Origin of the sequence: Clostridium sp. CS001, from assembly GCF_020443565.1 — a bacterium.
GTDB lineage: Bacteria > Bacillota > Clostridia > Clostridiales > Clostridiaceae > Clostridium_AD.
In genome coordinates, this window is sequence record NZ_JAIZZN010000031.1 from 1 (window position 1) to 46,524 (window position 46,524).

The 46,524-nt window shown below is 30.7% G+C and carries 37 protein-coding genes and 2 pseudogenes; 35 read left to right on the forward strand and 4 right to left on the reverse strand.

The window, feature by feature from the left end:
* Nucleotides 1-360: 360 nt before the first annotated feature.
* From LGK97_RS16405 to LGK97_RS16445, 9 genes and pseudogenes are all read left to right on the forward strand, one after another.
* Nucleotides 361-555, forward strand: a pseudogene (locus tag LGK97_RS16405) (DUF4256 domain-containing protein); the annotation flags it as partial.
* 39 nt (nucleotides 556-594) lie between these two features.
* Nucleotides 595-1,134: a cob(I)yrinic acid a,c-diamide adenosyltransferase gene (locus LGK97_RS16410; RefSeq protein WP_226260831.1), complete on the forward strand. Its 540-nt coding sequence runs from the start codon at nucleotides 595-597 to the stop codon at nucleotides 1,132-1,134.
* A gap of 208 nt (nucleotides 1,135-1,342) precedes the next feature.
* Nucleotides 1,343-1,978 (forward strand): Type 1 glutamine amidotransferase-like domain-containing protein, encoded by a 636-nt coding sequence (locus LGK97_RS16415; RefSeq protein ID WP_226260832.1) that lies wholly within the window; start codon nucleotides 1,343-1,345, stop codon nucleotides 1,976-1,978.
* 25 nt (nucleotides 1,979-2,003) lie between these two features.
* A complete protein-coding gene (locus LGK97_RS16420) occupies nucleotides 2,004-2,156 on the forward strand; it encodes a hypothetical protein (protein WP_226260833.1) in 153 nt (50 codons plus the stop codon).
* Nucleotides 2,157-2,210: 54 nt separating this feature from the next.
* Complete coding sequence (locus tag LGK97_RS16425) at nucleotides 2,211-2,489, forward strand: hypothetical protein (RefSeq protein ID WP_226260834.1); 279 nt, start codon at nucleotides 2,211-2,213, stop codon at nucleotides 2,487-2,489.
* Nucleotides 2,490-2,591: 102 nt separating this feature from the next.
* A complete protein-coding gene (locus LGK97_RS16430) occupies nucleotides 2,592-3,173 on the forward strand; it encodes a flavodoxin family protein (RefSeq protein WP_226260835.1) in 582 nt (193 codons plus the stop codon).
* Between the two features lie 62 nt (nucleotides 3,174-3,235).
* Nucleotides 3,236-4,126, forward strand: a complete 891-nt coding sequence (locus LGK97_RS16435; protein WP_226260836.1) for a carbon-nitrogen hydrolase family protein — start codon at nucleotides 3,236-3,238, stop codon at nucleotides 4,124-4,126.
* A 45-nt stretch (nucleotides 4,127-4,171) separates the two neighbouring features.
* Complete coding sequence (locus LGK97_RS16440) at nucleotides 4,172-4,834, forward strand: hypothetical protein (protein ID WP_226260837.1); 663 nt, start codon at nucleotides 4,172-4,174, stop codon at nucleotides 4,832-4,834.
* A 223-nt stretch (nucleotides 4,835-5,057) separates the two neighbouring features.
* Nucleotides 5,058-5,582, forward strand: coding sequence for a hypothetical protein (locus LGK97_RS16445; protein ID WP_226260838.1), 525 nt, complete (start codon nucleotides 5,058-5,060; stop codon nucleotides 5,580-5,582).
* Nucleotides 5,583-5,678: 96 nt separating this feature from the next.
* Here the strand turns inward: LGK97_RS16445 and LGK97_RS16450 are convergent, their stop codons facing one another.
* Genes LGK97_RS16450 through LGK97_RS16460 form a run of 3 tightly spaced genes read right to left on the reverse strand, consistent with a single transcriptional unit; the run spans nucleotide 5,679 to nucleotide 8,922 of the window.
* On the reverse strand, nucleotides 5,679-6,848 hold the full coding sequence (locus tag LGK97_RS16450; protein WP_226260839.1) for an ABC transporter permease: 1,170 nt from the start codon (nucleotides 6,846-6,848) through the stop codon (nucleotides 5,679-5,681).
* Nucleotides 6,835-7,977, reverse strand: a complete 1,143-nt coding sequence (locus LGK97_RS16455) for an ABC transporter permease (RefSeq protein ID WP_226260840.1) — start codon at nucleotides 7,975-7,977, stop codon at nucleotides 6,835-6,837. Before LGK97_RS16455 ends, LGK97_RS16450 begins: the two co-directional genes overlap by 14 nt.
* Nucleotides 7,978-7,989: 12 nt before the next feature.
* Complete coding sequence (locus LGK97_RS16460; protein WP_226260841.1) at nucleotides 7,990-8,922, reverse strand: ATP-binding cassette domain-containing protein; 933 nt, start codon at nucleotides 8,920-8,922, stop codon at nucleotides 7,990-7,992.
* A 194-nt stretch (nucleotides 8,923-9,116) separates the two neighbouring features.
* On the opposite strand from LGK97_RS16460, the gene LGK97_RS16465 reads away from it, so the two are divergent.
* The 8 genes from LGK97_RS16465 (at nucleotide 9,117) to LGK97_RS16500 (ending at nucleotide 19,176) form a co-directional block, all read left to right on the forward strand.
* On the forward strand, nucleotides 9,117-10,187 hold the full coding sequence (locus tag LGK97_RS16465) for a sensor histidine kinase (protein ID WP_226260842.1): 1,071 nt from the start codon (nucleotides 9,117-9,119) through the stop codon (nucleotides 10,185-10,187).
* Nucleotides 10,184-10,807, forward strand: a complete 624-nt coding sequence (locus tag LGK97_RS16470) for a response regulator transcription factor (RefSeq protein ID WP_226260843.1) — start codon at nucleotides 10,184-10,186, stop codon at nucleotides 10,805-10,807. The genes LGK97_RS16465 and LGK97_RS16470 overlap by 4 nt, the downstream gene beginning before the upstream one ends.
* 357 nt (nucleotides 10,808-11,164) lie before the next feature.
* Nucleotides 11,165-12,079, forward strand: coding sequence for an Rpn family recombination-promoting nuclease/putative transposase (locus LGK97_RS16475; RefSeq protein ID WP_226260844.1), 915 nt, complete (start codon nucleotides 11,165-11,167; stop codon nucleotides 12,077-12,079).
* Nucleotides 12,080-12,364: 285 nt separating this feature from the next.
* Nucleotides 12,365-12,775, forward strand: a complete 411-nt coding sequence (locus LGK97_RS16480) for an HIT family protein (RefSeq protein WP_226260866.1) — start codon at nucleotides 12,365-12,367, stop codon at nucleotides 12,773-12,775.
* A complete protein-coding gene (locus LGK97_RS16485; RefSeq protein WP_226260845.1) occupies nucleotides 12,765-14,174 on the forward strand; it encodes a Wadjet anti-phage system protein JetA family protein in 1,410 nt (469 codons plus the stop codon). Before LGK97_RS16480 ends, LGK97_RS16485 begins: the two co-directional genes overlap by 11 nt.
* Nucleotides 14,175-14,176: 2 nt before the next feature.
* Nucleotides 14,177-14,791 carry a DUF4194 domain-containing protein gene (locus LGK97_RS16490; protein ID WP_226260846.1) on the forward strand — a complete coding sequence of 205 codons (615 nt, stop codon included), beginning with the start codon at nucleotides 14,177-14,179 and terminating at the stop codon, nucleotides 14,789-14,791.
* Nucleotides 14,760-18,002, forward strand: a complete 3,243-nt coding sequence (locus LGK97_RS16495; protein WP_226260847.1) for an ATP-binding protein — start codon at nucleotides 14,760-14,762, stop codon at nucleotides 18,000-18,002. The genes LGK97_RS16490 and LGK97_RS16495 overlap by 32 nt, the downstream gene beginning before the upstream one ends.
* Nucleotides 17,989-19,176, forward strand: coding sequence for a Wadjet anti-phage system protein JetD domain-containing protein (locus LGK97_RS16500; protein ID WP_226260848.1), 1,188 nt, complete (start codon nucleotides 17,989-17,991; stop codon nucleotides 19,174-19,176). Before LGK97_RS16495 ends, LGK97_RS16500 begins: the two co-directional genes overlap by 14 nt.
* An 81-nt stretch (nucleotides 19,177-19,257) precedes the next feature.
* Here LGK97_RS16500 and LGK97_RS16505 read toward each other — a convergent pair whose 3' ends face one another.
* The gene (locus LGK97_RS16505; protein ID WP_226260849.1) at nucleotides 19,258-20,331 is read right to left on the reverse strand and encodes an Rpn family recombination-promoting nuclease/putative transposase; all 1,074 of its coding nucleotides are present in this window, start codon (nucleotides 20,329-20,331) and stop codon (nucleotides 19,258-19,260) included.
* Between the two features lie 242 nt (nucleotides 20,332-20,573).
* Between LGK97_RS16505 and LGK97_RS16510 the strand changes: the two genes are divergently transcribed.
* The 18 genes and pseudogenes from LGK97_RS16510 (at nucleotide 20,574) to LGK97_RS16595 (ending at nucleotide 45,887) form a co-directional block, all read left to right on the forward strand.
* A complete protein-coding gene (locus tag LGK97_RS16510) occupies nucleotides 20,574-21,908 on the forward strand; it encodes an ADP-ribosylglycohydrolase family protein (RefSeq protein WP_319001581.1) in 1,335 nt (444 codons plus the stop codon).
* 29 nt (nucleotides 21,909-21,937) lie between these two features.
* Nucleotides 21,938-23,593, forward strand: a complete 1,656-nt coding sequence (locus tag LGK97_RS16515; RefSeq protein ID WP_226260850.1) for a hypothetical protein — start codon at nucleotides 21,938-21,940, stop codon at nucleotides 23,591-23,593.
* 50 nt (nucleotides 23,594-23,643) lie between these two features.
* A pseudogene (locus tag LGK97_RS16520) lies at nucleotides 23,644-23,979 on the forward strand (PD-(D/E)XK nuclease family transposase); the annotation flags it as partial.
* Nucleotides 23,980-24,192: 213 nt separating this feature from the next.
* Nucleotides 24,193-25,227 (forward strand): hypothetical protein, encoded by a 1,035-nt coding sequence (locus tag LGK97_RS16525; protein WP_226260851.1) that lies wholly within the window; start codon nucleotides 24,193-24,195, stop codon nucleotides 25,225-25,227.
* Between the two features lie 45 nt (nucleotides 25,228-25,272).
* Nucleotides 25,273-26,430 carry a gamma-glutamylcyclotransferase family protein gene (locus tag LGK97_RS16530; RefSeq protein WP_226260852.1) on the forward strand — a complete coding sequence of 386 codons (1,158 nt, stop codon included), beginning with the start codon at nucleotides 25,273-25,275 and terminating at the stop codon, nucleotides 26,428-26,430.
* Nucleotides 26,431-26,693: 263 nt separating this feature from the next.
* Nucleotides 26,694-28,415 (forward strand): phosphoadenosine phosphosulfate reductase family protein, encoded by a 1,722-nt coding sequence (locus tag LGK97_RS16535; RefSeq protein WP_226260853.1) that lies wholly within the window; start codon nucleotides 26,694-26,696, stop codon nucleotides 28,413-28,415.
* Between the two features lie 2 nt (nucleotides 28,416-28,417).
* A complete protein-coding gene (locus tag LGK97_RS16540) occupies nucleotides 28,418-29,320 on the forward strand; it encodes a DUF4007 family protein (RefSeq protein ID WP_226260854.1) in 903 nt (300 codons plus the stop codon).
* A 7-nt stretch (nucleotides 29,321-29,327) separates the two neighbouring features.
* The gene (locus LGK97_RS16545; RefSeq protein WP_226260855.1) at nucleotides 29,328-32,918 is read left to right on the forward strand and encodes a hypothetical protein; all 3,591 of its coding nucleotides are present in this window, start codon (nucleotides 29,328-29,330) and stop codon (nucleotides 32,916-32,918) included.
* A 32-nt stretch (nucleotides 32,919-32,950) separates the two neighbouring features.
* On the forward strand, nucleotides 32,951-34,105 hold the full coding sequence (locus LGK97_RS16550) for an aminotransferase class V-fold PLP-dependent enzyme (protein ID WP_226260856.1): 1,155 nt from the start codon (nucleotides 32,951-32,953) through the stop codon (nucleotides 34,103-34,105).
* Nucleotides 34,106-34,165: 60 nt separating this feature from the next.
* Nucleotides 34,166-36,346, forward strand: a complete 2,181-nt coding sequence (locus LGK97_RS16555; protein WP_226260857.1) for a DEAD/DEAH box helicase family protein — start codon at nucleotides 34,166-34,168, stop codon at nucleotides 36,344-36,346.
* A complete protein-coding gene (locus LGK97_RS16560; protein WP_226260858.1) occupies nucleotides 36,336-36,509 on the forward strand; it encodes a hypothetical protein in 174 nt (57 codons plus the stop codon). Before LGK97_RS16555 ends, LGK97_RS16560 begins: the two co-directional genes overlap by 11 nt.
* Before the next feature lie 14 nt (nucleotides 36,510-36,523).
* Nucleotides 36,524-38,515: an AAA family ATPase gene (locus tag LGK97_RS16565; RefSeq protein WP_226260859.1), complete on the forward strand. Its 1,992-nt coding sequence runs from the start codon at nucleotides 36,524-36,526 to the stop codon at nucleotides 38,513-38,515.
* Nucleotides 38,515-39,069, forward strand: coding sequence for a hypothetical protein (locus LGK97_RS16570; RefSeq protein ID WP_226260860.1), 555 nt, complete (start codon nucleotides 38,515-38,517; stop codon nucleotides 39,067-39,069). The genes LGK97_RS16565 and LGK97_RS16570 overlap by 1 nt, the downstream gene beginning before the upstream one ends.
* A 5-nt stretch (nucleotides 39,070-39,074) precedes the next feature.
* Entirely contained in the window at nucleotides 39,075-40,814 is a 1,740-nt protein-coding gene (locus tag LGK97_RS16575; protein WP_226260861.1) for a hypothetical protein, read from the forward strand.
* Nucleotides 40,815-40,824: 10 nt separating this feature from the next.
* Complete coding sequence (locus LGK97_RS16580; RefSeq protein ID WP_226260862.1) at nucleotides 40,825-42,144, forward strand: BREX system ATP-binding domain-containing protein; 1,320 nt, start codon at nucleotides 40,825-40,827, stop codon at nucleotides 42,142-42,144.
* An 80-nt stretch (nucleotides 42,145-42,224) separates the two neighbouring features.
* Complete coding sequence (locus LGK97_RS16585; RefSeq protein ID WP_226260863.1) at nucleotides 42,225-44,390, forward strand: DUF262 domain-containing protein; 2,166 nt, start codon at nucleotides 42,225-42,227, stop codon at nucleotides 44,388-44,390.
* A 145-nt stretch (nucleotides 44,391-44,535) separates the two neighbouring features.
* Complete coding sequence (locus LGK97_RS16590; RefSeq protein ID WP_226260864.1) at nucleotides 44,536-45,390, forward strand: DUF3883 domain-containing protein; 855 nt, start codon at nucleotides 44,536-44,538, stop codon at nucleotides 45,388-45,390.
* Nucleotides 45,391-45,491: 101 nt separating this feature from the next.
* Nucleotides 45,492-45,887: a hypothetical protein gene (locus tag LGK97_RS16595; protein ID WP_226260865.1), complete on the forward strand. Its 396-nt coding sequence runs from the start codon at nucleotides 45,492-45,494 to the stop codon at nucleotides 45,885-45,887.
* The last annotated feature ends 637 nt before the right edge of the window (nucleotides 45,888-46,524 follow it).

The window sequence follows — 46,524 nt, forward strand, 5'->3', positions numbered from 1 at the left end:
GTGTTAAACAACTTTAGTAGTATTAGTAATAATATGAAAAAGAACACTATGAATAAGGAATTAAACTTAGAAATTATAGTTTTATAACTTCTTATAAGTTTTAAGTAACGGATGTATGTTAGCAAGAAGCTGAAAATATCTGATGATGTTAGGGAATGAATGGGATTATTTTTCGCCATTTACCACTTGCCATGTGGGTTGCACTTCTGTAATATAAAGATGTATATACTTCATTTAGGAGAAGTAGTTTCTATTGAGTACAATGAAGATAAAGTGAATAGGATTATGGAGACTATGGATGAGGGGTGTTTTAATTATGAAAAATGAAAAAAAGATTTTGTTGGATATGATAAAATCACGGACCAATACAGGGAACTTCAGGAATTTGGGAATTTCGATGCTAAAACATCTAGTTGGATTAAAACACCTGGAGACATTAGAAAACTTGGTGGCGCAATCTTTGCAGATTTTCGTTATGGCAACGTCTTTGTATATCATAATGGTGTAGAATCTTACTATAGTGGTAGGGGATTTCGTGGGTGGATCAAGATATAGGTTTAATAAATAAATATTTTAAAAGGAGAGATGAATATAATGGGTAAATTAAAAAATGGATATGTGCAAGTTTATACTGGAAATGGAAAGGGGAAAACCACTGCAGCTGTTGGCCTTGCTATGCGTGCGGCAGGAAATGAGTATACAGTCTATATGGTGCAATTTTTAAAAGGTGGAAAAACTGGAGAACTTGAAAGTGCTAAAAAGCTAGCTCCGTTTTTTAATATATTTAGATTTGAAACAAAACGCGGGTTTTTTTGGACACTAAATGATGAGGAAAAGATTGAATTGAAAAAAGAAGTACAGAAGGCTTATCAGTTTTGCATGGATGCATTAAAAGAAGAAAAATGCGATATACTTATCATGGATGAGGTGATGGGAGCATTAAGCAATGATCTGATAAGTGAGAAGCAACTATTAGAATTAATAGCTAGCAAACCTGACAATATAGAGCTGGTTTTAACTGGGAGAAATGTTCCGAAATCCATAATAGATAAAGCAAACCTTGTAACAGAGATGAAGGACATAAAGCATTATTTTAATGACGGAGTGCCATCTAGGGAAGGAATAGAATTTTAATAAACCTGATGGTGATGATTCTTACTAGAGAAAAAGTGGAATATTGAAAGATATGGCAAGGTAAAGTTTTAAAAACGAAACGGATAGGTATTTATTGCTTATCTGTTTTGTTTTTTGAATGTACTTATCACTTGCCACTTGCCATGTGGGTGGCACTAGATGTATCATTAAAGTTATGAATTACTATTATTGGGGAGGGTGATATCTAATGGCAAAGTTAGTATTATATAGTGACCAAGTAATTGATGAAAATAGAAAAGTAGATGATGAACTACTGAAACTGTTTAACAAGACAAGCCCATCAATAGCATATATTCCATCCTGTTCAGATCTAAGTAGAATATATTTTAAGGAAAAAATTGATTATTATAAGGCATTAGGGATTGTGGATTTGAAGTATTTCGATTTAGATGAAGAATATGATGCATCAAGGGTGAAAGAGATATTTACATATGATGCTATTCATTTATCCGGAGGTAATACCTTTTACTTTTTACATCTTCTAAGGAAGAGAGGCTTAATTGATTTACTACAAGATTATGTGAAAGAAGGCGGAATCTTAATTGGTATTAGTGCTGGAAGTATAATGATGACTAAGGATATTAGTGTTGCTGGACTTGGGGAAAGAGGAGATTGTAATAATATAGGGATTGAAGATAACAGTGCTTTAGGGCTTGTGGATTTTGAATTTGCTCCTCATTGGGATGGAAATATGGAGTATATAAAACTATTAAGTAAATATGCTAAAGATAAAAATAAAGTAGTATATGCATGCAAAGATGGAGATGGAATAATAATAGATGGTGATGATATGAAGATAATTGGTGATGTTAAAAAAATATAATAATAAAAACGAAGGAGAAATAGATATGGATAAGAAATCGCTTAAAACAATGGGTGCAATAGCTTTAATGCTGGGAACAGCGTATGTAGTAGGTAAGCATATTTGGGAAGTTAAAAATGAGCCAATAGCAGTCTTTAAATATAGTGCAGAAACAGGGGAATTGGAGAGAATAAAATAAGGGTATAATTGAGACATTATTATAAAAAATTATAAGTAAATTAGGGGGCGACCTATGACCTTTTTTAAGAAAGAGAATACAAAGATGATTTTTATAATGCTTATTATTATTGGGGTAGTTTTAATATTATTTAATAATACAATTGGTATTTTTATAGCGGATAAAATATATTTCAACGCAATGAGCGGAGTTGAAAATACACCAGGTGTTATCATGACGCCTAATTATGATTTATTTACTATAAAAATAGTAGTATTTGGAGCAATATTTGCCATATGGGGTGGCGTGGGTTTAATTATAGAAGGTATTATTTTAAAATATAAAAATGTGTAGATTTAGTATGTTGTAGAGTATGACTAATTGAATCTACATAGAATTTCAGAATTACTTGGGGAGAACTAAAAATAAAAATTATTTGCAAGAGGTGAAATGACAATGAATATATGCATTTTGATGGGTAGCATGAAACATAATGGTAATACTGAAATGTTGCTACGACCATTTGTAGAGCAACTAAAATCTAAAGATTTAGAAGTTCAGTATATATGGTTATGCGATAAAGAAATTTTACCTTGTAGGAGCTGCTTTGCTTGTCAAAACATTGATGATAAACCAGGTTGCTCAATTAATGATGAAATGCAGCAAATATATAAAGCAGTCTTAGAAGCAGATTGCATAGTTTTTGCTACATCCATTTACTCTTGGTTCTGCACCACGCCAATGAAAATAGCTATGGACAGGTTCTTTTGTATGAATAAATTCTATGGGAATACAGAAAAACAATATGGTCTATGGGAGAATAAAAAGTGTGCCATTATAGCTACTTGTGGTTATGAAATAAAAAATGGCGCAGATTTGTTTGAGGAAGCGTTAAGACGTCTTGCAAAACATTCGCAGCTTGATTATATTGGAATGTTAGCAGTCAGAGATATTAATGGGATTATTGATTTTCAAACTGAAGAAGCCATAGATAAGTCTAAAGACTTTGCGATAAAAGTCTATAAAGAATGCAAATAAAGCTTGTATTTTTGCCACTTGCCACGTGGGTGGCACTAGAAGAGATGCGTGGAGGGTAGAACATGGAAAATATATTTAAAGTTGCAATTGTACAGGAAAACCGCGATGCTTATGACAGTGGATGGAATACGGAAAAGGGATTGAGTATTGTGAAAAAAGCTAAAGAACGCGGTGCTGATATTGTTTTATTTCCTGAATGCTGGATTACAGGATATGAATTCCCAAAGGTGGATGAAACATTAACAATTGAAGAAATTATGAAAACATCACAGTTTAGGCAGTGGAATGACTTGGCTATAGATGAAAACAGTCAGCATATAAAGGCATTTTGCAAGATTGCGAAGCAGCTAAGCATTGGTATTGTTATTACTGGTTATACAAAAGGGGTAAATAGACCGCAGAATTCGGCCTTTGTAATAAGCAAAAACGGAGAAATTCTTATAAAATATAGCAAAGTACATACTTGTGATTTTGCGGATGAACGAATGCTTGAATGTGGAGAACAATTTAAGGTCTGTGATTTTGAGGGCGTAAAAATTGGAATAATGATATGCTATGACAGAGAATATCCCGAAAGTGCCAGAATACTTATGCTAAAGGGAGCAGAAATAATTTTAGTTCCAAATGATTGTGGAGCAATGCTTCCTAGGGTTCAAGCGCTGTCCACTAGAGCCTATGAAAATATGGTTGGAGTTGCAATGGCAAATACACCTGGTAAAAATAAAGGATTATCCTGTGCATTTAGTCCAATTGTTTGGGATAAAAGTGGAGTGCCAATTGATAATGTAATTGTAATGGCAGATGATGAAACAGAAGATATTTTTATGGCAGAGTATGATATGAAAGAGTTAAGAGATTATAGAAGTCATGAGATGATGGGAAATACCTATCGCAAGGTAAAAGCATATTCTATGCTGCTGGGTGAGGAAATTCATGAACCGTTTAGGAGATAAGGTGCAATTTCTATTTTAATCAAACCAGGAAAGGGAGTAAAAAAAATGCCTTTTGCAATGACACATTTATGTATTTCATATAACATATTGATCAATACACCACAAATAAAGAAACCTTATGACTTTATGATTGGCGCCCTTGCACCAGATTCAGTTCATTTTAGGCATAATTATAATAGCGATATGAAAAAGAAAAGCCATTTATGCGTTGGTGATGAAAAGTGGGGTAGAGCTACAAATAATCAAGAGTGGTTAGAAAGTGTACTTGCTTTTTTACAAGAAAATAAACATATGGAAAACCAGGATTTTATATACGGATATTGTTCTCATATAATTGCAGATATACGCAACAATATTAAAATTTGGACTCCATTCCGTTTGGAAAATATAGAGCAACTGAAAAAGGATTTGGGTAGTGAATATCATGAAGAATCCTATGGTGTTGATTATGAATTATACTTATCAAGTTCCCACCAAAAGAAAATATGGGAAATTCTTGAGAACTCAATTGGATATGATATTCTAAATATTGTATCGGCAGATGAAATTAATGAAATGAAACACAATATCTTATATAAACAATTTTTCGGCAGAGAATCTGTAGATGTGTCTTTGAATAAATATGTTAAGTTTTCTCGTATGCAAGAGTTTATTTCCGAAGAATCTCAGTACATTAAAAATCTTTTGTATGAAAAACAAATAAAGTAGTTGTGAAAACAGAACGCATGATGAAACATAGGCTATGAACATTTAAAATGATGATATTTTAGTTCAACTTGCCACTTGCCACGTGGGTGGCACTATAGAAATAGTCTGTCATAGGGCTATTTTTTTGTAGGATGAGTTATAATTTATTAGCAATATTATTATAAAGTTTAACAAGTGTGGTATAATAGAATAATATATACAATTATGGGAAGGGTGGCTAATTATGATAAAGTTAAATAAGATTTGTTGTTTGCTTTTAGTAGGCATTCTTATGCTTAGTTTTGTTGGGTGTAGCACTAATGTCAGTGAAGATTCAAGTGTTGAAAGTGTCATAACCAAATATGTAAACACGTATTACACAATAACTAAAGATGACATAGACTTGTACAAAAAAATAGCAGGTGGTAATAAAGATATAAATGCCCTTGTAAGTGACACTAATAAAGCTAATGAAAAGTTTAAGAACTTAATGACTGATGCTGCATATGAAGACTTTATAAATACAAGAATTCCTTATGGAAGATGTAAAGAAGCCAGTGAAGGAAACTATTATGTAACTGTAAAAAGCATAAAATTTGAAAAGGATTCAGAGAATGCAGAAACCAAAGTATATTATTATGATATAGAACTGATACAAACATCTATAGCAGGAAACGAAGTTAAAAGTATTAAGGATAGAAAACAAATAACTCTATCTAAGATTAAAGACGGTTGGAAAGTTAGTAATTCGTATACGTATGGATATTAAAACAGATGAGTACTAGTTGCCCATCTGTTCTATTTTTTTAAAAACTTGCCACTTGCCACGTGGTGGCACTAGGCAATGGCCAACAGGGGCTAGCCCCTAGCTGTTAGTTATTCTCTTTTGTTTACTTACAACTAAAGCCACTGAAAAAACAGCCACGGCAAAACCTAGTTCTATTAGCATATAAGTGAATACCGGTGAAAGATTATCAAAACTGAAATTTGACAGTTTACCTATAACATTATTGCCTTTTACATACCAATAGGTAGGTGTAAAGCTAGCTATAGCCATGGCTTTATCACTTAGAACTTCCTGAGGGACAAATACTCCACTTAGGAAGGAAAGTCCTAGGGCTAGTACATTGGCCACGGCGGATTGAGCGTTTCTGTTTTTTATTAAAAGCCCTACAAGGTAGCTTATACTTAAGGCAACGATGGTAAAAACTAGAGCATTAATACATAACAGTAGGCCATTATAAGACATCATTTGATCTCTATTGAGGATAAATGCAAAACCAGCCATAACGCCGTAAGCAGCGAGGGCAAAAACTAGATTTCCCATAATTAGTTGTAAATTGAAGGACTTATTTTTCATTGGTGAGCATAGATTTCTTCTTTGCAGGTTTTTATTATTGAATACCATTAAAATTGAGCTTACCCCGAGTATCAATACTGAGAATAGTGAATAGGCCATGTAATTAAATGCGGATACAGCAAGGGCATTGTTTTGCTTTTTAACCCCGAAGGACTTTAATTCTACATTTGTATCTAAGGATGCTCCTTTAGAAACTTCTTTTGCTAAGTTTTCTGGTGTTATACCTTTGGAATTATTAATATATACTCTTGCCATATTAAAGTATTTATTTATGGACATATCCACATACATCCTACTTGTAGAGCCTGGCACTACAATCTTTTGAAGCTCTGTAGGCTTTCCCTGTAGAAAATCCTGGGTAAACCCCTTAGGTATTGTTACTATATACTCCACTTCCCTAAAGAAAAGAGCATCTTGTAATTTTTCTGGTTTATTTTCTACATCAATAAAGTTTGCGCTTTTTGATAAATATTCCTTGAAGCCTGTAATTAGAGCTGTGTTTTCGTCCAAATTTATGAAGGTAACATTGGTCTTAGTTTGAGAGAAATTTTCTTCGTTTTTTGTTGTTGCAGACAATGAATAAAGTAAAGATATTGCTAAGAAAATACCTAAAAATATAAACATTTGCGTCTTATTAGCTTTGATAATTTTAAAATAAACCTTAAAGACTGGCATACTTTTGCCTCCTTATAATGAAGTAAGTAGTAGCACAAAATACTAAAGATAAAAGGGTTAGCATGGAAATATTTATAAAAAATCGTTCATGGTTATTATAATAATATAGGGTGTAAAACCCATCAGTAATAAGGGTTGCTGGGTTTATATATGCTAATAGTGGAAAGCTTTTTTGTACAAGGTATTTCATATCTGAAGTCATCATCCCTGCTAAAAAAGATCCCAGCATACTTATACCTATTAATACCCCGGTTTTTATACCTTCACTTTTTTTAATAACAGCACCTATCATGGTCCCAAAGGAAATTCCAGTGGCAGAGCCTACAAAAGAGAGAATAAGAATATAAAGTATTTGATTACCAAAATCAATCTTTAAGCCAAAATGTAAATATGAAATCAAAATGGCAATTTCCATGCATTGAATAAAGAGTGCTGCGCAAAGACTATAAATAAACATCTTTATTTTATGAACTGGGGCCATATTAATTCTAGCGGCTCTTTTGGATAAATCTCCTTGTATATCAGTAACTTCTTTTACTCCAAAAAATCCTCCATATAAACATGCCATGGCAATAAGTGTATAAAAGAAATTAAGAGTTGTATCTGGTTTCCCCTTAGATGGTGAAATTTCATTAGTGTATTCTTTATAAGTTGTTACATCCTTTATCAAAGCAGTAGGGTTTGCCCCAGGATTTTTTGCTATAATAGTTTCTATGGTACTAGCACTTTCTTTATAATCATCTAAGAAAGTCTTAATCACCGTTTGATTTATGCCTCGGGATTTAACTACTAGATTTATCTCTGGATTTAGATAAATATAACCTTCTATTCTACTATTTTTAAGAAGATCCTCAGCGATTTTATCATCTGTGAAAGTCACATTAAAAAGTTTGCCTGCGCCATCCTTAGATACCTCGGCTATAGCACCCTGTAGGCCAACATTTCCAAGGTAGTAGTTGCTATTTACCACTGCGATATCAATAGTTTTAAACATCTCACCTTGGGAAATATTAGAAAGAGCTACTTTGAATAATGTACCTAAAACGATTGGAAACATTAAAGTCCAAAAGATCAGTTGCTTATCTCTTAATAAACATTTAATTCTTGTGAAAAATATATGAATAAACAAACTTATTCCCCCTTAATCCCTAAGCTCTTTGCCGGTTATTTCTAAGAAAACATCATTGAGTGTTGGCAACTGCGAGTATATCTTCCCAAACTCAATATTATGATCATTTAAAAATTCTATAATTCTAACTATATTATTTTTACCTTTTGTAGATCTAATCACTAGAGTGTTTTCTCTATATTCAGCCTTGTCCACTGTGGATAATTCTCTTATCTTATCTAAATCACCAGTGGATAAATTAAATATTTCCACGGTAATTTTTTCGGCAATTTTAATCATAGCTTTTAATTCTTCTTTTGTTCCAAGAGCCACGGTTTTGCCTTTGTCTATTATGGCTATTCGGTCACAAAGCTGTTCAACTTCCTCCATATAATGAGTGGTGTATATAATTGTTACTCCATTTTCATTCAGCTTTTTAATGCCGGACAGAATATTATTTCTACTTTGAGGGTCAACTGCCACAGTTGGCTCGTCTAGAATTAAGAGCTTTGGCTTATGAGCAATACCACAAGCTATATTAAGACGTCTTAAAAGTCCTCCACTTAATTTCTTTGGATAAAACTTTTTAAAGTCATTTAGTGCCACAAAATCTATAGCTTCCTCTACAAGTGCTTTTCTTTGTAGCTTATCCGTTATATAAAGTCCACAGAAATAATCTATATTTTCATATACTGTGAGTTCCTCAAATACCGCAACGTCTTGCATAACAACCCCAATATCCTTTTTAATATCATAAGCATCAGGTCCCATAGGTTTGCCAAAAATACTTATTTCACCCTTATCATACTTAAGAAGTGAAAGTATACAGTTTATTGTGGTGGATTTACCTGAGCCATTTGGTCCTAAGAGTCCGAAAATTTCACCCTCTTTAACTTCCAAATTTAAATGATCTAATGCTAAAAGCTCATTGTATCTTTTTACTAAATTATTAACTTTTACTATCATAAATTTTCCCCAGCCCTTCAATCTATATTTTTATAAATGAATTCTCTCTATAGATATATTGTACGTTTTCATGGTATGATTTGTAAGTGAATATAATCATTATTCATGGTGACAAATGTAATATGATAAAGTGTCAAATAAAAATAATTTGAAGGAGGTGTCAATGGGAATCTCTATTTCCATTGGTATACGAGATGCATGAAATTGTAGACAAATTAGTTATTTTTCTCTGTTGCATAAGTATATATCTACTTGAATTAGCTCATGGTTTATTCATTTTCCCAGTAATTTTAGTATTAACACTGAGTAGCATAAATAGCTATTTTGAAGATGATAAATTACATATGCTGATTTTTATAATATATAGCATACTATGTGTGTTTTTTAGTGAACTTTTAGTATTTCTTCCTCTGATTTTATATGACGTAATATCTAGCAAATTCCGCTTCATTTATCTATTTGGTCTTATACCAATAATAAGTAATCAGGGATATTTGTCTAATAGAATTACTTTCATAACCCTTGCATTTATTGCATTAACTATACTCTTAAAGATTCGTACTATTTCTGCAAGGAACCTTAAAGAGGAGTATATAAACTTTAGAGACAAGACCTGCGAACTTTCCATAAAGCTTGAAGATCAAAATGCTTCGCTTATAGTAAGCAAAGATTACGAAATAAATCTTGCCACCTTAACAGAAAGAAATAGGATCGCAAGAGAAATTCACGATAATGTGGGTCATATTTTATCAAGGTGCCTTTTGCAAATTGGGGCTCTAATAGTTATTAACAAGGATTCTACTATAAAGGAAAGCCTTAACGGAGTTAAAGATACATTATCAGAGGCAATGGATAGTATTAGAAAAAGTGTACATGATCTTCATGATGATTCTATAGATTTGCATGACCAAATTTATGCGCTTACGAAAACATTTTCTTTTTGCCACATAAAGCTTAATTATGACATTAGTGAAAATCCTGATAAGAGGATAAAATATTCATTTATATCTATAGTTAAGGAAGCCATATCTAATATTATTAAGCACTCTAGCGCCACGGAGGTGTCTATAACTCTTAACGAACACCCTGGATTTTATCAACTTATTATTGCAGACAATGGGGTTGTAGAGGGGTATAACATTGAAAATGGCATTGGTATTAGAAATATAATAGATAGGGTTTCTGCGCTGCGAGGCAATGTTAACATAAATACGGATAAGGGGTTTAAGATATTTATATCAATTCCAAAGGAGATTATAAAATGAAGGTTTTAATTGTAGATGATGATAAATTAGTATGTGCATCGCTAAAAGTTATTTTAGAATCAGATCTAGAAATAGAAGTGGTTGCCTTGGGGTATAACGGAAAAATGGCAATAGAGCTATATGAAAAGCTAAAGCCGGATATATTATTAATGGATATACGAATGGACACAATGACAGGCCTTAGTGGCGCTGAAATAATTCTCTCCAAATATAAAGAGGCTAAAATACTGTTTCTCACTACTTTTTCTGATGATGAATACATTATAAAAGCCTTAAATATTGGTGCAAAGGGTTATCTTTTAAAGCAAAACTTTGATAGCATCATTCCATGCCTTAAAGCAGTGCAAGCTGGTCAGACGGTTTTCGGCAATGAAATAATAACTAAAATTCCATTTCTAATCACAGAAAACAATAAATTTAAATTAACGGATTTTGATATAAGTGACCGGGAATTTGAGATAATAGCTAAGGTAGCTAATGGTTTAAATAATAAAGAAATATCGCAGATGCTATTTTTGAGTGAGGGAACTGTAAGAAATTATATTAGCGCAATACTAGAAAAGCTCAGTCTACGTGACCGAACTCAATTGGCGATTTTTTATTTTGAGAATATAAAGTAAGTGTAGGATGTGGGAGTTTCACTTATAAATAAAAATTCAAATGAGGATATCCAGTATTATAAAAAAGAAGATTAATATAAAATTATTGATTTACTAAGTGAGAATTTATCCAGTGAAATTGTTAAGATAAAGAACTAAAAGTTGGCAAGTTAATTATAAAGTTAGTAAGTGTTTATGTTTGATAAATGATACAATATATACAGGTGAGAATTAATAGGAAACTTGCCACTTGCCACGTGGGTGGCACTAAATTAAGTTTTCTATGGTATAATAGAAGCAACTAATTGAAGTGATTAATGGTATTAGTTTTTGGTTAAAATTATATTGTACCTATTAAATAATGGGAGGGAATATAATATGATAACTAAAAGCGAAGAAATTAGCACAGATAATGATGAATGTAATGATGGTTTTATAATGTCACCTAAAATAGATTTTGTATTTAAACTTATTTTTGGTGATGAAAATAATAAAGATGTGTTAATTGCTTTTTTAAGTGCAGTTTTGAAACTGCCTATAGAAGAATTTCAAGGAATAGAATTGGTAAATACAGAACTATTGAAGGAGTTTAAAGAAGATAAAAAAGGAATTTTGGATGTAAGAGTAAAGACTAAAAATAATGAGTATATAGATATAGAAATACAGGTATTACCTACACCATTTATGGCAGAAAGAAGCCTGTTTTATTGGTCAAAGATGTATAAGAGCCAAGTTGTACCTGGAGAAACCTATGATAAACTTGAAAAATGTATAGCTATAAATATTGTTGATTTTGAGCGAATACCATTAGAAAAGATTCATACAAGTTTCCATGTCTTAGAAGATGAAACTGGATATAAACTAACGGATGTTCTTGAAATACATTTTTTAGAACTGCCAAAGCTTGCAAGGCTTGGAAACATAAAAAACACTGATGACAAAGTTTTAGATTGGCTTAAGTTTTTAGATGCAAATTCAAAGGAGGGGTTGGAAATGCTTGCACAGAAAAATGAAAATATAAAGACTGCCTATGAAATCCTTAAAAGAGTCAGTAAAAGCAAAGAAGCTAGAATGGCATACGACGCTAGACAAGCAGAAATTATGGATCAGTTAACAAGAGAAAATACAGCTAGAAAAGAAGGAATAGAGAAGGGAATACAAGAAGGAATAGAAAAGGGAATAGAGAAGGGAATAGAAAAAGTAGCAATGAGTTTATTAGACGTTCTTGATGATGAGACAATTTCAGCTAAAACAGGCTTAACTGTTGAATTTGTTAATGGACTTAGAAAATAATATTTTATTGAAGAGAAAACAGTATGCAAGAAAATGTATCGTAAAGTGAACTTTAAAAATGAGACAGATAGGTATTTATTGCTTATCTGTTTTATTTTGAAACTAAAGGATGTAAATTTTCTACCATATTGGACAATACTATTAAAGGATATTATAACTTATATAGAGAAATTAATTTAATATAGGTAATATTATTTAAAGGTTATAGAAGTTTAGGTGTGATTGTATGAAGTTTAGGCTGATAAAACCAAGCTTAACTAAAAATATTTATAGCAGGACAAGTTAATAAAGAATAATAAAAATAAAGGAGCAATAGCCATGACAGAATGTATATTTTGCAACTGTAATCGTTCAGAAATAATAGCGGAGAATAGATATGCCTTTGCTATACTCGATCATTTCCCGGTAAATGAAGGCCATTGTTTGATTATACCTAAAAGGCACTTTTTTAGTTTTTTTGAGGCAAGTGAGGAAGAAATTAAAGCAATATATAGCTTGCTGCATGAAGTTAAAGAAATATTTGATGTTCAATACGAACCAGCGGGTTATAATATAGGCATTAATGAAGGAACTCACGCAGGACAAACTGTTGAGCATATGCATGTGCATTTGATTCCTAGGTATGTGGGGGACGTCGAGGACCCTAGAGGTGGAGTGAGAAATTTGAAAAAGGCATTGGTGGAGTATGAGGGGTAGGGATAGTATTCATTTATTTAATTTGGTACCTGATAATTTGTTTTCGCCTTTGGCGTCGGCTAATAGATATTTATATGCGGAGATTATTTTTATTACATATAAGTTGGTTCAGAATGGATTGTCCTATGGAATAGAGAAAGATATATTGGTGGATGAAATAGAGTCAATACTTAGGGAAAGAAATATAGAAAATCTAGAGGAAGAGTTAGGGGATGCTGCTTTAAGTTTTAAGGATAAGGCAAATAGTTTGGTGAGAAAGTTAATTGATTATGGATGGTTTTATAAGGAAACTACCAATAATTATAAAGAAATAATTAATTTTAATGATTATGCGGTGGTTATAATTGATGCGTTGCAAAAGATTATGAATAAGGAAACACTGGAGTATCAAGGAAATATTATATCCATATATCACTTGTTATATTCTTCGGAGAATATAAATAATGGGGTGCTATTAAAGCAGGTCTTTGAGAATACTAAGGAGATATTGGGCGCTCTGAAAACTTTGAATGCAAATATTAAAAAGTATATAGATGCTTTGACTAAGAAGCAAACACCAGAGGATATTATGGAGTCGCTTTTTAAGGATTATATGATTAATATTGTGGATAAGTCTTATCATAGGTTAAGAACCTCGGATAATATATCTAAATATAGGCCTAAGGTGATTTTAAAGCTTGAGGAATTAAGTTATGACAGTAATTTTATAGAGGGTGCTGCGAAGTTTTTTATGGAAGAAGAGGGTTTAAAGGAGTTAGAAGAGGGTAAAGAAAGAGCAATTACAATTATACATGAGGTTATTTATGCCTTTAATAATTTGGATGATATTATGGAAGAGATTGATAGTAAGAACTCAAAGTATCAGAGGGCTGCGGTTACTAGGGCGAAATTTTTGCTGAATAATTCAAGGGATTTAGTTGGACAGGTAAAAAGGGTTTTACAGTTTGCGGCAGATTGTTATAAGGATACAGAGATGAAGTTAACTGAGGATTCCATAGAGGAACTTATGGATCTATTTACGTTATACACTCATGGATACATTGATGAATCTTCTCTTTATACGTCCAATGAAGGAAAGAAGTCTTTTGAACCAAAAGCTTTAGTTTTAAAAGAGATTTCTAAAGAGGAAAGAGAAAGAAAAATTGAAGAATTTAGAATAAAGCAGGATAAAAAGTATTCTATGGACAAGGTTAATAGCATAGTTTTAGAGCTTCTGCAAAATAAGTCTATGATGTACGCAAGTGATATAGAAATTAATACAATTGAGGACTTTATAAAAATTATATATATAAGATTATATTCCTCTTCAATTTTATCAAAATACAAGTTTGTAAAAAGAAACGATATGATAAATAACGCTGGCTATAGCTTCAAAAACTTTGAAATCTGGAGGAAATAAGGTTGAGAGTAGAAGAATTTAACATAAGGAACAAGGAAAATTTTAAAAAAGTGTGTAACAAACTTTTGAGTGTATGCTTCATATGCAAGAAAAAAGAAGATACGAAAAGTGATTACTACTATGTAGAAAGTAATTTAGAGGCGCTGAATGAATATTTAGAGCTACTGGACTATGAAATAGAGATAAATAAAAGTATCGGAGTTGCTCAGCTTATAAATAAAGTTAACACAAATAAAGTAAACCTAAAGCTTATAGATAGCATATTGCTTTTGATACTTAGAATTCTTTATCACGAAAAGATGGAGGAGCTAAGTCTTACTGAGGATATAATGATTCAAGTATCAGAAATACAAGAAAAATTTATAGCGCTAGACTTCCAGGATAAATTAATGGATAAAACAAAGCTTTTGGATAGCTTAAGAACATTAAAACGTTATAATATAATTCAAAATTTAGATACTAATATGACTTTAGGTGACTCTAGAATTATAATATATCCTTCTATACTTATGGCATTAAGAATGGAGGATATAACAAAGGTATATGAAAAATTAAACACATATAAGAGAAAGGGGGTGAAAGAAGATGAAGAAACTAGTAACAATGAGACTGATTAATTGGCATGCCTTTGTTGATGAAACTATAGACATTAAAAACTCAGTGCTGATTTCAGGTGATAATGGAGCGGGTAAGTCTACTATATTAGATGCTATACAGTTTATTTTAACCTGCAATAAAAATAATTTTAATAAAGCTGCAAATGAGAATTCAAAAAGAAATCTTACAGGATATGTTAGGTACAAAACTGGAAGAGAAGGAAGTGAGTACTCAAGAAGCGGTGATATAACGTCACATGTGGCTCTTGAATTTTATGAGGAAAACAGAAAAAATTATTTTATTATAGGTGCCGTTATTGATTCGTCTTCTGAAACCTCTGAAAAAGTTATGTTTTATAGAATAGAAAAACATAGATTAAAGGATGTAACCTACATAGATAAGGGCATACCTCTAGATATATCTAATTTTAGGACAACACATAGAAATAAAAGTATTCAGCCCTATAATACCTATGGAGAGGCAAAAAAAGATTTCTTAAATAAGTTTGGAAGATTAGGAGAAAAGTTTAATGAGCTATTGCCTAAAGCGCTTGCTTTTAAGCCAATTAAGGATATTAAAGATTTCGTTTATCAGTATATATTAGAAGAGAAAGAACTTAGTATAGATAATTTAAGAGAGAATATAAGAACTTATAAAGAGTGTCAAAACCTAGTGGATGATGTTAAAAGAAGGATAGAAAAGCTTCAGCGAATAAAGGAAAGCTATGAGGATTATGATAGGGCGGTAAGCAATGTAAATTTGCACGCCTTTATAATTGAAATAGTGGAAAAAGAAATAATTAAAGAAGAGATAAGCATATTAGAGCAAAGGCTTAAAAATGCTAATAATGATAGGCAGGCAAAGGAAAGACAACATGAAGAGCTAAATAGTAGGATAAGTCAAAGTGAGGAAAAAAGAAATAGTATTCAAATGACTTTGAATACAAATGAAGAGTTTCGGGCTTTAGCGGAGATAGATAAAAGAGTAGGGGATAAAGAAAAGTTACTAGAAGAATTATCAAAGAGTAAGATATCATTTGTTAATAAATTAAAAGAAGAGGAAAAAAGACTTCAACGCATAAGAGAACTGGGAATTGAAAGGATAGATATAACAACGCTTTTAGATCTTACAAAAGATATTAATGGAGAATTAGAAAACTTTATAAACCTTGCAAAAGCTTTAAATGAAAGACTTTTGCAAAGAAGAGATGAAGATTTTGTGGCATTAGCAAAACATGAGATGGAAAGCGAAACACAAAGAGATGCATTAAAGGAAGTAGAAGAAAGTATAAAGGAACTTGAAAAAAGGAATCTTCAATATCCTAGGAATGTAGTTCTTTTAAAGGAAGAAATATTAAGTAACTTTAAAACACTAGGCATAAAGGATGAACCTAAAATATTATGCGAGATACTGGAGATTACTGATTTAAAGTGGAAGAATGCAGTGGAGGGTTATTTAAATACTCAGAGATTTTATCTTATAGTTGAAGGAAAGAATTTTGATAAAGCTCTTTCGGTGTATGATAGGTTGGTAAAGAAAAATGGAATTCATTCTGTGGGTCTTATAAATACCTTGAAACTTGAAAAATATGATGAAGCTGATACAAGTTCTTTAGCTGCGGTGGTTACATCTAAAAGTAGGGAAGGCAAAAGATTTATCAATATGATTTTAGGTAAAGTGACAAGGGAAGAGGATATTAAAAAATTAAAGGACCACAAAACTGCCATTACGCCAGATTGTATGGTATATAAAAATTATGTGGCAAGGGCAATTGATCCTGAAGTTTATAAAAGGCCATATATAGGAGAAGACGCGTACAAAATTCAACTAGAGGAATTTAAGGAGAAAAGGGAGATTCTTAAAGAAAAATTAGTTCAGCTTTCAGGGAAGAAGAAGGATTTAGAAAGCGTAATAAATATAATAAAAGACATTAAGTTAGATAGAATAAGCGAAGAGGTTTATGTAGTTAGAAAAGAGCAAAATGAAAAATTAGCTTTAGAGTCACTAAAAAGAGAAAAAGAAGAACTGTCTAAAAACAATACCTTTATAGAACTAAACCTTAAACTAGAAGATGTTAAAAAGGAAATAGATGGTTTGAAAAAAGAATATAATAACTTAGCTATAAAAATTGGTGCTTTAGGAAATGAAATAGAAATTAGCAAAAGAAATATAACAATGAAATCAGGTATTGCGGGTCAAAAGGAAGAGGATTTAAGAGAAAAGAGCTTAAAAAGTGCAGCGATTTTTGAAGAGGCGGAAAAGAGAGTTCAAGTAGAAAGAAAAGCAAAACAATTAGAAACTATAAAAGTAAACTTCACAACTTCAAAAAACAATAATGACACAAGAAGGCTAAACAGATTAGAAGAGTTAAAGAATTTACAGGGCGACTATAATAGGGAATATGAATTTGGAGCAGCCCTTGGAAAAGATGGAATCGATAGCTTTTTAGGTGAAGTAGAAAAACTAAGAAAAAGTACAATTATAGAATATGAGGACAATGTAAAGCAGGCAAAGGAAAGAGCAGAGCTTGAGTTTAGAGAGCATTTCATATCAAAAATAAATGAAAATATAACTGTAGCGAAAAAAGAATTTAGAGAATTAAATAGGGCTCTTCACGGGGTTAGTTTTGGAAATGAAGAGTATGAATTTAAGATAGAAAAAAGCAAAGATGTGAAAATAAATAAATATTATGACATGATAATGGATGAAAGAAACATAGGGGAAGGTTTTACATTATTTACACAGGAATATGAAAATAAATACAAAGAAATATTAGAAGAACTTTTTGACAAGCTAACTATAGACGGAGAAACAGAAGATAGGGAATTACAAAGGTTTACTGATTATAGAAGCTATATGAATTATGATATAAAAATAAAACATTCAAATGGCGAGCATTCACTATTTTCAAAGGTATGCAAAGAAAAGAGCGGTGGAGAAACTCAAACACCATATTATGTAGCAATGGCAGCTTCCTTTGTGCAGCTTTACTCAATGCCAACAAATTCAGAGCCAATAGGATTAATATTATTTGACGAGGCTTTTGATAAAATGGATGAGAGCAGAATAGTTGCAATGATGGAATTCTTTAATAGATTGCCACTGCAGTTAATAATAGCAGCACCTCCACAAAAAATAGACACTATAGCTCCTTTTGTAAATACCACTTTATTAACAATAAAAGGGGAAAATTATAGTTTGATTGAGGGTTATAGCAATGAAAAAGTATAAGGAAGAAATATTAAATAGTTTAATAGATAGTTACGAAAGAAGTGCCCTATATAAGGGGACTTCTTTAAATCAGAGGAAAATATCCTTGAAAGTAACAGCCAGAACAATAAAAGATTACTTTGATGAGAATGATTATAATAAAAAAGAGACAATAGATCAAAGTGCTAAAGAATTAGAGAACCTTGAGATAATTCATATACAATGGGGAAAAGGCTACGAAAGCCATCTAATAAAAAGTATTGATTTGAATGTAAGAAGTATTAATGAGGCTTACAAATTATTAAAAAGAAAGCCAAAGGAATCCAGTGAAGAAGAATGTATCAACTTATTAGCAAAGTATTCTCTTGAAAGTAACCTGCTAGGGGATTTTTGCAAAACCATGATTCGAAAACTAGAGGAAAAGTCTTCTATAAAAAAGTACTTAGACATTGAAAACATTGGGGAATGTGCTGAGATTCTATGGGCTATAAAAAATATAATAGCACAAGAAGATGAGATATTTAAACGGAATTTTTCTATAAGAATCTTTGGGGATTCAAAGAAATTTGAAGTGCTAGAAAATAAAGTTTTGAGAATACTAAAGGATTTTAGTGAGGAAGAAAACTTGACATTAGGGGGATTTAACATATTAAGCAATCCGAGTTATGTTCACTTTAAAGGGGATGCAAGGATTAAATTAACCGAAAAAGTTTTGGATATAGGGGAATTAAAGTTTGGAATAGGTATAAGCTCGCAAGATTTGAAAGAGATAATAGATATACAGATAAATACTCCAAAGGTAATAACCATAGAAAATCTCACAACATTTAATACCTTTAATGATAGTGACTTTGTGTGTATATATTTAGGTGGCTTTCATAACAATGCAAGAAGAGAGCTTCTTAAGAAAATAAAAGCAAGTAATGAGAAGGCGGAGTTTTATCACTTTGGAGATATTGACTGCGGTGGATTTAAGATACTTAAGCATTTAATAGAGAAAACTTCAATAAACTTTATTGCCTATAATATGGATTTAAACACATTGATTAGCGGAAGAAGATATTGCAAAGAATTAACACAAAACGATAAGAAAATACTTGTGGAAATGCTTAAGGATGAATGTTTCAAAGAGTACTTAGAGGTTTTTGAGTACATGCTTAGTGAAAATGTAAAGCTTGAGCAGGAGCATTTGTAATAGGGTAAACTTAAGATAAACTTAACTATAAATATTAAGTAAAGAAGGGATTTTAATGGACGGAAATAATCCGTCCATTTCCTATAAGTATTTGTCTATATCCTCGATTTTTTCTAAATCGAAAATATCCGTTGCTATTAGCTCAATTGTTTCCTCTGGCAATTCTTTAATCTTACTTAGATAGTAATCAGAAAGGCCATGGAATTTTTTTGTTAATTGAGTGATAAGTAGGTCGGATTTACCCTTAGCTTCACCTTCTTTAATACCTTCTTTAATGCCCTCTTTAATGCCTTCTTTAATGCCTTCTTTAAGACCCTCTCGAACTCCTTCTTCTAAACCTTCTTTTATTGCATCGTTTTTTAATTTATTAAAGATGTTTGATGCATTAGAAACCATAATTGTAACCCCCTCATTTTCATTATTAAATATATTTTCTACTAATGTGTTCATATCTACTACTTCATTGTTATTAGTGGTATTTTTGATCCAACCCTTTAATAAGAGTTTTTGCTCAGCAGTTAATTTGCTGAAATTAACAACTATATCCTTTAATCTTTGTAAAAACTCCATGGCATCAATATCTTGATCTAATAAAAATATGGCTGCGACTATATTTTTAAATTCATACAAATACTCCTTTGAGTATCTGTTTATATCAACTAATACATATTTGAAATTTAAGATGTTATCGCCAAATAATTGACTTTCATTAATGATATCCTTAAAGCACCTAGCACAAGTCCATTTTTTCCTACCATTATAAAGAACTATAGGAACAATGGCAGGAAGCCGATAATCTTTTCTTCTGATTTCTCTATTCTCACTATTTCTTAGTACATCTCTCCATAATTCTACCATATACATTAACAATCGAATAGGCATAGTATTATCTACACTAGATTGAAGCTCTAGAAGTACATAGAAAATTACATTGTCTGATCCGATAGTTGTTTGATATACTATGTCAGATTCTGATTTTTCATAATCTGATGAAATATATGATTTATCAATGAGTATTAATTTGTCTGCATCTAATTTATCTACCCAGTCGCCTTGAACAAAGGTATTGAGTAAAGATAAAAAGGTATCCTTAGTTGAAAACAAATCCTTATAACTTTTATCATGGATATCGTTTATTTTCTTCTTAAAGCTCATTTGTACACTCTCCATTATATCAAATTTTCACTGTGATAAGATATATTATAATAATATTATTATTACCAGCATAAGAACAAATATTCGCATGTGTTGAATTATTTTAAAAAAGATAAATATTGAAGGCAAATTTACTTGCTTACAACATGATACTATTAAAGGATATTACACCTAATATGAAGAAACTAATTGCATATAGGCAATAATATCTAAAAGTTGTAGAAGTTTAGGAGGAGATATCCATGACAGGATGTACATTTTGCCACTTGCCACGTGGGTGGCACTATATTTTAAACGGAATAATGGGCGGCTGCGTAGCTGATGCTTTGGGTGTTCCAGTAGAATTTCAAAACAGAGAAACATTAAGAGGAAATCCAGTAATTAATATGCGCTCCTATGGCACTCATAACCAGAAAGCAGGGACCTGGTCTGATGATACTAGTATGACATTATGTCTTTTAGATAGTCTTTCTAAGGGCCTTGATTACAAGGATATAATGGATAAATTCTTGAAGTGGATTAATGATGCAGAATACACAGCTCATGGAGAGGTTTTTGATGTAGGAAATGCAACAAGAAAAGCCTTGAGACGGTTTGAAGATGGAGAAAGCCCTCTGAATTGCGGTGGATTATCTGAAAATGATAACGGCAATGGGTCGCTTATGAGAATTTTGCCCATTTTGTTTTATATTAAAGCTAATTATGGCGCAGAATTCACACAAAGTGATGAAGCTATGAACATAATTCATCAGGTTTCAGCTCTTACCCATGGGCATAAACGTAGCTTAATTGCTTGTGGAATATATATATCTGTTGCCAGTATGCTATTAGAAGGTAGAGATCTTTCTGAAGCAGTCGAAATGGGGATTTATAATGCAATGGAATACTACGAAAGGCATGATGAGTTTCAAGTGGAGCTACATAATTATAATAGGCTAAATGATAAGTCCTTTGCAGAAATACCTATTAATAATATCAAAAGTAGCGGATATGTAGTTGATACAATAGAAGCGGCTATTTGGTGCTTATTAAACACAAAAAGCTATAAAGATTGTGCTTTATTAGCTGTGAATCTTGGTGAGGATACAGATACTGTTGCAGCAGTTGCAGGCGGTCTTGCTGGGCTATATTATGGTTATGATGATATCCCTAAAGAATGGCTTTCTGTTATAGCAAAGCGTGAATATATAGAAGGGCTTTGCAAGGAGCTTGGTATAGCACTTGGTAAAGAAGAAGCTCAGAAGCTATGCTCCTATATTCCTCACTTTGAGACAGCTACCAAGGATAGAGTTTGCAAATGGGGAGGCGGGGAAATGCTTGCAGAAAAAAATGAAAATATAAAAACTGCCCATGAAATCCTTAAAAGAGTCAGTAAAAACAAAGAAGCTAGAATGGCATACGAAGCTAGACAAGCAGAAATTATGGATCAGTTAACAAGAGAAAATAGTGCGAGGAAAGAAGGAATGCAAGAAGGAATAGAAAAAGTAGCTAAGAGTTTATTAGACGTTCTTGATTATGAGACAATTTCAGCTAAAACAGGGTTATCGGTTGAATTTGTTAAGGGGCTTAGAAAATAATATTTTAATGAAAGAAGGATGTAATAAAAATGAATTATAATGAGTTTATCAAAGAGGTGGATGAAAAACTAGCTACTATGACTGAAAGTGAGAAGGAAAAGTGGATTCATAACTTAGCACGTACAATTCAGGAAGATGAAAGATGTAAATTTTTAAATTCTCTAAATGGTGAAAATAACTGTGATGAAATTATACATGATATCAAAGAGATACAAAAGTGGTGTGAAGAAGTACAAAATGGAGATGTTTATTTTGAATGTAGCTATAGTGAACAATATGATGAAAATTATTGGAAAGATGATTCCTATGAGTATTATGATACTTGTGAAATAGGAAAAAAGCTAACTTCTGCATTTCAAGTAGCCAAAGACCTATTATATCAAAAGGAATATGAAAAAGCTTTAGGTTTATATGATTTGCTTATAAATATGGTATTTCAAGCATATGATAGTGACTCAGAAGAGACAATGGAATTAGGGATAGAAGAATTAGTTGATGAAAACTTGGTTTCTTTAAATTTGAAGGAAATAGTTCTTAACTTGCTATATGCAAAATATCAAATGTCTAATGGAAAAGCCAGGGTTCAGGCAATTTATAGTTATATGAAATTGAATATTTCAAAAGATATAAAGCTAGAAGAGTTTTTTACTATAGGTCCAGAAGAATTAGTAGAAATAGACATATTTTTAGAAGAATGGATTGTTTTCTTAAAGTGTGAAGATGGAGACTTAGCAGGAAACTTGATTTTTGAATCTTGTATGCTTCAAGGAGGCATCAAAATGTTATGTGACATAGCTCACGAAATGGTACAAAAGCATCCTATTTTGTACTTAAAAGCATGTGAATACTTAATTGATGAAAGCAAAGATGCTGAATGTGAAAAAGTAGGATTAGAGGCAATTAGCTTATTGAATGAAGAGTTAATTGTTAGGGGAAAGGTGGCAGATTTAACTGCAATGGCTGCGAAAGGATTAGGCCATACAAAAATTGTTTGGGAATGCTATAAAGCAGCTTTTCATTCGGAATCAACACTAAACCACTATTTAAGACTTTTTGAAGCGGAAACTTACGAGAATATAACAGATATTAGCACTATGCAACTAAGAATATTACCTGAAAAATCATATATAGATTTTGATAACATTAACAATCAAATGAAAATGAATAATATTTCAATGGAATATAAAAAAATACTTTGTTTCTTTAATGGAGAATTTGAGTATATTTATGAAGAATGTAAGAAAGATAAAACTTATTTAGGTTGGAGTGATAATATTAAAGGTATATTTGTACCATTATTTATTCTATATTTAGGCAAAAGTAATAGCATTTCTAAAGCAAGTGAAAAATTAATAGAAGGCTTAGAATATAGGCTAAATTATTCGAAGGATGATAAAAGTTTTTTTGAACGTTTTTTAATATGGAAGGACAAAATTAAAATAACTAGTGAACAATGTGAAAAGTATATAACTTGGTTACATTCAGAGGTTGATAAAAGAACTGATGCAGTTGTAGGTGGAGGATTTAGGGGAAGCTATTACAAAGCAGCAACACTTATATCTGCACTAGGAGAAATAATGGAGTTGAATGGTAATTGTGGAGCTAAAACGAATTTGATAGAGCATTATAAAAAAATACATTCCAGAAAGACAGCATTTAAAGGAGAATTTGAAATTTTAAAATAGGGCTATAATATCTACGTTCTTATGCAAGGCTTGCAAACTTAAAAAATACTGATAACAAAGTTATAGATTGGATCAAGTTTTTAGATGCAAATTCAAAGGAGGGGCTTGAAATGCTTGCAGAAAAAAATGAAAATATAAAAACTGCCTATGAAATCCTCAAAAGAGTGAGTAAAAGCAAAGAAGCTAGGATGGCATACGACGCTAGACAAGCAGAAATTATGGATCAGTTAACAAGAGAAGAAACTGCGAGAGCAGAAGGAATGGAAAAAGGAAGAGAAGAAGGGATAGAAAAAGTAGCTAAGAGTTTATTAGACGTTCTTGATGATGAGACAATTTCAGCTAAAACAGGGTTAACTGTTGAATTTGTTAAGGGTCTTAGAAAATAACGTTTTAATGAAAGAAAAACGGTATGGAAGAAATTAAAATCAATTTATAAAGGCCATGAAAATGTGATATACATTTTTAATGGCTTTTATTATTTTGATAGAAGAGGCAATTATTTTGCCCTCTGGAATGATATTATGGAAGAAGAATTGTAAAGTAACTTGCCACTTGCCATGTGGGTGGCACTAATTTTAATTTAAAAAGGATGGCTAAAAATGAAAATAACATTTAATCAAAGTATAGATAAATATCTAAGTGAAATAAGAGATTCAAAGGAAAAAACAGTATGTACAACTTTACTTATAAATAATTTTTTAGCTTGTATTAAAGGAAAGCTAAATGAGAAGGGTAAAAAGTATGAGTTAGTGTTAGATCTAAAAGCTAATTCTTGGGATTGGATTACCTTTGTAGATGCAGTAGAGGAAACAATGAGGCATTGCCAAGATAAAAAGAAAAGCTATGATCGGTTAAAATTGTATTTTACTTGGTTAAATAGAAATTATGGTACACGCTTTATTATTGATGAGATTTGTCCCGATAGGAAGGCCTTTGAATCTGATATAGAAAGGCAATTAGATATTGTAAAATACCTACAGGGAACAGCAAAAACAATGGATGCGCTTAAAGAGCACTACTGGTTAAATGAGAAAAATATTAGACCAGACTTGACTGCACTAGATAACGGAATTGAATTTCAAAACCAGAAGATAAAGATAGAAGTGGATAGGGAAAGAAGCAGTGATGGTAAGCAACAACTTAAGTATAAGTCTACGATGCATCCTGTATTTATGCCACTTAATCTTACTCAAGTTTATGCGTTAACTGTTGGGATTAAAAAGATTTCAAAGAATACCCAATATGATAATATACTTAATGATTTAAGTAACTGGGTGTATTCGCAGCTTTCAGATTATGCAAAAAATATTATAAATGAATTTATAGAAACCTGGGAAGAACCTATAACTTTTGAAAATAGGAAACAAAGATACCATAGTGAAGAAGAAATATTTGAAGAAAACCAGATAAATAGGTATCACTACTATGAGAAGTGCAGCAAGATTATAATTGTTACTTATGCCTCTGATCATGGGGATGAGGATGTTCTTGTAGCAGAGGGAAGGGTACGGGTTAAAGATTCTTCTAATATACAAGTTATCTCAAAAGAAAAGGTGGAAACTGTAATACCTATTAAAAACATTATAGAAGATAAAGAAAGTACGCTTAGCGTCCGAAACTCATTTGATTATTGATATATTATATACTTATAAACAATAATTAGTAAGGAGATGTTAATTATGAACCTGGTATTTGCTTATGGGAGTTTAATAAATAGGATGGAAATTGAAAAGACTTTGAAGGAAGACGGTGCGCAGAAGGATTATGTTGTACTTGGGATAGGAAAGCTTGAAAAATATAAGTTAGCATTTACAAAGAAATCCGCTAAATGGAAGGGTGGGGTACTTGATGTTGTAGATTCAAGAGATAAGGACTATGTTCTTGGACTTGTAATAGAAGTTAGTGATAGGGCACTTAGAGCAATTGATAGAAGAGAAGGGGTTAGTAACGGCGCTTATGCACGAAAAACTGTAAGTGTTAATCTGGCTGGAGAAATGGTGGAAGTAATTGTTTATACCGTAGTTAATAAAGAGCGAAGTGGAGTGAAAGCCTCGGAAGAATACATTAGCAAGGTTGAGGCTGGAATGAGGGAAGAAGGATTCCCGGAAGAATATATTAATAAATATCTTATAGGTGAGGTTTCTGAAGACTGTAGACATAGCGCGTTAATATATCTAAGAAGGGAGAAGCATGCACAACATTTGTTTGCACTTTCAAATATGGTGGGGATAGATCTATGGGATATTCCTATATTGGTGGATTCTTTGACAAAGGATGGATATATAAGACAGGACAAAAGAGACAGGGTTGGAAAATATAATACAAGTGCATTGTATTATACAGTTCCAGAAAAAAGAAAAGAGATAGATGATATGCTTTTAAAAAAGCTAAAGGAAAGCTTAGTACCTTTTGAAAGTATAGATTGCATTAATGCAAAAGAGAATGATAAAACCATGGCTTGCATGAAGTGCTTAACAATCCATAAGGAAGGGGAGACTTTCTGCAGAAAATGCTTAAGATCTCTTAGTGAGATGGATACTCCAATGCTTGATATAATTTTTGATTTAAATAAAAAGGGATATAAAACTGAATTTTGCTGCTGTGGCCACCCTACATTAAATTCGTCTTATTCTGCCTATTTTCTTATGAGTGGAATTATAAATGAAGTAACGGTACCAGAGGGATTTACCATGAAATGTTCGGGTGGTAGAACAAATATAACTTCTATATATGTTAGAAAGAAATTAAACCTATCCATGGCTCAGCTTGAAGAATTGAGGAAAAGAAATTTGAGTATCCTTAGGGAATGGGTTAAAGCATTGCCGGTGAGAGTGTAATAATTACAACTTGCCACTTGCCATGTGGGTGGCACTAGGTTTAATTTGCAATGCGACAGTATTCGCCTTATTTAGCAAGATTAATGTGTTAGAATGCTTTGAATGGGTAATACTTGGAAACAAATTACTTTGCTATATATATTGTAGTTTGATAAAATGTACCTAGATTCTACAATTAATTGGATATAAAAAGATATAATAATTGGAAATATTAATTGATAGAGTATTGAGAATTGAAGTGAGCATAATAAGGAGATTTATGTATGATTAAATATATTTGTAAAAGTTGCAATATAGACTGTGAAACAAGCGAATGCCCAATTTGTAATGAAAGGACAAATGCTGAATCAAGAATTTATTGGTGTAAGAATTGTAATGTACCAATTTATGATGAAATATGTGATGTGTGTGGAGCAAATTCAGAACCTTTAACTACAGACTTAAGGCCTGTTTTCCCAGAAGAAAGACTCCTTTTAGAGATTTTAATTGGAGAACCCTTTAAATATATAAACTCATCTGTTTGGAATAGTACGGGGAACAGGTATATTGTTGATGGTGTGAGGTTAAAGTTATCCATAACCAAATTAATGAAAAAGGATGCTAACAGTGTAATTGAACAATTAAATAAATATAAAGATGAAAATAATTATGATTATTTTAATAATAATATAGCAAAATTTATTGAAGCAAATAAAAAAAGATTTAACTTAATGGTATCTGAAGCTACTAAGTTTATAAATGAAGTTTCTTATGGTTATGAATTAGATGAGCTTTTTATATCATTTAGTGGTGGAAAAGACTCAACGGTTACTCAAGATTTAGTAGTTAAAGCACTAAGCGAACCTAAGATAATTCATATTTTTGGTGATACAACGCTAGAATTTCCGCTTACGCATGAGTATATTAAAAGATTCAAATCGAATAATAGATATACACCGATGCTTACTGCTGAAAATAAAGAGAAAGAATTCTATGACTTGTGCGACACTCTTGGACCACCGAGTAGAGTAATGAGATGGTGTTGCACTGTTTTTAAGACAGGCCCAATTACAAGGAAAATAAGTTCTACTTTTAAAGATAAGAAAAAGATAATTACTTTTCATGGAATTAGAAGAAGTGAATCTAGCAGTAGAAGTAAATATGATAGAGAATCAGATAGCCCTAAAATAACGAAGCAAAAGGTTATGTCGCCAATTATAGATTGGTATGACTTTGATGTTTGGCTGTATATGTTAACAACTGGTATAGATTTTAATGATGCATATAGACTAGGTTATGCTAGAGTTGGATGCTGGTGTTGCCCTAACAATAGTAACTGGGCGCAATACTTATCCAGCATATACATGCCTGAGCAATATGAAAAATGGAGAAATTTCTTAGTTGGCTTCGCAAAGAAAATTGGAAAACTAGATGCAGAAGTTTATATTGATGAGGGAAGCTGGAAAGCAAGACAAGGCGGAAATGGGGTAGAGTTTAGTAAAAACTCATTTATTTCATTTAAACCCTGTGCTATAGAGGAAAATTCTTTTAATTATGAGTTAAAGAGAAGTATCTCTGAAGATCTATATGAATTATTTAAGCCCTTTGGAAAGATATCAAAGGAAATGGGGAATGAGAGGCTGGGGGAAGTTTTTGTTTTAGATAATCAAAACAATCCAATAATAAGATTGCAGGGAAAAATAGGAAGTAATCTATTGAAGGTTTCAATACTAAAGCTACCATTACTTAAAACTAAAAATATAAAAAATGCTAAATTAAAAATTGAATGCCAGATAACAAAATTTCAGATGTGTGTTGGCTGCCTTGCATGTGAAAGCGTTTGTAAGCATAACGCTATAACAATTAAAAAATCCAATGACAGCACAAATGGAGAACTATCTTATACCATTGATGATATAAAGTGCGTTCGTTGTGGGGAGTGTATAAATCATTTTGATGGTGGTTGTTATATGAGAAAAGTCCTAGCAACTAAGAGGGGAGATTAGACTTGGAAGATACTATAGTTAAAATAAGATTAAAAGCACATGAGAGTTTCTATATTAGAGAAGGTTGGTTAAGAAAAGGAATAAAAAATGTTCATAAGGATTGCAGAATCTTTATAAGGGAGGATGCAACAGACATTTTAGGTATAGGGGTTAGTATGGTTAAGGCGCTTAGATATTGGCTACAAGCTTGTGGCTTAACCGAAGAAGAAAAAGTTGCAGGCAATAAAAGAGAGCAGAGGCTTACTAAAAATCTTGGTGAGATTATTTTAGATAAAGACCCTTATTTTGAGGATATATTTTCATTATGGATTATTCATTATAAGTTGGTGACTAATAGAGAAAATTGTACTTCTTGGTATTTGTTTTTCAATGAAGTTACTGTTAATGAATTTACAAAAGAGGATTTAAAAAATGAAATGATTTATGCATTAAAGAGATCTACAAATAATATGACGTTTTCTGAAAGTTCTTTATTTGATGATTGTGAGTGCATTATAAAGACTTATGTTGATAATAAAAAAGAAAATAAGAACCCTGAAGAAAATACATCTTGTCCACTTAATGAATTGGGATTATTAGCGAAGAGCGTTTCAAATCATGGGAAGGAAGTTATTTTAAAAACAAAGCCTTCAATGGATAAATTAGATAAATTTGTAGTACTCTATATAATTTTAGATAATTTAAAAGGCGCAGAAAGTATAAGCATTGAAAACATTTTAACTGATAAGTGTAACGCAGGAATGGTTCTAAACTTAGATAGAAATTTGTTAAATGAATATTTGGATTTGCTAAAAAATGCTGGATATATAGGAATAAATAGAACTGCCGGGTTAAATCAAGTATACCCTGGGAAATATGATAAACAAGACATAATAAGAGAGTATTATGAACAATTAATGGAATGAGGGACAGATGATGTTATATAAAGACTTTATAAAAGCGGACGAGGGGTTTCAATACTCGATTAATCTTCAATATGATTTGAATAAATACTCAAAGGTAACAGGATATATTCCTACTAGTGCATCAGTTGAGATCTTAAAGAAATATTTAACTAGTATTTATTACGATAGTAAGGATAGGGCTTCAATACTTGTAGGACCATATGGTAAAGGAAAATCTCATTTGTTACTGATTCTTTTAGCTATAATTTCAATGAATAATAATACTGAAGGACAAGAAACACTGGATGTATTATGTAATAAGATCGGAAATATAAGCGATGAAGTAAAAAAAATGATTTTAGAGATAAGAGGTCAAAATAAAAAATTGCTTCCAGTTATAATTAATAGCAATTACTATGATTTAAATCAAGCATTTTTGGTTGGAATTAAGGATGCATTAGAGCGTGAAGGGCTGAATGAATTAAGACCTAAAACGTATTTTGAGGCAATAATTGAAACAGTTAAAATATGGGAAAATGAATACAATGAAACATATATAAATTTCAAAGAAAAACTCAAAGATGTTGATCTAAATATTAAGATGTTCACGAATAAAATAAATAATTACAATGATGAGGCATATGAAATATTTAAGGAAATTCATCCTAAAGTCACATCAGGTACAGAATTTAATCCTTTGATTAATTCAGATATAATTCGTTTATTTGAAGAATTAAATTGCAAACTATGTGAATCCCATAATTTCAACGGTATATTTGTTGTGTTTGATGAATTTAGTAAGTTTCTTGAGGCAAGTATAACAAGAAATTCAGCAAGAGATATTAAACTTATTCAGGATTTTGCGGAGCTTGCTAATAGAAGTGGAAAAAATCAAATTCATTTATCTTGTATAACTCATAAAAGTGTAAATGATTATATATCGGACTTACCTAAAGAAAAAATAAATGCCTGGAGAGGTGTTGAGGGTAGGTTTAAAGAGATATACTTCACTTCTTCTTCACAACAAAATTATGAGCTAATTGCAAATGCAATAATAAAAGACGAAAAGAAGTTTAAAACGTTTAAAACTAACAATTATGACAAAATAAATACGGTTTTGAATCAATGTGAAAATACAACAATTTTTAATGATGTGGATAACTATCTTAGTTTAATTGGTGATGGATGTTTTCCTTTAAATCCTATAAGTAGTTATGTACTTCCTAGAATTAGTGAAAAAGTTGCGCAGAATGAAAGAACTCTATTTACCTTTTTATCTAAAGATGAAAAAGGAAGTTTAGTAAATTTTATCAATTCTAATAATGGAAGGGCTGAATTTCTAACCATAGATTTGATATATGATTATTTTGAAGCACTATTTAAAAAAGAAGTTTTTAATGAAAGTGTTCATACTGTTTGGTTAAAAGCTAATAGTGCATTATTAAAAACTAACATTGAAGATGAGCAGAAAATAATTAAAAGCATAGCCGCAATTGATATAGTAAATGAATTTCAACAGCTTTCTCCTACTGACTTATATTTGAGAGCATCACTAGGGCTAACTAATGATAATTTTGATACTGCAATAATGCAGCTTATTAATAAACATATTATCTTAAGGAAGAAAAGCAACGGTAATTATAGATTTTTACCTGGAAGTGAACTTAATATAATTAAAAAGATTAATGATAGAAAAAATCTTAATTCAAGTAAAATAAACATTAAAGAGGTACTAGATAATATAGTCAACTTGGGATTTGAATTGCCAAAGAGATATAATGATGAAAAAGAAATGATTAGATATTTTAAGAAAGACTTTATTACCGTAAATGAATTCATAAATATTAGAACAATAAAGGATCTAATTTCAGAAAGCAATTCTGATGGAATAATCCTTTACTTAATTCATTGCTCTAAGGAAGAAAAAGAAGTAGCACTTAAAAAATTAAACGAGTTAAATGATCCTAGAATTATATTATGCAGTTTAAATAATATTTTTTCTAAAGATGAAGAAGTAAGAGAATTGGTATCGATAAAATCTTTGAAAAGTGATATTGAATTTAATGAAAATGAACTTGCAGCTCAAGAAATAGAAATATTTGAAGATGATATAACAGAAGATATTGAAGACTATGTATCTGTTAATTACGATATTAAAAATGGACTATGTAAGTATTATGATTTTAATGGTGAAATTTTAGATATAAAAAAAGAATACCAATTAAACAGAAAGATATCTGATATTTGTTTTGAGGTATTTAGTAAGACACCAGTAGTTAATAATGAGCTTATCAACAAAAATAAGATTTCTAGCCAAATATTAAAGGCTAGAAATAAAATAGTACAGTACATTTTTGATGAAATGGAGAAAGGTAACGGATTTATTACTGAAGGAAATGGTCCTGAAACAACAATTTTTAGGATTGCAATAAAGAGGAAGGGACTACTCGATGGATCAGAAAGTGAAGATGCTTATTTAAATGAGATTTTGGATGTAATTAGGAATTTTATAATAAGTAGTGAGGAAGACAAAATATGTTTTTCAGATTTATATAAAATACTTTATGATTCAGAGTATAAGTATGGATTAAGGGCTGGAATAATCCCTATTTATATGTCACTTAAAATGAAAGATTATTTAGAAAAAATAGTAATTTATTTTGGAGATAAAGAAGTTCCGTTGTCCATCGAAACTTTAAACAGAATTAATGATAATCCAGATAAGTACTTTATTTTATTAGAAAAAGGTTCAAAAGCAAATGAAGATTATATAACTAATATTGATAATTTGTTTAGTGAATATAAATCAAAAAAAGATGCAGGTTATAGTAGATACACCTCAATACTTGAGGCAATGCAAAACTGGTTATATAGCTTAGCTAAGTATTCAAAAGAATACAAAGTAGTACCTTATAATCAAAATAAGCAGATTGATACTGATATTGTAAATTTCAGGAGGGAACTTCTAAAGTTTGATATTAACCCTAGGGATCTATTACTAAATAAATTGCAAAATAAGATTTTAAAAGTAACAGATTTGAAGAAATGCATCAATAGAGTGACTATTATTAAAAATGAATTGGATAATTTTATTGAATGTACTAAAGGTTACTTGATATCTGAAACAAAAGATATATTTGAAAAAGGATATAAAGGTGAATTTAGAACTACTTTGGAAAATTGGTATAAGGGGCTGGATAAGGATAATATTGAACATCTATACGATGTTAATGCAAATAGTATACTGAGTATCATTCCAACAATATCAAAGTTAAGTGATGACGTTATAATTGAAAAATTAGCTAAAGCTGTTACAGGGCTTAGCATTGAAGATTGGCAAGATGACACATTAAAAAGTTATTTGCATGACATAAAAGATATAAAAGAAACTATCACAAATTATAAGAAAGAAGTAAAAACAAAGATTAGCAATTCTTATGACATTAGTGTTTTAGTTGGTGATAAAAGGGTTCGTAAAACTTTTGAGGGTAGCGAAATTTCTACAATAGGAAGCACTCTATATAACAATATTGAGGAAGCTTTTGATGATTATGCAGAATCAATCGATGTAAATGAAAAGAGAAGTATACTGATGAAAATGTTAGAAAAATACATGTAGGGTTTACCCCTACATGTCAAAGGAAGTGAATTATGGAGAAAACAATTTATCTTGATAATGCAGCAACGACATTCCCAAAACCAAATAAAGTGTACGAAGATATGGATATGTTTTATAGAAACTTTGGCGTTAATGCAGGCAGGGGTTCATATAAATTGGCTAGGGATGCAAGTAAAATAATCGATGACACAAGAAGTAAATTAGCTTCCTTAGTTAATTTTGATCGTGTAGAAAGAGTTATTTTCGCAGCGTCTGCAACAATCGCATTAAATCAAATAATTGGTGGATTAGAATGGAGCGAAAATAAAACAGTTTATGTAACTCCATTTGAACATAACGCTGTAATGCGACCATTAGAATATATAAAAGAAAAATTTAATATCAACATTGAAATGATACCATTTGATCCACTAACCTTTGAATTAAACGTCGAGGAACTTAATTTGAAGTTTTCAAGAAGATTTCCTGATTTTATATTCATGTCTCATATTAGCAATACTACTGGTTTTATTTTACCAGTAGAACAGATAATCCAGGCTGCTGAGAAATATGAATCTGTAATTACTTTAGATTGTTCCCAATCCATAGGATTAATACCTGTTGATATTAAGAAAATAAAGGCTGATTATTTTGTTTTCGCAGGACATAAAACACTATATGGACCATTTGGTATAGGTGGGTTTATTGATAATAGTAAAATTAAACTTTCGGAGTTTATCATTGGTGGGACAGGATCAGATTCATTAAATTTTAAAATGCCAGATGTGTATCCTACGAAATATGAAGCAGCTAGTCCTAATATATTATCAATTGCAGGATTAAATTCATCGCTAGATTGGCTTAATGATATGGGCATAGACAATATCAAAGAGAAAGAACTAAAGCTAACTGGCTCATTAATAGCAGGTTTAAAGAGTATTGATGGAGTAAAAATATATTTACCAGAGAATCTTAATAATCATATTGGAATCGTTTCACTTAATTTAGAAGGTTATAACCCTACGGAGTTAGGCCAAATACTTGATCAGGACTTTAATATTGCGGTTAGAACGGGGTATCACTGCGCCCCTATAATCCATAATTTTATAAATACAGAGAATGTCGGTGGAACTGTTAGGATAAGTTTAGGGTATTTCAATAGTATTGATGATGTAAATTACTTAGTAAGATGTTTTAGTGAACTATGATTAATTTAAAAAATATAAAATTAAATAGTATAGTTATGGATGTTAAAAGGAGGTGTAAGTTTGGATTTTAATGATATACATATCAAATCTGAATACAGATCTTTAAGTGATAATATTGTAAAGGATTTTTATACACCTTTGCTTGAAAATGCAGTGCTTTATAAACGTGCTGTAGGTTTTTTCTCTTCAACAGCACTTATTGATATTTCCAAAGGAATAACAGGACTTATTAAAAATGGAGGGAAAATACTCCTTGTAGCTTCGCCACGGTTATCAGATGAAGATATTGAAGCAATTGATAAAGGGTTTGAAGTTCGAAATAATATTATTGAAAAAGCTTTGACTAATTCTCTTATTGAACCCAAAAATATATTTGAAGAAAAAAGATTGAATTTACTTGCAAATCTAATTGCTAATGGTCAGCTAGAAATTAAAATAGCTTTTATAGAGCATTCTAATAAGATTGGTATTTTTCATGAAAAAATGGGACTGATTTATGATAAAAATAACAACATAGTAGCATTTACTGGTTCGATGAATGAAACAACTACAGCTTTTACTTATAATTATGAGTCTATAGATGTTTTTTGTTCTTGGACAGAAGATAAAGCTAGGGTATTTGCAAAAGAAAGTGCTTTTTCAGCAATTTGGAATGACTATGAACCTAATATTCGGATTATTGAGTTTCCCAAGATAGCAAAAGAAATGTTTCAAAAGTACGTAAACCCCAAATTTGAGTTGGCTATTGATGAAGATGAACCTTCAGAAAATAATGAAAATTTTTTACTTGAGACTAATCAAATAAAAAATATTGGTCCAATAATACCAGAAGACTTACACTTACATGATTATCAATTAGATGCAATTAGTGAATGGAAAAAAAGAAAGTTTAGAGGCATTTTTGATATGGCAACCGGTACAGGGAAAACGTATACTGGGCTTGGAGCGGTGGCAGAGCTATATGATAGTTTAGGAAAGAACCTGGCTGTGTTCATTGTATGCCCATATCAGCATTTAGTTGAACAATGGATTGAGGATATTACAAAGTTTGGGATGAAAGCCATAGTTGGTTACTCAGCTTCTTCACAAAAAGATTGGAAAAGTAGATTAAAAGATGGAGTTATTTCTTTTAATTTAGGTGTAAGTAACCATTTTTGTTTTATTTCAACGAATGCAACATTTTCTTCAGAATTTGTTCAAGGTCAGATAAATAAAATTAAAGGAAATGTAATCTTAATGGTTGACGAGGCTCATAATTTTGGAGCAAAACATTTAAGTAAAACTTTAAACTGTAAGATTCCTTACAGATTGGCATTATCTGCAACACTTGAACGACATGGAGATGAGGAGGGAACTACGAAACTTTTTGATTATTTCGGTGAAAAATGTATCGAATACACATTGAAACAAGCCATAGATGAAAATAAACTTACCCCCTATTATTATTATCCATTAATTGTTGGCTTAACAGAAGATGAACTTGAAGAATATAAAAAAATTACAGCACAAGTGTTTAAACAATGTTCAAAGGACAGAAGAGGGAAACTTTGCATAAGCGAGATGGGGAAAATGTTGCTAATTAAAAGAGCAAGGATAGTTGCAGGAGCACAAGAAAAGATTATAAAGCTATCTGAAATTATGGAAAAATACAAAGAGGATTCACAAATGCTTGTTTATTGTGGAGCAGCTTCATTACAAGACCCAGGTTATAGTGAAGGTATAATTGACGATGAAGATAAACGCCAAATTGATATTGTTGCAAATATGCTTGGAAATAAGTTTGGAATGAGAATATCAAAATTTACATCGGAAGAATCAGCAAAGGAACGTGAAGTGCTGAAGGCAACATTTGCTGATGGGAAACATCTGCAAGCATTGGTGGCTATTAGATGTTTAGATGAGGGAGTAAATATACCAAGTATTAAGACAGCTTTTATATTAGCAAGTAGTACAAATCCGAAAGAGTATGTACAACGACGAGGTAGAGTATTAAGAAAATATCCTGGTAAAAATCATGCAGTGATTTATGATTTTATTACACTACCAAGGACATTGGATAATATGGATAGCATGACAGACGATGACATAAGGATGCTTCGTTCGCTTGCAAGTAAGGAAATTTCAAGAATGAAAGACTTTGCTTCAATCGCAGAGAATCCATCAGTGGCTGATCAAATAATTATTGATATTTTAGATGCTTACAAGATAAATGAAGTTGGAGGAGAAGAAGATGATATCTGATAGTATTACAGAAATTAATGTTGATCAAAAAAAACTAAATCAAATGAAACTTAATATTTTAAAAATTGAACGTGATAATATTAAAACGAGGGAAAAATCAAATGATGAAATGGTCGAAAGTATAAGAAAGATAATTAGTGATGAAATCAAAAAAAATTATTAAGTGAGGTAATTAAGATGCTTTTAAAATCAATATCTATGAAAAACTTTAGACAGTATCGAGGAGAACAACGTGTAGAGTTCTCTTGTGACAAAGAATGCAATGTTACTGTTATTCTAGGTAATAACACAAGTGGTAAAACTACGTTATTGCAAGCATTTAATTGGTGTTTGTATGGATTTGCAATTTTTGAAACAAAAGATTTTGTCTTAAACTTAGATGTGGCTCATGAGATGAACGTAGGTGAAGTAGAAACTGTCGAGATAGAGATAGAGCTTATTCATAATAATATAGAATACATCATAACAAGAGCTCAAGATTACAACTGTGATTCTAGAGGTACACACCTCACACCTATAAAGGCACCAAAAGTCTCTTATAAGAAAAATGATGGACAAACAGAACCAATAAAGCAAATATATGCAGACAGAACTATAAATGGAATTCTGCCGAGAGATTTGGCAAACTACTTTTTTTTCGATACAGAGCGTATCGGAAGTATTAGCAACAAAGCTGATGTAACAGAAGCTGTAAAAGGATTACTTGGTCTATCTGTTCTTGATAATGCTATGAAGCATATCGGAAGTAAAAGCCTTAAGAGTAGTGTTATAGGCAAACTCACAACAAGTATGGATTTAGCAGGAAATCAGAAGGCATCAGAAGCATTAATTCGCATCCAAAGTGAAGAGTCAAGAAGACAGGTTATTACTGAACAGTTGGACACAGTTAAAAGTGAAATAAATCATTACGAAAAGAGGAAAGAGCAATTAGATGAAATATTGAGGGATAATCAGTCTACAGCTTCATTGCAGAGTAAAAAAGAGAGCATTGAGCGTAAATTAGGACCTGAAAATATAGCACTTGAATCAGCATACTCTAAGTTTATTTCAGATTTCAATACTAATACTTTAAATTTCTTTGTCCAGCCACTTGCGAAAAGAGCGTTAAATATTTTAAAGGAAGCAAAGATAGATGATAAGGGTATTAAAGATATGAATGCTCAGTCTATTTACGATATTATTAAACGAGGAAGATGTGTTTGTGGTACGGAAATTGTCAAAGATAGCGATGCATTTAAGCATTTAATGGAGGAACTTGACTTTTTGCCTCCACAGTCTATAGGGACAATAATAAAAAATTTCAAAGAGAAAATATCCACCTATGATAGTACTAATAAATCATATTATACTAATTTACAATCCAAGATAGAAGATATCTATAGGTATAAAACTCGTATTCAGGAATGGCGAGATGAAGTCCTTGAAATTAGTGATGAAATAAAGGGCAAGGAGAATATGAAGAAATATGAGGAAGAGGTTAACGATGTAAAGAAACGTCTGAAGGAGTTTAATGATAAAAAAGATAAAATGATACGTGAAGATGGTATTTGCACTTCCAATATAGAAAGATACCAAAAGATGTATGATAGTTTGATTGTGGTGACTGGAAAAAATAAGCAGGCAATTGAGTACATAAAATATGCTGAAGAAATTTACAATTGGATTAAAGTAACTTTTAATGAAAATGAGTTTAGTATCAGAGAGAAACTTGAGATGAAAGTGAATGAAATTTTCTCTAAGATGTATCATGGACATAGAAAGGTAATTATAGACTCAAAATATTGTGTTTCATTACTTACTGCATATGCTGATGATGAAATAAAGACTGATGAATCAAAAGGACTTGAAACAGTTAAAAATTTTGCATTTATCGCCGGTCTTGTAGACTTAGCAAGAGAAAAAATAATAAGCAAATCAGGCGATACATCAATGGCACTGAGCTCTGAGCCTTATCCACTCGTTATGGATGCACCATTTTCTAATGCTGATGAAACTCATGTCATCAATATATCTAGAGTACTACCTGAGGTTGCAGAACAAGTTATTATGTTTGTTATGTCAAAAGATTGGAATTATGCCGAAACAGTTATGGGAAAGAAAGTAGGTAAAAAGTATTATCTTGATAAAAAAACAGAAACATTAACTTATATAAAAAGGAGTGGGCAGTAATGTTTGAGCATGATTTTACGCTAGTTGGCAAACATGCAACATATACAAAATTTTTAGTTAAAGAAAGAATAGAAAATAATGACCAAGAGAGACCATCTATTTTTAATAGATACATTGATGTATATATGAATGCTGCTGCTCTAGGATTTCTTTATGGAAGAAAAGGAATAAGAGATTTAGAATCTATTGATAGAGCAAGAATCTATGCAGATGCTTTCGCAACGGAAAGGCAGAAATGCGAGTATATATATCGTCTAATTATGCTTTTAGATGAAACACCAGGATTTACAATTGAAAATAAGGTTGATAGAGCATTTAGAGATGATGCTAAAAGTAATGAAGTGAAAACTAATACTTTGAATATGGAGCTTTTTAACTCTTATGTTTTAGGTGGAATTGAATTCCTTTATGAAACATTTGCAGAAAATTGTACAACAAAAGAGGATTATATAAATAAGATATATGAGGTTGTAACGGATTTTAAAGATGAAATTAGTGGTATTGAATATAATGATAAGATAAGAGAAGTAATGACAGATTATAATGTTAGGTGATTGAAATGAATAATTTATTGTCCGAAATAATTGAAATTGAATTTGCATTATCAAAAATTAAATTTTCAGATTTATATAATGGAGGGATAGAGCTATTTAAAGCTATGAACTATCCTGTTAATCCTGCTAATGTAGCTATTAATTTAGATGTAAATCAGTTTATTTATTTTAAAGTAGATAATAAAACACAATTTGGTGCAGATGAACATGATTATTTAAAGAAAATCGAGTCAATTTCTTTACTGTTTACTATAGTACCTGAAGACATTGTATGTAAAAAGTTAAAAAGAAGGAAAAATGATTTTGAAAAGATAGTCTTTCTTGCTGTTGATTTAAATTGTAATAAGAATGAACGAAGCCATGATGCACATTGGATTACAAAAATTCTTAGCAAAGCATACTCTGATCCTGTATTTATATTATTTTATCATGAAGAGTGCATACTATTTTCAGCTCTTCAATATGAGATTATTGGTGAAGGGCAAAGTGCTAAAGTATTTTTATCTGATTGGTATAACTGTACCGAGATGGAATATGAAACAATTTGCAGATTGTCAGAATTGTGCTTTGAAAACCAAGCTATAAATAATATTGGAGAGCTTTTTCATGAAATGATTATATCAATTTCAAGAAATTATTATACATACATAGAGGCGTATGAATCGATGATTTTTGAGGATTCTATGATAGCTAAAAATAATGAAGAGGTATTCAATAGTGATGAACGAGTATATAGTTATAAGCTATATGGTGATGATTATGTTAATGAAGGAGAAACTATTGAAATACTTTTGCCAGAAGATGATGAGTGGTTATTAAACGAATTAGACTGGGAGACTCCTTATGATGAAGAAATAGATGAAGAATACATGGAAAATGAACTTTATAAAAAAGATAATTATGTTGAAGAAGATGAGTATACGCTTCCAAAAGATATTAATGAAGGATGTTTTGAAGATCCAATTAAAATGTTAGAATGGCTAAATGTAGAAGAAAAAGATGAATCTACAGAAAGTTTTTTTAATTTCACTAAAACCTTAGCAATAGAATCTAAACCTAAATATGAGCTAAAGTTTCATAAATCAAATTTGGAATATGAAACAAACAAAGAATGGAAAAAAAATTATTTGAATTTTCAATTGCATGAAATAGAAACATGGACTATAGAGGAGAGCATTTTGTGGCTAGATCAAACAGCAAAGCTACCCCTCAATTTGAAAGATGATATAGTAAACATTTATCAAGAGTATAAGATAGTTGTTAAAGGAAGAGTGAGTGACTTGAAAATTGAAAATATAATAATGATTTTTGAAGAATTAGATGAAAATGCAAAGAGAAAATGTTTAAACATTTTAAATGAAAATAATAATGATATTGAGAACAATAAAGAAGTGACAAATGCAACACTTATTCCAGATATTTCTAAGTCTAGAAAAAAAGAAAAGCCAAAGCAAATTATAAAATCAAAATTGATTAGTATTTTCAATGAAACTTTAACCTACGTAAAATTGCTGTATAGTGATGAAGAAAAAATAAAAATTAAAAATTATTTGGCACATGTTCAAACAAACTTATATATGGCGGGGTATGATGTTACAGAAATAAAAATGCAAGAAATATTCATGATGTTTTTTACAGAATTGAATTTTGATTTAGTTGAAGGAAGCTATGAAGAAGATTTTGTAGCAGTGAAAGATATGAATGGCAATATAATCGTTAGAGAATATATAAGTCTTAGGGGGTAGTGAATATACTATGACTTCAAAACAACAAGAAGCTGAAAGAATTATTAGTGCAATAAAAAATGGAGTTGTTCCACATGCTTATTTAAAATTATTAGGTGTTGGAAGAGAAGATGAGATAAAAGAATTTAAAAGGTGTATAAAGTTAACAGAAGAAGGAAGCAGTATTGTAAAGTTTTTAATTGGCTCATTTGGTTGTGGGAAAACTTTTTTGCTTTCTCAAATAGAAGAGCTAGCATTAAGTAGCAATTTTGCCGTAGCAAAGATTCAAGTAGGTAAGGATTTTAAATTTAACAAAACAGAAGAAATTTATTACAATGTCACACACGCCTTACGAATTAGTGGAAGTGACATTGCTGGTACTTGCTTTGAAGAAATGTTTGAGAATTGGATTGCAGAATTAGCAAAAGAAAAAGATAGAAGTGAAGCAGTGAGAAAGTTAGATCATGGTATATTTACAATAGAGAAACATAATAGTTCTTTTGCAATCGCATTTAAGGCTTATATTAAGGCAAAGCTCAAGAAAAATAAAGATGAATGTATTTCAATATCAGCATGGATAAAAGGTGAAAAAAACATACCCGCGACAACAAAAGTTAAATTTGGAATTAAGGGAGATGTGGATAAGGAGAACTCGCTAGATTTTTTAAAAGCTTTTTTAAAAACTACAACACTATTAGGCTACAGTGGCTTGGTAGTTTTAGTAGATGAAACATCATTGATTACGAATGAAAGAAAAGATATAAGAGCTAAATCTTATGAAAATATAAAAAGTCTTATAGATATGAGTACATTGGGGCAAAGTGACAATTGTATGTTTATTTTCGGTGGAACAAATGAACTTATTGATGATGCCGAAAAAGGGATAAAAAGCTATCCAGCACTATACAATAGAATAATTAATGGATATGATTCAGAGGATGAAAATTTAAAGAATTTAAGAGATTTAAGACAACCTATTATTAGATTGGAAAAATTAAAAGAAGAAGAATTGAAGTTGCTTACTATTAGAACTATTAACATCCATAGGATAGCTTATTCGTGGAATATAAAAATTGAAGATAAAGATATTGATGGATTCGTTGAAAGAACTTGCAAGAGAACCGGAAATGAAAAAATGGAGGCGAACACAAGAGAATATTTAAAAAACTTGGTTGATGCTTTAGATATTATGGAGCAAAATCCGGGGGTGAATTTGTTTAGTGGAAGTGAAAATGGAAATAGTCAAGAAAATTACAATAATAAAGTTAAAGTAGCCGAAGTAGAGGATACTCAAAATAAAATTGAGAAAAGCTTTGAATATGTTGAAGAAGAGATGATTGATTTATGTTAACGGTAAAACTGATTTTATTTAAAGTAGAATTTATGGAATATAGAGTTTAATATTAAAATTAATTACTTGGGAGATTGATTATGGAATTAATAGAATTGTTTAAGTTAGTAGATGAAAAGAAATTGGTGTTGCCTGATTTTCAAAGAGACTTAGTATGGAATAAGGTTCAGCAAAAGGAACTAATAGCATCACTTATATTATCACTACCGATTGGAAGCTTTTTAATATTGGATGGTAAAAATGATGATTTTGCAACTAAAAAACTCGGATTTCCTAATGGTGAAGCTAGTCCAAAAGAAGAATGTATGTATTTGCTTGATGGTCAACAACGTCTAACTTCATTAAAGGGAGTGTTAAGTGATTTTTTTTCTGAAGATGATTGGAAAGATACTGCTAGAGAAGTATATCAAATATTAAAAGTTAGGTGGTTCTTAAGAATAACACCTAAACAAGATGAAATCGATATTTTTGGTTGGAAAGACTTGAAATTTAATTCCAAGAGCTTAAATAAAGAGGAACCAAGTAATATAGAAAATAGGTTGGTTTTTGAAAATATAGGGGTTACACTTTCACAAAAATGGTATAATCCTGACTTTGAGGCACGTGATATTTCTGGCAATAAGGTTGTAAGGCCAAATAGCATATTAAATGCAAAGGCTAAGGAAGCTAAAAAAGAAGGTTGGATACCTTTGTATAGTTTATTTAAAGCAAATGATGAAAAAGCATTTTATGAATATGTAATAGATAAAATAGCAAATGATAGAAAAGATGAACTTATAAATGATTATAAAGATAACTCAGTTAAAATTATCGAAATACTAGGAGATATAGATACTGATATAGAGTCATATATTGATAAGAATGATGAAAAAGCCATATTAGATACTTGGTCAAAGTTAGCTGCTATATGGAAGGTTCAAGTACAAACATTTTTCGAGAACATTTTAAATCAAAAGGTAGATATAATTAGATTACAATCTGATGAAATTTGCAGAGCAGTAGTGATTTTTGAAAGAATAAACAAAGGAGGAACTCCTCTTGATAATTTTGATCTTGTTGTTGCTAGAGCAGCAAGAGATAAGAGTTGTGAATCTTTAAGCAAACGAATCTCAAAGTTATTAGAGACAGAAATTCCTATATCTGATGAACTTACCGGATTGCTAAAGGGTAATAAACCAAAGAATTTTAAATCTTCTTATATGGAAACTATAAAAGAGAACGAAATAAATGCCGTTATTAAGAAACAGTATTTAAATCTTTTGTCAATTTTAAGCTATACAGATTATGGAGATGTTGACGATATAAAAATTGATTTGATGAAGAGAGATAAGATTTTAAATATAAAACATGAGGATATAAATAAAAGTACAAATACTGTTATCAATGGATTAATAAGGGCTTGTTCATTTTTGCAAATACGCTGCGGTATAGTTAAGATTACAGATTTGCATTATAATTTAATGATATTACCTATTGCTTATTTATTACTAGACGATGGTGTATGGAATAGTAATGAAAAACTTTCTAAGATAGAGTTTTGGTATTGGGCTTCAATAATTGGTGGAGAGTATAGATACAATCAGAATGATAAATGTATGAAGGATATTCAAAATTTATATAAATGGATAGTAGAAGGGCAAGATGGAAATTATGAAAGGCTAAAAGATAGGATACTAAATGTAGAAGGCTTTTCTGATATGTCTATATTATTAGGGGAAGACGAGAATGAAACAGTTACAAGCGTTGTTCATAAAACTATTTTGCAATACATTTTAAGTGGACAACCTAAAGATTTATTATATAATATTAATCTAAATGCCTGGGAAATAGCAGCAGGTAAAATAGCGCAAATTGATAGTGAAACTATAAACTTAGAAGTTCAAGATCATCATATTATACCATTAAAAAATTGTGTAAAAATGGGTGAATCTTCTAAAGAATTGAGAGATAAAAAGAAGCATATTTTAAACAGCCCGTTAAATAGAACCTATATTTTAGCAAAAACAAATAACAAGATTAGTGACTTAAACCCAATTAAATATTTAGAAGATATTTTTGACAAGAATAATAGCAATTCAGTCTTTGTAAATCATTTTATATCTAGTGAATATAAACTGATGTTTGAAGGCTGTACTGGACAGCAAAGTGAAATTAGTTGTTATAAAGAAATGTTACAAAAAAGATTTATAATGTTAAAGGATGGAATTGTTAAAGAGTTAGATGACTTATTATCAATAAGAGATTAGATAGATTTTAAATAGATAGAGAGAATTGATAATATGAGTAAATATAAATTTAATCTTCGTAATTAAAAAAACATTAAATGATGAATAAATTCTTCAAGTATTATACAATTTCAAATATATCTTACTGGAAATGAGGTTACTATAAATGATACTAACAAAGTCTTTTCCTATTCTTGCTTTTTCATGGATTATACAATCACCCTGCTTTTTTATAAAGAAAATGGACAGAGCTGTTTTTATTCATCATGGGACCGGTATTCCTAGAGAAATAAGAGGCTTTTTTAATATTGATAACATAAAGTCAAAAGAAAAGAAGCACCTTATTTTTAGATATAAAGAGAATCAATTTAAGGCTTATATAGAATGTGACAATATAAATAGGACAAGGCTTATGTGGTACAGCGATTTTGCTGCAGCTATAAATATGGAGCTGCCTCTTTGGGGTAAGTATTTTAATGAATTTAAGGAAAGTCAAGATATTTATCCGGAAATGCAGATTATCAAGGAATCGGATACAGTTTATATTATAAAAATCGCTGATTATGCGTTTGGATGGGTTGATGGTCTTCCAATGACAATAAAAGAAAAAGCTAAATTCAATTCAAAGATTGGATTTCTGGGAGAATCTTATATACTAAATCACGAAAAAATTAAGTTAATCAAGGCAAATCGAACAGATTTAGCTGGACAAGTAGAGCATGTCTCAGATACAAAAGGAGATGGACTAGGGTTTGATATATTGTCTTTTCAGGAAGACGGAAATCCTAAATTCATTGAAGTGAAAACATCAATTACTCAAAATGAATCTTTTTATGTAACAAAAAATGAATTAGAGTTTTCTAAGGACTATTCAGGGCATTTTTATCTATACAGATTAACTGAGTTTGATTGGATGAATAATATTGGCAAGCTGTTCATATCACAAGGAAATTTATATAGGTTGTTAGATTTAAAACCAATTTTATATCAGGGGAAGTTTCAAGAACAGAGTAGCTATTAAATTAGCTGAATATTTTTAATATCAGTTTAAAGTAACTTATGAAAATTATATTATGAGAATTAAAAAACCTAAATAAAATAATCGAAAAAGGGGTTTAAGAAATGGGTATAGATTTAAAATCTAATAAATTTAAAATTCAATATGAGAAAATGTCTATTAACTCGCAGAATATTTTAAATAAGTTAATTTATGAAGTTGATAAAAAATCATTAAATCATATGTCAACTGATACGCCAGATTATAGATTTTATGTTAATCATTCAGGTAAAAATGTTAAACATAATTATTGTTTAATAAAGCTTAAGACAAGAGAAGATTTAATAAAAATTCATTTTAGAACAGATGGATATAGTATTCTACAAGATAATAAAGTAAAAGCGAATAAGTTAGATAAGAATCCCTATAACGGTAATGAGTGGTACGAAGTTATATTAAAAAATGAATATGAAATAGAAATAGTTGTAGATTATCTAATGCAGGTATATAGGAATATATAAGAATATATCGGTATATATAAATAAATTGTTATTACCAAAACTGTTCTAGTCTTTGCACGGTAGCTTATTACGGGGCAAAGACTTAAAACAGTTTTAATTATTATAAATTATTTTATAAAATATGGAAGTGTATGCTGACGGGTTTTACTTGCTAATAAGCTCAAATTTTTTTATTATGCAAAAAAGTCTTGTCTTGTTTTTATTTACTAGAGATAAAAGATTCATTTGAAAGTTCAAGCTTAAACCACATTTCTCTTAATCACCCTAGTCTATTCTCTTTAAAATATCTATATTAAATTCGTTTCACTCATTAGCAATAAAAATCGCTCACTACGTTTCCAATTTTTTAAAGGTGTCTGACCCCTTACAATAACTGGAACAGTTTTTGTTGCTTAAATAATAGGAATTAAAGGTTAATAGGATGAGGAATTTTTAAAAAACAATTATATTAACCTAATTGTGAATGCTAATCAATTTATTAAATACAATCCGATATAACAACCTATGATTTATACACTACTATGATTGTTATAGGACATCTCAGTTTGCAGCATTCAGGACAAGAAAAGTTGCAGCAAGAATATTAAAAAAAATCGTAGATAGCTTTTATATAAGTTCTAAACTGCCTACGGCTTTT

What these genes read in the sequence shown, in the direction of transcription:
- LGK97_RS16410 (WP_226260831.1), top strand. Translation starts at nt 595, where the DNA reads ATGGGTAAATTAAAAAATGGATATGTGCAAGTTTATACTGGAAATGGA.
- LGK97_RS16415 (WP_226260832.1), top strand. Translation starts at nt 1,343, where the DNA reads ATGGCAAAGTTAGTATTATATAGTGACCAAGTAATTGATGAAAATAGA.
- LGK97_RS16420 (WP_226260833.1), top strand. Translation starts at nt 2,004, where the DNA reads ATGGATAAGAAATCGCTTAAAACAATGGGTGCAATAGCTTTAATGCTG.
- LGK97_RS16425 (WP_226260834.1), top strand. Translation starts at nt 2,211, where the DNA reads ATGACCTTTTTTAAGAAAGAGAATACAAAGATGATTTTTATAATGCTT.
- LGK97_RS16430 (WP_226260835.1), top strand. Translation starts at nt 2,592, where the DNA reads ATGAATATATGCATTTTGATGGGTAGCATGAAACATAATGGTAATACT.
- LGK97_RS16435 (WP_226260836.1), top strand. Translation starts at nt 3,236, where the DNA reads ATGGAAAATATATTTAAAGTTGCAATTGTACAGGAAAACCGCGATGCT.
- LGK97_RS16440 (WP_226260837.1), top strand. Translation starts at nt 4,172, where the DNA reads ATGCCTTTTGCAATGACACATTTATGTATTTCATATAACATATTGATC.
- LGK97_RS16445 (WP_226260838.1), top strand. Translation starts at nt 5,058, where the DNA reads ATGATAAAGTTAAATAAGATTTGTTGTTTGCTTTTAGTAGGCATTCTT.
- LGK97_RS16450 (WP_226260839.1), bottom strand. Translation starts at nt 6,848, where the DNA reads ATGCCAGTCTTTAAGGTTTATTTTAAAATTATCAAAGCTAATAAGACG.
- LGK97_RS16460 (WP_226260841.1), bottom strand. Translation starts at nt 8,922, where the DNA reads ATGATAGTAAAAGTTAATAATTTAGTAAAAAGATACAATGAGCTTTTA.
- LGK97_RS16465 (WP_226260842.1), top strand. Translation starts at nt 9,117, where the DNA reads ATGCATGAAATTGTAGACAAATTAGTTATTTTTCTCTGTTGCATAAGT.
- LGK97_RS16470 (WP_226260843.1), top strand. Translation starts at nt 10,184, where the DNA reads ATGAAGGTTTTAATTGTAGATGATGATAAATTAGTATGTGCATCGCTA.
- LGK97_RS16475 (WP_226260844.1), top strand. Translation starts at nt 11,165, where the DNA reads ATGATAACTAAAAGCGAAGAAATTAGCACAGATAATGATGAATGTAAT.
- LGK97_RS16485 (WP_226260845.1), top strand. Translation starts at nt 12,765, where the DNA reads ATGAGGGGTAGGGATAGTATTCATTTATTTAATTTGGTACCTGATAAT.
- LGK97_RS16495 (WP_226260847.1), top strand. Translation starts at nt 14,760, where the DNA reads ATGAAGAAACTAGTAACAATGAGACTGATTAATTGGCATGCCTTTGTT.
- LGK97_RS16500 (WP_226260848.1), top strand. Translation starts at nt 17,989, where the DNA reads ATGAAAAAGTATAAGGAAGAAATATTAAATAGTTTAATAGATAGTTAC.
- LGK97_RS16505 (WP_226260849.1), bottom strand. Translation starts at nt 20,331, where the DNA reads ATGAGCTTTAAGAAGAAAATAAACGATATCCATGATAAAAGTTATAAG.
- LGK97_RS16510 (WP_319001581.1), top strand. Translation starts at nt 20,574, where the DNA reads ATGACAGGATGTACATTTTGCCACTTGCCACGTGGGTGGCACTATATT.
- LGK97_RS16515 (WP_226260850.1), top strand. Translation starts at nt 21,938, where the DNA reads ATGAATTATAATGAGTTTATCAAAGAGGTGGATGAAAAACTAGCTACT.
- LGK97_RS16525 (WP_226260851.1), top strand. Translation starts at nt 24,193, where the DNA reads ATGAAAATAACATTTAATCAAAGTATAGATAAATATCTAAGTGAAATA.
- LGK97_RS16530 (WP_226260852.1), top strand. Translation starts at nt 25,273, where the DNA reads ATGAACCTGGTATTTGCTTATGGGAGTTTAATAAATAGGATGGAAATT.
- LGK97_RS16535 (WP_226260853.1), top strand. Translation starts at nt 26,694, where the DNA reads ATGATTAAATATATTTGTAAAAGTTGCAATATAGACTGTGAAACAAGC.
- LGK97_RS16545 (WP_226260855.1), top strand. Translation starts at nt 29,328, where the DNA reads ATGATGTTATATAAAGACTTTATAAAAGCGGACGAGGGGTTTCAATAC.
- LGK97_RS16550 (WP_226260856.1), top strand. Translation starts at nt 32,951, where the DNA reads ATGGAGAAAACAATTTATCTTGATAATGCAGCAACGACATTCCCAAAA.
- LGK97_RS16560 (WP_226260858.1), top strand. Translation starts at nt 36,336, where the DNA reads ATGATATCTGATAGTATTACAGAAATTAATGTTGATCAAAAAAAACTA.
- LGK97_RS16565 (WP_226260859.1), top strand. Translation starts at nt 36,524, where the DNA reads ATGCTTTTAAAATCAATATCTATGAAAAACTTTAGACAGTATCGAGGA.
- LGK97_RS16570 (WP_226260860.1), top strand. Translation starts at nt 38,515, where the DNA reads ATGTTTGAGCATGATTTTACGCTAGTTGGCAAACATGCAACATATACA.
- LGK97_RS16575 (WP_226260861.1), top strand. Translation starts at nt 39,075, where the DNA reads ATGAATAATTTATTGTCCGAAATAATTGAAATTGAATTTGCATTATCA.
- LGK97_RS16580 (WP_226260862.1), top strand. Translation starts at nt 40,825, where the DNA reads ATGACTTCAAAACAACAAGAAGCTGAAAGAATTATTAGTGCAATAAAA.
- LGK97_RS16585 (WP_226260863.1), top strand. Translation starts at nt 42,225, where the DNA reads ATGGAATTAATAGAATTGTTTAAGTTAGTAGATGAAAAGAAATTGGTG.
- LGK97_RS16590 (WP_226260864.1), top strand. Translation starts at nt 44,536, where the DNA reads ATGATACTAACAAAGTCTTTTCCTATTCTTGCTTTTTCATGGATTATA.
- LGK97_RS16595 (WP_226260865.1), top strand. Translation starts at nt 45,492, where the DNA reads ATGGGTATAGATTTAAAATCTAATAAATTTAAAATTCAATATGAGAAA.